At 73.0% G+C, this 56005-nt stretch carries 52 protein-coding genes (2 of these 52 running past the window's edge); 17 read left to right on the top strand and 35 right to left on the bottom strand.

Annotated elements, in window-relative coordinates; genetic code table 11:
• The 4 genes from ACGGAQ_RS27555 to ACGGAQ_RS27540 all read right to left on the bottom strand — a co-directional run.
• Nucleotides 1-2104, bottom strand: partial view of an ATP-binding cassette domain-containing protein gene (locus ACGGAQ_RS27555; RefSeq protein ID WP_393054052.1) — the 5' portion only. Its footprint begins 278 nt before the window's first position; 2104 of the gene's 2382 nt are visible here — the first part of the coding sequence; the start codon lies at nt 2102-2104; the stop codon falls past the left edge of the window.
• 81 nt (nt 2105-2185) lie between these two features.
• Nucleotides 2186-2635 (bottom strand): helix-turn-helix transcriptional regulator, encoded by a 450-nt coding sequence (locus ACGGAQ_RS27550; protein ID WP_234585913.1) that lies wholly within the window; start codon nt 2633-2635, stop codon nt 2186-2188.
• A 94-nt stretch (nt 2636-2729) separates the two neighbouring features.
• Nucleotides 2730-3689 (bottom strand): DNA polymerase domain-containing protein, encoded by a 960-nt coding sequence (locus tag ACGGAQ_RS27545; RefSeq protein WP_393054050.1) that lies wholly within the window; start codon nt 3687-3689, stop codon nt 2730-2732.
• The gene (locus ACGGAQ_RS27540; RefSeq protein ID WP_393054047.1) at nt 3686-5203 is read right to left on the bottom strand and encodes an MFS transporter; all 1518 of its coding nucleotides are present in this window, start codon (nt 5201-5203) and stop codon (nt 3686-3688) included. The genes ACGGAQ_RS27545 and ACGGAQ_RS27540 overlap by 4 nt, the downstream gene beginning before the upstream one ends.
• A 76-nt stretch (nt 5204-5279) precedes the next feature.
• On the opposite strand from ACGGAQ_RS27540, the gene ACGGAQ_RS27535 reads away from it, so the two are divergent.
• From ACGGAQ_RS27535 to ACGGAQ_RS27525, 3 genes are all read left to right on the top strand, one after another.
• Complete coding sequence (locus tag ACGGAQ_RS27535; protein WP_393054044.1) at nt 5280-5714, top strand: winged helix-turn-helix transcriptional regulator; 435 nt, start codon at nt 5280-5282, stop codon at nt 5712-5714.
• 100 nt (nt 5715-5814) lie between these two features.
• Complete coding sequence (locus ACGGAQ_RS27530) at nt 5815-6402, top strand: helix-turn-helix domain-containing protein (RefSeq protein WP_354859238.1); 588 nt, start codon at nt 5815-5817, stop codon at nt 6400-6402.
• On the top strand, nt 6402-8603 hold the full coding sequence (locus ACGGAQ_RS27525) for an MMPL family transporter (RefSeq protein WP_393054040.1): 2202 nt from the start codon (nt 6402-6404) through the stop codon (nt 8601-8603). Before ACGGAQ_RS27530 ends, ACGGAQ_RS27525 begins: the two co-directional genes overlap by 1 nt.
• Nucleotides 8604-8655: 52 nt before the next feature.
• On the opposite strand, the gene ACGGAQ_RS27520 is transcribed toward ACGGAQ_RS27525, so the two are convergent.
• Entirely contained in the window at nt 8656-9912 is a 1257-nt protein-coding gene (locus ACGGAQ_RS27520) for an erythromycin esterase family protein (protein ID WP_393054196.1), read from the bottom strand.
• A gap of 100 nt (nt 9913-10012) precedes the next feature.
• Here ACGGAQ_RS27520 and ACGGAQ_RS27515 point away from each other — a divergent pair, with 100 nt between their 5' ends.
• Nucleotides 10013-10204 (top strand): DUF2795 domain-containing protein, encoded by a 192-nt coding sequence (locus tag ACGGAQ_RS27515; RefSeq protein WP_203178077.1) that lies wholly within the window; start codon nt 10013-10015, stop codon nt 10202-10204.
• A gap of 8 nt (nt 10205-10212) precedes the next feature.
• On the opposite strand, the gene erm is transcribed toward ACGGAQ_RS27515, so the two are convergent.
• Nucleotides 10213-11010, bottom strand: coding sequence for an ErmE/ErmH/ErmO/ErmR family 23S rRNA (adenine(2058)-N(6))-methyltransferase (gene erm, locus ACGGAQ_RS27510; protein WP_393054036.1), 798 nt, complete (start codon nt 11008-11010; stop codon nt 10213-10215).
• A 541-nt stretch (nt 11011-11551) separates the two neighbouring features.
• Nucleotides 11552-12454 carry a Gfo/Idh/MocA family protein gene (locus tag ACGGAQ_RS27505; RefSeq protein ID WP_393054033.1) on the bottom strand — a complete coding sequence of 301 codons (903 nt, stop codon included), beginning with the start codon at nt 12452-12454 and terminating at the stop codon, nt 11552-11554.
• Nucleotides 12455-12771: 317 nt separating this feature from the next.
• On the opposite strand from ACGGAQ_RS27505, the gene ACGGAQ_RS27500 reads away from it, so the two are divergent.
• Together ACGGAQ_RS27500 and ACGGAQ_RS27495 are read left to right on the top strand one after the other, a co-directional pair.
• Nucleotides 12772-13164 (top strand): hypothetical protein, encoded by a 393-nt coding sequence (locus ACGGAQ_RS27500; protein ID WP_234585948.1) that lies wholly within the window; start codon nt 12772-12774, stop codon nt 13162-13164.
• Nucleotides 13157-13573: a hypothetical protein gene (locus ACGGAQ_RS27495; protein ID WP_393054030.1), complete on the top strand. Its 417-nt coding sequence runs from the start codon at nt 13157-13159 to the stop codon at nt 13571-13573. Before ACGGAQ_RS27500 ends, ACGGAQ_RS27495 begins: the two co-directional genes overlap by 8 nt.
• Before the next feature lie 31 nt (nt 13574-13604).
• On the opposite strand, the gene fabG is transcribed toward ACGGAQ_RS27495, so the two are convergent.
• On the bottom strand, nt 13605-14363 hold the full coding sequence (gene fabG / locus ACGGAQ_RS27490) for a 3-oxoacyl-ACP reductase FabG (RefSeq protein WP_393054027.1): 759 nt from the start codon (nt 14361-14363) through the stop codon (nt 13605-13607).
• Between the two features lie 43 nt (nt 14364-14406).
• On the bottom strand, nt 14407-16059 hold the full coding sequence (locus tag ACGGAQ_RS27485; RefSeq protein ID WP_393054024.1) for an alpha-amylase family protein: 1653 nt from the start codon (nt 16057-16059) through the stop codon (nt 14407-14409).
• 91 nt (nt 16060-16150) lie between these two features.
• Here ACGGAQ_RS27485 and ACGGAQ_RS27480 point away from each other — a divergent pair, with 91 nt between their 5' ends.
• Entirely contained in the window at nt 16151-16765 is a 615-nt protein-coding gene (locus ACGGAQ_RS27480; RefSeq protein WP_354860448.1) for a DUF1349 domain-containing protein, read from the top strand.
• 96 nt (nt 16766-16861) lie between these two features.
• Nucleotides 16862-17533 (top strand): DedA family protein, encoded by a 672-nt coding sequence (locus ACGGAQ_RS27475; RefSeq protein ID WP_393054021.1) that lies wholly within the window; start codon nt 16862-16864, stop codon nt 17531-17533.
• A gap of 12 nt (nt 17534-17545) precedes the next feature.
• Here ACGGAQ_RS27475 and ACGGAQ_RS27470 read toward each other — a convergent pair whose 3' ends face one another.
• From ACGGAQ_RS27470 to ACGGAQ_RS27450, 5 genes are all read right to left on the bottom strand, one after another.
• Nucleotides 17546-19111: a cellulose binding domain-containing protein gene (locus ACGGAQ_RS27470; protein WP_393054019.1), complete on the bottom strand. Its 1566-nt coding sequence runs from the start codon at nt 19109-19111 to the stop codon at nt 17546-17548.
• A gap of 152 nt (nt 19112-19263) precedes the next feature.
• Entirely contained in the window at nt 19264-19452 is a 189-nt protein-coding gene (locus tag ACGGAQ_RS27465) for a hypothetical protein (protein ID WP_393054016.1), read from the bottom strand.
• A gap of 146 nt (nt 19453-19598) precedes the next feature.
• The gene (locus ACGGAQ_RS27460; RefSeq protein WP_393054013.1) at nt 19599-21008 is read right to left on the bottom strand and encodes a carbohydrate-binding protein; all 1410 of its coding nucleotides are present in this window, start codon (nt 21006-21008) and stop codon (nt 19599-19601) included.
• 82 nt (nt 21009-21090) lie between these two features.
• Nucleotides 21091-21834, bottom strand: coding sequence for a YidC/Oxa1 family membrane protein insertase (locus tag ACGGAQ_RS27455; RefSeq protein ID WP_393054010.1), 744 nt, complete (start codon nt 21832-21834; stop codon nt 21091-21093).
• A 98-nt stretch (nt 21835-21932) separates the two neighbouring features.
• Nucleotides 21933-22226 carry a DUF6412 domain-containing protein gene (locus ACGGAQ_RS27450; RefSeq protein WP_354860455.1) on the bottom strand — a complete coding sequence of 98 codons (294 nt, stop codon included), beginning with the start codon at nt 22224-22226 and terminating at the stop codon, nt 21933-21935.
• A gap of 207 nt (nt 22227-22433) precedes the next feature.
• On the opposite strand from ACGGAQ_RS27450, the gene ACGGAQ_RS27445 reads away from it, so the two are divergent.
• Genes ACGGAQ_RS27445 through ACGGAQ_RS27435 form a run of 3 tightly spaced genes read left to right on the top strand, consistent with a single transcriptional unit; the run spans nt 22434 to nt 26015 of the window.
• Complete coding sequence (locus tag ACGGAQ_RS27445) at nt 22434-23570, top strand: glutamate--cysteine ligase (protein ID WP_393054007.1); 1137 nt, start codon at nt 22434-22436, stop codon at nt 23568-23570.
• 24 nt (nt 23571-23594) lie between these two features.
• Nucleotides 23595-24974: an FAD-dependent oxidoreductase gene (locus ACGGAQ_RS27440; protein WP_393054004.1), complete on the top strand. Its 1380-nt coding sequence runs from the start codon at nt 23595-23597 to the stop codon at nt 24972-24974.
• A gap of 27 nt (nt 24975-25001) precedes the next feature.
• The gene (locus tag ACGGAQ_RS27435) at nt 25002-26015 is read left to right on the top strand and encodes a LacI family DNA-binding transcriptional regulator (RefSeq protein ID WP_393054002.1); all 1014 of its coding nucleotides are present in this window, start codon (nt 25002-25004) and stop codon (nt 26013-26015) included.
• A 111-nt stretch (nt 26016-26126) separates the two neighbouring features.
• Here ACGGAQ_RS27435 and ACGGAQ_RS27430 read toward each other — a convergent pair whose 3' ends face one another.
• The 4 genes from ACGGAQ_RS27430 to ACGGAQ_RS27415 all read right to left on the bottom strand — a co-directional run bounded on the left by ACGGAQ_RS27430 (nt 26127) and on the right by ACGGAQ_RS27415 (nt 29845).
• Complete coding sequence (locus ACGGAQ_RS27430) at nt 26127-27080, bottom strand: carbohydrate kinase (RefSeq protein ID WP_393053999.1); 954 nt, start codon at nt 27078-27080, stop codon at nt 26127-26129.
• Nucleotides 27077-28342, bottom strand: coding sequence for an AGE family epimerase/isomerase (locus ACGGAQ_RS27425; RefSeq protein ID WP_393053997.1), 1266 nt, complete (start codon nt 28340-28342; stop codon nt 27077-27079). The genes ACGGAQ_RS27430 and ACGGAQ_RS27425 overlap by 4 nt, the downstream gene beginning before the upstream one ends.
• Before the next feature lie 229 nt (nt 28343-28571).
• Nucleotides 28572-28997, bottom strand: coding sequence for a nucleoside deaminase (locus ACGGAQ_RS27420; protein WP_393053995.1), 426 nt, complete (start codon nt 28995-28997; stop codon nt 28572-28574).
• A complete protein-coding gene (locus tag ACGGAQ_RS27415; RefSeq protein WP_393053993.1) occupies nt 28994-29845 on the bottom strand; it encodes an LLM class flavin-dependent oxidoreductase in 852 nt (283 codons plus the stop codon). The genes ACGGAQ_RS27420 and ACGGAQ_RS27415 overlap by 4 nt, the downstream gene beginning before the upstream one ends.
• Nucleotides 29846-29920: 75 nt before the next feature.
• On the opposite strand from ACGGAQ_RS27415, the gene ACGGAQ_RS27410 reads away from it, so the two are divergent.
• Nucleotides 29921-30787, top strand: coding sequence for an aminoglycoside phosphotransferase family protein (locus tag ACGGAQ_RS27410; protein WP_393053990.1), 867 nt, complete (start codon nt 29921-29923; stop codon nt 30785-30787).
• Nucleotides 30788-30847: 60 nt separating this feature from the next.
• On the opposite strand, the gene ACGGAQ_RS27405 is transcribed toward ACGGAQ_RS27410, so the two are convergent.
• Nucleotides 30848-31657 (bottom strand): Fpg/Nei family DNA glycosylase, encoded by an 810-nt coding sequence (locus ACGGAQ_RS27405; protein ID WP_393053987.1) that lies wholly within the window; start codon nt 31655-31657, stop codon nt 30848-30850.
• 270 nt (nt 31658-31927) lie between these two features.
• Here ACGGAQ_RS27405 and ACGGAQ_RS27400 point away from each other — a divergent pair, with 270 nt between their 5' ends.
• The 3 genes from ACGGAQ_RS27400 to rocD all read left to right on the top strand — a co-directional run bounded on the left by ACGGAQ_RS27400 (nt 31928) and on the right by rocD (nt 35472).
• Nucleotides 31928-32791: a thrombospondin gene (locus tag ACGGAQ_RS27400; protein WP_393053985.1), complete on the top strand. Its 864-nt coding sequence runs from the start codon at nt 31928-31930 to the stop codon at nt 32789-32791.
• Between the two features lie 654 nt (nt 32792-33445).
• Nucleotides 33446-34261 (top strand): dimethylargininase, encoded by an 816-nt coding sequence (gene ddaH / locus ACGGAQ_RS27395; protein ID WP_354860482.1) that lies wholly within the window; start codon nt 33446-33448, stop codon nt 34259-34261.
• Nucleotides 34258-35472 carry an ornithine--oxo-acid transaminase gene (rocD, locus tag ACGGAQ_RS27390; RefSeq protein ID WP_393053982.1) on the top strand — a complete coding sequence of 405 codons (1215 nt, stop codon included), beginning with the start codon at nt 34258-34260 and terminating at the stop codon, nt 35470-35472. The genes ddaH and rocD overlap by 4 nt, the downstream gene beginning before the upstream one ends.
• Nucleotides 35473-35607: 135 nt before the next feature.
• On the opposite strand, the gene ACGGAQ_RS27385 is transcribed toward rocD, so the two are convergent.
• From ACGGAQ_RS27385 to ACGGAQ_RS27355, 7 genes are all read right to left on the bottom strand, one after another.
• On the bottom strand, nt 35608-36762 hold the full coding sequence (locus ACGGAQ_RS27385) for an FHA domain-containing protein (RefSeq protein WP_354860473.1): 1155 nt from the start codon (nt 36760-36762) through the stop codon (nt 35608-35610).
• Nucleotides 36759-37052: a 4a-hydroxytetrahydrobiopterin dehydratase gene (locus ACGGAQ_RS27380; protein ID WP_393053979.1), complete on the bottom strand. Its 294-nt coding sequence runs from the start codon at nt 37050-37052 to the stop codon at nt 36759-36761. Before ACGGAQ_RS27380 ends, ACGGAQ_RS27385 begins: the two co-directional genes overlap by 4 nt.
• 124 nt (nt 37053-37176) lie before the next feature.
• Nucleotides 37177-38229, bottom strand: coding sequence for a fatty acid desaturase family protein (locus ACGGAQ_RS27375; protein WP_393053977.1), 1053 nt, complete (start codon nt 38227-38229; stop codon nt 37177-37179).
• 134 nt (nt 38230-38363) lie between these two features.
• Complete coding sequence (locus ACGGAQ_RS27370; protein ID WP_393053974.1) at nt 38364-41798, bottom strand: SCO7613 C-terminal domain-containing membrane protein; 3435 nt, start codon at nt 41796-41798, stop codon at nt 38364-38366.
• A 47-nt stretch (nt 41799-41845) separates the two neighbouring features.
• Nucleotides 41846-42166, bottom strand: coding sequence for a divalent-cation tolerance protein CutA (gene cutA, locus ACGGAQ_RS27365; RefSeq protein WP_234590601.1), 321 nt, complete (start codon nt 42164-42166; stop codon nt 41846-41848).
• A gap of 143 nt (nt 42167-42309) precedes the next feature.
• Entirely contained in the window at nt 42310-43314 is a 1005-nt protein-coding gene (locus tag ACGGAQ_RS27360; RefSeq protein WP_393053970.1) for a 1-acyl-sn-glycerol-3-phosphate acyltransferase, read from the bottom strand.
• The gene (locus ACGGAQ_RS27355; RefSeq protein WP_354862678.1) at nt 43314-44147 is read right to left on the bottom strand and encodes a patatin-like phospholipase family protein; all 834 of its coding nucleotides are present in this window, start codon (nt 44145-44147) and stop codon (nt 43314-43316) included. The genes ACGGAQ_RS27360 and ACGGAQ_RS27355 overlap by 1 nt, the downstream gene beginning before the upstream one ends.
• Nucleotides 44148-44313: 166 nt before the next feature.
• On the opposite strand from ACGGAQ_RS27355, the gene ACGGAQ_RS27350 reads away from it, so the two are divergent.
• Nucleotides 44314-45813: a protein kinase gene (locus ACGGAQ_RS27350; protein ID WP_393053967.1), complete on the top strand. Its 1500-nt coding sequence runs from the start codon at nt 44314-44316 to the stop codon at nt 45811-45813.
• A 15-nt stretch (nt 45814-45828) separates the two neighbouring features.
• Here ACGGAQ_RS27350 and ACGGAQ_RS27345 read toward each other — a convergent pair whose 3' ends face one another.
• The 9 genes from ACGGAQ_RS27345 to ACGGAQ_RS27305 form a co-directional block, all read right to left on the bottom strand.
• Nucleotides 45829-46944 (bottom strand): glycosyltransferase family 4 protein, encoded by a 1116-nt coding sequence (locus ACGGAQ_RS27345; RefSeq protein ID WP_393053964.1) that lies wholly within the window; start codon nt 46942-46944, stop codon nt 45829-45831.
• A gap of 100 nt (nt 46945-47044) precedes the next feature.
• Entirely contained in the window at nt 47045-47704 is a 660-nt protein-coding gene (locus tag ACGGAQ_RS27340; RefSeq protein WP_393054193.1) for a BON domain-containing protein, read from the bottom strand.
• Between the two features lie 186 nt (nt 47705-47890).
• Nucleotides 47891-49522 (bottom strand): trypsin-like peptidase domain-containing protein, encoded by a 1632-nt coding sequence (locus tag ACGGAQ_RS27335; protein ID WP_393053961.1) that lies wholly within the window; start codon nt 49520-49522, stop codon nt 47891-47893.
• A 62-nt stretch (nt 49523-49584) separates the two neighbouring features.
• Nucleotides 49585-51147, bottom strand: coding sequence for a sensor histidine kinase (locus ACGGAQ_RS27330; RefSeq protein WP_393053958.1), 1563 nt, complete (start codon nt 51145-51147; stop codon nt 49585-49587).
• Nucleotides 51144-51845 carry a response regulator transcription factor gene (locus tag ACGGAQ_RS27325; protein WP_030336721.1) on the bottom strand — a complete coding sequence of 234 codons (702 nt, stop codon included), beginning with the start codon at nt 51843-51845 and terminating at the stop codon, nt 51144-51146. Before ACGGAQ_RS27325 ends, ACGGAQ_RS27330 begins: the two co-directional genes overlap by 4 nt.
• A gap of 85 nt (nt 51846-51930) precedes the next feature.
• Complete coding sequence (locus tag ACGGAQ_RS27320) at nt 51931-52539, bottom strand: PadR family transcriptional regulator (RefSeq protein WP_393053953.1); 609 nt, start codon at nt 52537-52539, stop codon at nt 51931-51933.
• Nucleotides 52536-53360, bottom strand: a complete 825-nt coding sequence (locus ACGGAQ_RS27315) for a DUF4097 domain-containing protein (RefSeq protein ID WP_393053950.1) — start codon at nt 53358-53360, stop codon at nt 52536-52538. The genes ACGGAQ_RS27320 and ACGGAQ_RS27315 overlap by 4 nt, the downstream gene beginning before the upstream one ends.
• A gap of 294 nt (nt 53361-53654) precedes the next feature.
• Nucleotides 53655-54587, bottom strand: coding sequence for a lysophospholipid acyltransferase family protein (locus tag ACGGAQ_RS27310; protein WP_393053947.1), 933 nt, complete (start codon nt 54585-54587; stop codon nt 53655-53657).
• Nucleotides 54584-55366: a GNAT family N-acetyltransferase gene (locus ACGGAQ_RS27305; RefSeq protein WP_393053944.1), complete on the bottom strand. Its 783-nt coding sequence runs from the start codon at nt 55364-55366 to the stop codon at nt 54584-54586. Before ACGGAQ_RS27305 ends, ACGGAQ_RS27310 begins: the two co-directional genes overlap by 4 nt.
• A gap of 151 nt (nt 55367-55517) precedes the next feature.
• Here ACGGAQ_RS27305 and ACGGAQ_RS27300 point away from each other — a divergent pair, with 151 nt between their 5' ends.
• Nucleotides 55518-56005 carry the 5' portion of a hypothetical protein gene (locus ACGGAQ_RS27300; protein ID WP_393053941.1) on the top strand. It continues 160 nt past the right edge of the window, so 488 of the gene's 648 nt are visible here — the first part of the coding sequence; its start codon is at nt 55518-55520; the stop codon falls past the right edge of the window.

The following is a 56005-nucleotide window of genomic DNA, read 5'->3' as shown; positions in this document are numbered from 1 at the left end:
CCTTCTCGGCCATCCGGGTGGCCAGCTTGAGCCGCTGCCGCTCGCCGCCGGACAGGGTGGTCAGCGGCTGGCCGAGGCTGAGGTAGCCGAGCCCGACGTCGACGAGCCGGTCGAGGATGGCGTGCGCGGCGGGCGTACGCGCCTCACCGGCGGAGAAGAACGCCTCGGCCTCGCGCACCGACATGGCGAGCACCTCGCTGATGTCACGGCCGCCGAACCGGTACTCCAGGACCGACGCCTGGAACCGCCTCCCCTCGCACTCCTCGCAGGTGGCGGCGACACCGGCCATCATCCCCAGGTCGGTGTAGATGACGCCGGCGCCGTTGCAGCCGGGGCAGGCGCCCTCGGAGTTGGCGCTGAACAGGGCCGGCTTCACACCGTTGGCCTTCGCGAACGCCTTGCGGATCGGGTCGAGCAGGCCCGTGTACGTCGCCGGGTTGCTCCGGCGGGAGCCGCGGATCGCGCTCTGGTCGACCGACACCACCCCGTCCCGGTCGGACACCGAGCCGTGGATCAGCGAACTCTTTCCCGAACCGGCCACACCGGTCACCACCACGAGCACGCCGAGCGGGATGTCGACGTCGACGTCGCGCAGGTTGTGGGTGTTCGCGCCCCGCACCTTGAGCACACCCGACGGCGTCCGTACGGATGTCTTCAGGCGGGCCCGGTCGTCCAGGTGCCGCCCGGTCAGCGTGTCGCTGGCGCGCAGCCCGTCGACGGTGCCCTCGAACACCACCTCGCCTCCGGCGGTGCCGGCGCCCGGCCCGAGATCGACGACGTGGTCGGCGATGGCGATCGCCTCCGGCTTGTGCTCCACCACCAGGACGGTGTTGCCCTTGTCCCGCAGGCGCAGCAGCAGGCCGTTCATCCGCGCGATGTCGTGCGGGTGCAGCCCGATCGTCGGCTCGTCGAAGACGTACGTGACGTCGGTGAGCGACGACCCGAGGTGGCGGATCATCTTGGTGCGCTGCGCCTCGCCACCGGAGAGCGTGCCCGAGGGCCGGTCGAGCGACAGGTAGCCCAACCCGATCTCCTCGAACGAGTCGAGGAGATGTTGCAGCCCGGTGAGCAGCGGCGCCACCGACGGCTCCCTGATGCCCCGGACCCAGGCCGCCAGGTCGCTGATCTGCATCGCGCAGACGTCGGCGATGTTCTTGCCCTCGATCTTCGACGAGCGGGCCTCCGCGCTGAGCCGGGTGCCGGCGCAGTCGGGGCAGGTCGTGAACGTCACCGCACGGTCCACGAAAGCGCGGATGTGCGGTTGCAGCGTGTCGATGTCCTTGGAGAGGAACGACTTCTGGATCTGCGGGATGAGGCCCACGTACGTCAGGTTGATGCCGTCGACCTTGATCTTGGTCGGCTCCCGGTGGAGCAGGTCCTGCAACTCCTTCTTGGTGTATTTGCGGATCGGCTTGTCCGGGTCGAAGTAGCCGCAGCCCCGGAAGATCCGGCCGTACCAGCCCTCCATGCTGTAGCCGGGGATCGTGATCGCACCCTCGTTGAGCGACCTGCTGTCGTCGTACAGCGCCGACAGGTCGAAGTCGGTGACCGCGCCCATGCCCTCGCAGCGCGGACACATGCCGCCGAGACGGTTGAAGGTCGCCTTCTCGGTCTTCGTCCGGCCCGCGCCGCGCTCCACCGTGATCGCGCCGGTCGCCCGGACCGAGGGGACGTTGAAGGAGAACGCGTTCGGCGAGCCGATGTGCGGCTGCCCAAGCCGGCTGAAGAGGATGCGCAGCATCGCGTTGGCGTCCGTGGCGGTGCCGACCGTGGAGCGGGCGTTGGCGCCCATCCGCTCCTGGTCGACAATGATCGCGGTGGTCAGCCCGTCCAGCACGTCGACCTCGGGCCGGGTCAGGGTCGGCATGAAGCCCTGCACGAAGGCGCTGTAGGTCTCGTTGATCATCCGCTGCGACTCGGCCGCGATGGTGCCGAACACCAGCGAGCTCTTGCCCGAGCCGGAGACCCCGGTGAACACCGTCAGTCGGCGCTTCGGAAGCTCGACCGTGACGTCCTTGAGGTTGTTCACGCGCGCGCCCTGCACCCGGATCAGGTCGTGCCGGTCGGCGACGTGCGCCGCGGGCGGGTCCGTGGCCTTGCTCATGGTGTCTCCATCTTCTCGGGCGGGCGGGGCCCCGGGGTCACGGCCGACGCGGCTCGCCCCCGCCGACCCGACCCGTGGCAGTCACGCTAGGGGTGGCGGCGTGACCTGCGCTTCTCGATTCCTGACCGGTCTGGTCACCTGCTTGGCCGTGCACGACGGCAGCCCGGCCGTCGCGAGCGCCGCCTCCCGGCGGTAGGTGCTCGGCGGCACCCCGACCAGCTCGGTGAAGCGGGTGCTGAAGGTGCCGAGCGACGAGCAGCCGACCGCGAAACAGACATCGGTGACGCTCAGGTCGCCGCGACGCAGCAGCGCCATGGCGCGCTCCACGCGCCGGGTCATGAGATAGCTGTACGGAGATTCGCCGTAGGCGAGCCGGAACTCCCGACTGAGGTGCCCGGCCGACATGTGGACGCCCCGGGCGAGCGCCTCGACGTCCAACGGCTGCGCGTACTCCCGGTCGATGCGGTCGCGGACGCGGCGCAGCCGGGCGAGATCGCTCAGGCGCTGGCTCTCGGCGGATCGGCTGGTCACCTGGAAAATCGTGCCACAGACCCCCGACAACAGGGACCGTCGAGGACCGCGCGCCTCCGATGATCGTGGTCGATCAAGGAAACCGCGCGTACCGTCAGCCGGCCTCGCGGCGGGCGCGGGCCCGGCGCTTGCCCTCGTGCATGGCCTGCACCCGGGCCACCGGGATGGTCCGGCCCTCTGCCACCAGGTCGGCGGGGAGCGCCTGCGGCGCCGGCATCAGCGCGACCCACGGGTCGGTCCCGTCGACCAGCGGCGGCACCGTCCGGATGGTGAAGTCCGCCGGGGTCACCTCGGTCAGGTCGGACCAGTCGACCGGGAAGGAGACCGGCATTCCGGGCCGCAGTCGCGGGCTGTACGCGGCCACCACCGTCGCCCCGCCGGCTCGGGTGGCGTCCACGAAGACCTTCCCGCCCCGGTCTTCCTTGATGTACGCCGTGGTGGCCAGCGCCGGGTCCAGCCGCTCGGCGCGGACGGCGAGCGCCCTGGTGGCGGCGGCCAACTCCTCGGCGGTGGGGTCACCCGTCACCGGGACGAAGACGTGCACGCCCTTGGCGCCGCTGGTCTTGACCGCTCCGGCGAGGCCGGCGTCGGCGAGCGCCTGGCGGACCAGCAGGGCGGCGGCGACGGCCGCGCGGAACCCGTCGCCCTCGGGCGGGTCCAGGTCGAGCACCAGGTGCGTCGGTCGGTGCAGGTCGGCTGCGGTGGCCAGCGTGGGGTGGTATTCGACGGCCCGCTGGTTGGCGAACCAGAGCAGGGTGCGCCGGTCGTCGCAGAGGGCGTACGAGATCTCCCGGTGCGACGCCTCGGCCCAGACCGGCACCCGGCGGACCCACTCCGGGGTGTAGCGGGGCAGGTTCTTCTGCATGAACGGCGGCTGGCCGGGGCGGACCCGGATCACCGACAGCGGACGGTCCCGCAGCTGCCCGATGATCGGCTCCCGGACCGCGTCGAGGTAGTCGACCAGGTCGCGTTTGGTCGCGTCGTCCCGGTCGGACAGCGGCTGGTCCAGGTTGGTCAGGGCCACGCCGTCGCGGGTCTCGTCAGCCTCACTCACCCGATCACCCTCCCGGCCCCGGCGTCGTCGGTCAACCGGACGCGGCGCTTGGACACCGAACGATTCCGCTGCTCGCCGTCGTCGACCGGCGCATCGACGTCGGGCCGCCGGCCGGTCGGGCGGCGGGGCAGCGTGCCCAGCGCCACCAGCAACGCGGCGAGCACCAGAGCGGCGGCCACGGCGTACGCGACCCGGTAGCCGCCGGCCAGCGCCACCTCCTCGGCCCGACCGGCGGCCCGGAGGCCGTCGCTGCGGGACGCGGCCAGGGTCGCCAGCGCCGCCAGGCCGACCGCCCCGCCGACCTGCTGGGTGGTGTTGGCCAACCCGGACGCCAGCCCGGCGTCGGCGTCGGTCGCGCCGACCATGGCCAGTGTGGTGACGGCCGGCAGGGTCAGGCCGCCGGCCACCCCGAAGACCACAAGCGCGGGGAGTACGTCGGCGAGGTAACGGCCGTCGGCGGGCAACCGGGCGAGCAGCAGGAAACCGACGATCGCGAGGCTCAACCCGACCAGCAGCACGCTCCGGGCGCCCCACCGGCCGATCAGCCGACCGGCCAGGCCGAGCGACACCACCGCGATCACCACCGGGGTGGGCAGGAAGGCCCAGCCGGTGGCCGCCGCGTCCAGCCCGAGCACGAGTTGCAGCTCCACGGCGAGCAGGAACTGGAAGCCGAAGTACGCGGCGACCATGAGGAACTGCACCGCGTTGGCCGCGACCAGGCCCGGCACGCGCAGCACCCGTGCCGGCAGCAGCGGGGTCGCCGCCGTCCGCTGGCGTACGGCGAAGCCGCCGAGCAGCAGCGCCGCGAGCACCGCCGCGCCGAGGGTCCGCAGGCTGGTCCAGCCGTGCTCACCGGTCCCCACGATGGCCAGCACGGCGGCCATCAGGCCGGCGGTGGCCAGCAGGGCGCCGGGCACGTCGAGGCCGGCCCGCAGGCCGATGCCCCGTTCGGCGGGGAGTTGGCGGACGGCGGCGAGCAGGATCGCCGCCCCGATCGGCAGGTTCACCAGGAAGATCGAACGCCAACCGGCCAGCTCGGTGAGCACCCCGCCGGCGACCGTGCCGATCGTGGCGCCGGCCGCCCCGGTGAAGCTGAACACGGCGATGGCACGGGCCCGCTCGACAGACTCGGGATAGAGCCGGACGATCATGCCGAGGCTGACCGCCATGGCGAGCGCGCCGCCGACGCCCTGGCCGAACCGCGCGCCGACGAGCAGGGCCGGGCCGGTGGCCGTCGCGCAGGCCAGCGAGGCCACTGTGAACAGCACGACGCCGGCCAGGAAGACCCGACGCCGGCCGAGCAGGTCGCCGAGGCGGCCGGCGAGCAGCAGCAGCCCGCCGAACGCCACCAGGTAGGCGTTGACCACCCAGGCCAGTCCGGCGGCGGTGAAACCCAGATCGCGTTGTACGGAGGGCAGGGCCACCGACACGACACTGCCGTCCAGGATGATCATCAGGCTGCCGGCGCAGAGCACGAGCAGGGCCGGCCAGCGGGCCGGGACGGTACGGTCCATCGGAAGTCCTCCTTGGTGCACGGTTTGTTACCGAGGTCATCGTCTGTGACCATGAGTCGGAGCGGAAGGAGGCACTGTGATGTCCCAGAGGAACAGCGATGTGTCCGCGCAGGTCGAGGCGGAGTTCACCCGCGCCGCCGGGAACGTGCCGTTCACCCCCGGGCAGGCTCGGGCGTGCACCGTCCGCGAGGTGCTGGACCGGGTCGGCGGCAAGTGGAGCATCGGCATCCTGGTGGCCGCGTCGAACGGTCCGGTGCGCTTCACCGAGCTGGAGCGGCACATCGAGGGCATCAGCCGCCGGATGCTCACCCTGACCCTGCGCAACCTGGAGCGCGACGGCCTGCTGCGCCGCACGGTCTATCCGACCGTCCCGCCGAAGGTGGAGTACACGGCCACGCCGATGGCGCTGGAGCTGTACGAGTCCCTGGTGGCGCTGACCAGTTGGGCCGAACGGCACCGCCGCGCCATCGCTGAGGCGCGGACCAGGTACGACGCCGAGCACGCCGGCTAAACCAGGCACCGGTGTGGGGAACGCCACCACGTTCTTCTGACCGATCGGTCAGGGTCTGACCGATCGGTCAGGCATGCTGGTTCACGGAGGTGGACCGGTGATGGCCAGAGCGGTGTCCGAGACGCACGGCGAGATCCTCGCCGCGGCGGCGCGACGGTTCGCGGTGACCGGCTACCGGGGCACCTCGTTGCAGGACATCGCCCGCGAGGTCGGCTGCTCCAAGGCCACGGTGCTCTACCACTTCGCCAACAAGGAAGCCCTGCTCGCCGAGCTGATGGCACCCGCGATCGGCGTGCTGCGCGACCTCGACGACCAGCTCACCGGCCGGACCGGAGCGGCCGCCCAGGAGGTCGCCGCAGCGGGCTTCGTCGACCTCGCGGTCCGGTTCCGGCGGGAGATCGCGGTGCTGCGCGGTGAATTCCCCGAGCTGCTGTGCCAGCCGGCGTTCGCGCACATCCAGGAGATCTCCGACCGGCTGCGTGACGCGTTGGCCGGGCACTCCGACCGTCCGGGCGCCCGGATCGCCGCGCTGGTCCTGCTGGCCGGCATCTCCGAGGCGTGCGCCGAGTTCGCCGACATCCCCGACGACGAACTGCGCGCCGCCCTGCTCGCCCTCGTCCGGCGGGCCGTCGAACCCGTCGACGCACCCCTGACCCATCCACCCACGACCGAGGACAAGGACTCCTGATGGCCACCCTGCTCTACCGGCTCGGCCGGGGCGCGTTGCGCCGGCGACGGCTCGTCGTCGCGCTCTGGCTCGTCGTACTCGTCGGCGCCGGTCTGGCCGCGGCGACCCTGCGCGGCCCGACGGCGAGCAACTTCACCATGCCCGGCACCGAGAGCCAGCGCGCGCTCGACCTGCTCGCCGAGCAGTTCCCGGCGGCCAGCGGCGCGACCGGCACCATCGCGGTCAAGGCGCCCGGAGACGGCCAACTCGGCACCCCACAGGGCCAGGCCGTGGTGCAGGAGCTGGTCCAGCAGGCCGGAACGCTGCCCGGCGTGGTCGGCGCGGTCAACCCGCTCCAGGTCGGCGCGGTCTCGCCCGACGGCCGGTACGCGCTGGTCCAGGTTCAGTTCGCCACCGGCGCGGACGAGGTGACCGACGACCAGAAGGCCGCATACGAGCAGGTCGGCGCGGCGGCGAAGGCACAGGGTTGGCAGGTCGCCCCGGGCGGCGAGGTGCTGGGCGGGGAGCCGGAGATCGGCTCGACCGAGGCGCTCGGCGTCGTGGTCGCCGCGATCGTCCTGATCATCACCTTCGGCTCGCTCGTGGCCGCCGGGATGACCATGCTCAACGCGCTGATCGGCGTGGGTGCCGGCATGGCCGGGCTGTTCGCCCTGAGTGGCGTCGTCCAGTTGACCAGCACGGCGCCGATCCTGGCGCTGATGCTCGGCCTCGCCGTCGGCATCGACTACTCGCTGTTCATCACCTCCCGGCACCGGCAGAACCTGCTCGACGGTCTGCCCCCGGACGAGGCCGTCGGCCGCGCCGTGGGCACCGCCGGCTCCGCCGTTGTCTTCGCGGGCGCCACCGTGGTCATCGCACTCGCCGGGCTCGCCGTGGTGGACATCCCGTTCCTCACCGTGATGGGTCTCGCCGCCGCCGGCACCGTCACCGTGGCCGTGCTCGTCGCCATCACCCTCGCGCCGGCGCTGCTCGGCTTCGCCGGACGCCGGGTTCTCCCCCGCCGGCTGCGCGCCGTCCCCACCGACGAGACCGCCGGCGGACCGGCCATCGAGACGAACGCGGCCACCGAGGACCGGTCCCGGTTCGGCTTCCGCTGGGCGCGGTTCGTCACCCGGTTCCGCGTACCCGTCATCCTGGTCGGCCTGCTCGGCCTGGGACTGCTCGCGCTGCCCACGCCGGACATGCGGCTGGCGTTGCCGGACGCCTCGACGGCGGCCGTCGGCTCGCCGGCCCGGGTGTCGAACGACCTGATCACCGAGGGCTTCGGCGCGGGCTTCACCGGTCGACTGGCGGTCGTCGTCGCCGGTGACTCGCCGCAGGCCACCTCGGCCGCCGTACCGCAGGTCACCGCGCTGCTCCAGCGCACCGAGAACGTCCTCGCGGTGGCGCCGGCGCAACTCAGCCCGGACGGCCGGACGGCGCTGCTCGGCGTGGTGCCGAAGACCGGCCCGACCGACGAGGCCACCGAGACGGTGGTGCACGACATCCGCAACTCGGTGAGCGGGATCCGCGACGCGGACGTGCTGCTCACCGGCGTCACCGCGATCGGCATCGACGTCTCCGAGAAGCTCTCCGACGCGCTGCCGGTCTACCTGCTGCTGGTGGTGGGGCTCTCGGTCCTGCTGCTGATGCTGGTGTTCCGCTCGCTGCTGGTGCCGGTCAAGGCCGCGCTGGGCTTCCTGCTCACCGTCGCCGCCACGTTCGGCATCACGGTGGCGGTGTTCCAGCAGGGGCACCTCGCCGACCTGGTGGGCCTGGACACGCCCGGCCCGCTGATCAGCTTCCTGCCGATCCTGCTCATCGGCATCCTGTTCGGGCTCGCGATGGACTACGAGGTGTTCCTGGTGTCCCGGATGCGGGAGGACTTCGTGCACGGCGAGACCGCCCGGCAGGCCACGATCAGCGGCATGGGGCACGGCGCGCGCGTGGTCACCGCCGCCGCGTTGATCATGATCTCGGTGTTCGGGGGCTTCGTCTTCCTCGACGATCCGGTGATCAAGTCGATGGGCTTCGCGCTGGCCATCGGCGTGGCCATCGACGCCTTCGTGGTCCGCATGACCATCGTCCCGGCCGTGATGTCCCTGCTCGGTGACCGTGCCTGGTGGCTGCCCCGCTGGCTCTCCCGCGCTCTGCCGAACGTCGACATCGAGGGCGAGGGTCTGCGCGACCACCTGACGACCCGGACCCCCACCCGGGTCTGACCCGTCCCGACCACGAAAGGTGCGGCGCCCGCTCGGGCGCCGCACCTTTCGCTCACACGCCGGCCGGGTACGTCTCCATCTCACCGGGTACGGCGGGGACCGCCAGCGGATGCAGGGCCGTCGTCTCGTCGCACCAGATGAAGGCGTCGTAGCGTTCGCCCAGCCGGGTCGGCACGTAGTTGCCCCAGGACTCGAAGGACGGGTCGTAGACCACCCCGATCGCCCGGTGATCCGCGGGTTCGGTGACCCAGCCCGGCTGGTCGTCGCCGCCGAAGACGAGCACCGCCCGCTCCGGCATCAGCTCGTGCAACCGCCGCTCCACCGAACCCTCGCGCGCCGGCGGCACCACCATCGCCGCGGCGGGCGAACCCCACCGGGGAGCGGCGATCACCGTGCCCCGGTAGGTGCCGAACCCGACCAACGCCACCGCGTCGTCGCCGTGCCGCTCGCGGGCCAACTGACCAATGTTGACCATGCCGTCCGCGGCCATGTCGGTGGCCCGCGCGTCGCCCACGTGCGTGTTGTGCGCCCAGACGATCCCGCGGGCGTCCGGGCCGTAGCGTTGCAGCAGCCGGTCCAGGGTGTCCTGCATGTGGGTGTCACGGATGTTCCACGAGTCCGGGCCGCCGGCCACCATCGCCCGGTAGTAACGCTCCGCGCCGGCCACCACCTCCGCGTTCTGCCAGGCCGAGAAGCGGTCCGGGCCGTCCGACATGGCCTGTTCCCGGGTACGCGCCAGCAGCCGGACGACCTCCTCCTCGCAGCGGGCGGAGACGAAGCGGCTGGCCGCGCCGTACTCCTCGACCCGCTTGCCGTACGGCTCGAAGCACCGGTACGCGTCCTGCGCCGCCTCCAACGAGGTCGGGTCCTCCTCCCCCAGGTAGTCGAAGATCGCCTGCATCGACTCCCAGAGGCTGTAGACGTCGAGCCCGTGGAAGCCGGCCCGCCCGTCCTCCGGCCGCTCCAGGTTCCACGCCCGCAGCCAGCGACAGAAGCGCGCCACCTCGGCGTTCGCCCACATCCAGGTCGGCCACCGCTCGAAGCCCTCCAGCGCCAACTGTGGATCGTGGGCCCCGCCGGGCGCGGCGGTGACCGAGCGGTGCACCCGGTCGCAGTCCGGCCAGTCGCCTTCCACGGCCACGAACGAGAAGCCGCACTCCGCGATCAGCCGACGGGTGAGCTGCTCGCGCAGCCGGTAGTAGTCGTAGCTGCCGTGGGTGGATTCGCCGATCATCACCACCCGGGCGTCCCGGACGCGCTCCAGCAACGGGTCGAAGTCGCTCGGCGCGCCGAGCCGCTGAACCAGCATGGCAGCGGCTACCCGGCGGTCGCGCCGGCAAACCGTCGGCGCGTCGCCCACCGACACGCCGTGCGCGTGTACGGAAGCGGCGAGCGGGTAGCCGACCGGCATGACCGTCACCGGCGTGCAGTTGCAGGAGTACCTGGCCGGGCTCGACTACCCGGTCTCCCGCGAGGACCTCGTCCGCTGGGGGCAGGAGAACGGGGCCAGCACGGCCCTGTTGCAGATGTTGCAGGCGTTGCCTGCCGAACAGTTTGAGTCCCCGGCCGAGCTGAGCGAGGCGCTGACCACCCTCGCCTGACCCGCCGGTCACCGCGCGTGCAGCAGCCGGAACAGCACCAGCCACTGCTCCGGCCAGACGTACCCCACGGGGGTGTCCGACGCGATCCGCGTCGCTCGCAGGGCGGCCGCGACCCGGGCCGGCGGGTGGTGCCGGCGCAGGGTCGCGGCGAGCGAGCCGCCGACGCCCTCGAAACCCCACTCCACGAGCCTTCGGTACGCGGGCAGAGCCGCCACCGTCAGCAGCGGCTCCGGCCGACGCTCGATGCGCAGGATCCCGGCGTCGACCGCCGGCACCGGCCGGAACGCCGTACGCGGCACCCGCCCCGCCAGCCGCCACCCGAACTCCGGCCAGGTCGAGACGGTGAGCCGGGTCCACCGGCCGTAGTCGCCACTGCGGCGGCGGGCGTACTCCAGTTGGGTGAGCAGCGTCGCGGACCGCAACCCGGGCGCGGCCAGGCACCACCGCACCACGGCGGAGGTCAGCGACCACGGGATGTTGCCGACCACCGCGAACGGCTCCGGTGGCGGCTCGGCGGCCAGGAAGTCGGCCTGCCGGTGCTCCACGTTGGACAACTCCGCGCAGACAGCGGCCAACGCGCCACGGACGGTCGGGTCCACCTCGTACGCCGTCAGCCGCCCACACCGGGCCGCGAGCGGTCGGGTGAGCTGCCCCCGGCCGGCGCCGACCTCCAGCAGGAGCCCGGCCGGATCGGGGTCGGCGGCGCGGATGACCCGCTGGACGGCCGCACGGTCGACGAGAAAGTTCTGGCTGAGTACGCGACGGGACCGGTCGCGTTCGGTTGATCGAAACGGGCGAGGCGCCACGGGTCGTCGTCCTGTCTGTCGCCGCTCGGCGACGGGCTGGACAGGCAGCCGGAATTGCCGGACCTGTCCGAGTGGATCGGGACTCGGACGGCCCTGGACGATGCGCGGGTACGCGATGACGAGGCGACAGCCTCGTGCCGTGGCGAAGGATCAGCGGCGGCGGGGCGAGGGCCCCAGCGCACCGCGAAGTGGACCGATCAGCGGCAGGTCACGTCCCAGCCCGTCAGGGCCGGACGCCGGACGCGCGGACGGGACACCAGCAAGGCACCCCAGGCGGCCGACGTACCGACCCCCTCGATCAGGGCATGCGTGAACATGGCCCCCACCCTACCGACCCCCACCCCAACCCCCCACCCATTTCCCCCGCCCCGCCCGGCCCCACCCCTCAACCCCCGTTGATCATGAAGTTATTGCCACGACACGCCGTTCGGGATGGCAACAACTTCATGATCAACTCGATCGGGTGGGGGTGGGGGTGGGGGTGGGGGTGGGGGTGGGGGTGGGGGTGGGGGTGGGGGTGGGTGGGGGCGCACTGGGTGGGTTACTGGAGGGGGATGGTGCGGGATTCGGCGCGGGCGGTTTCGGCGGCGGCGAGGATCGTGACGACCTCGCGGCCGAAGCGGACGTCGCAGCGGTGGTCGCGGGTGCCGGTGCGCACCTGCTCGACGAGCTGGTCGATCGCGACACCGAACGCCGTGGCGGCGTCGTTCTCGCCGACCGGGACGGTCTCGATCCCGTTCTCGCCGTAGAACACGAACTCCCGGGCCATCGCCTCGCGCGGGGCGTCCAGGGACAGCGAGGCGCTGCTGGTGGCGCCGCCGTCGTGGGTGAGCAGCAGGTGCACCATCCCGCTCGGCCCGTCCATCGCCGCCACCTGGGTCACCCGTCCCAGCACCGGCAGGAGGATGGAGAGCGCGTGCGGGGCGATGTCCCAGAGCGCGCCGTGCTCGCGACGCCACAGGGAGCCGCCGTACGGGCTGCCCTCCTGGAAGATCGACGCGAAGGCGGTGGTACGGCCGTGCTGCCAGCCTCCGGCGGCGGCGGTCGCGGCGAGGAACGCGGTGACGTTCGGCTGGAACCGCTGGGTGAAGAACACGACCGAGGCGACCCCGGACGCCTCGGCGGCGGCGACCACCCGGTCGGCGTCCTCGACGGAGAGCGCCAGTGGCTTGTCCAGCAGCAGGTGACGGCCGGCGGTGGCGGCACGGACCGCGATGTCGGCCTGGATGTCCGGCGGCAGCGCGACAGCGATCGCCTCGCACTGCTCGATCAACGCGTCGACCTCGGCGTAGGCGGGCACCCCGTACCGCTCGGCCAGCGCCGACGCCCGCTCGGGGTTACGCCCCCACACGCCGACCAGTTCCGCGTCCGGGTGTGCGTGCAGCGCCTTACCGTGCGTCTCGATCGCCCAGTGACCGGTGCCGAACAAGCCGAACCGCAGCACGTGTACCTCCGCTGTTTCCCCGCACCGTGACGACGCCACGGACGTGATCCACGCTAGTCGCCCCACCCGGCTCACCGGCGGCGGGTCGCCAACCACAGCAGCCCAACGCCCCGGTGACCAACGAACGACGCGCTCCAAGGCGATCGGTCACCGGCCGCCAACCGTGGACACCGCCCCATTCGTGGGGCAGCTCGACAGGGGCCGCGTGCACCTCGGTCGGCAAATCGCCGCGGGCGCGGCGGCCAGGCAGCGTGACCCGGGTACTACGACGGTTAGTAGGCTGTGCCGGTGACCGAGGCAACGACCAGGTGGGGCCGATGACGAGCGCGGCCGCCGACTCGCCGGTGGACGGGCTCCTCGCGACGGCGTCGATCGTGCTGTCCCTGCTCGTCGCCGTGTGGGCGCTGGTCGCGGCGGTGCGCCACCGGCCACCGGACCGGGTGCAGTTCGCCGGTCTGGCCGTACTGGAGGTGGCGCTGCTCGCGTTGGGGGTGCTGGCCCTGGTCGCGGTCGGTGGCGGGGACCGGCCGGGCGAGCCCGGCGCGTTCTACGGCTACCTGGCCACGCTGGTCTGCCTGCCACCGCTGGCCTGGGTGCTGGCCCGGATGGAGCCGACCCGCTGGGGGTCGGCGATCGTCTGCGCGGTCTGCCTGGTCGCGCCGGTCGTGGTGGTCCGGTTGCAGCAGACCTGGGAGGTCCTCGGTGGTTGAGACACGACCGACCCGACGGGCCACGAACGCCGGTCCAGGCCGGCTGCTGATCGCGGTCTACCTGCTCTTCGCCATCGCGGCGACCAGCCGGGCAGGTCTGCAGATCGCCACCAAGTTCGACGAGGCGCCGGTGGCGTACCTGCTCTCCGCCCTGGCCGCGCTCATCTACATCGTGGCCGCGGTGGGTCTGGCCCGGGCCGGGCACACCGGCCGGCGGGTGGCGCTGGCCTGCTGCTCGGTGGAGTTGGTCGGGGTCGTCGCCGTCGGCATCCTCAGCGTGGTCGACAAGGACCTGTTCCCCGACGAGACGGTGTGGTCGCAGTTCGGCAGCGGATACGGCTACATCCCGCTGGTGCTGCCGGTGCTCGGCCTGTTCTGGCTCTGGCGCACCCGCCGCGACCCGGCCTGACCGGCCGGGCCGCGTGACGAGAGCGCGCGGGTCAGGCCCGGGGGCCGCCGGCGACGTAGATGACCTGCCCGGAGACGAAGCCCGCCCCCTCGCTGGTCAGGAACGAGATGGTGTGCGCGACGTCCTCCGGGCGACCCGGGCGACGGACCGGGATCTCGGCGGCGGCGTGCTTCTGGAGGTCCTCGAAGTCGACCTTCATGCGGGCGGCGGTGGCCGCGGTCATGTCGGTGACGATGAAGCCAGGCGCGACCGCGTTGACGGTCACCCCGAACGGCCCCAGCTCGATGGCGAGCGTCTTGGTGAAGCCCTGTAGGCCCGCCTTGGCCGCGGCGTAGTTCGCCTGGCCCCGGTTGCCCAGCGCGGACGTGCTGGAGAGGTTGACGATCCGCCCCCACTTGCGGTCCACCATGTGCTTCTGGGTGGCCTGGCTGAACAGGAACGCACCGCGCAGGTGCACACCCATGACCGTGTCCCAGTCGGCGGTGGTCATCTTGAACAGCAGGTTGTCGCGGAGCACGCCGGCGTTGTTGACCAGCACGGTGGGCGCGCCCAGCTCGGCGGCGACCCGCTCGACGGCGGCCTCGACCTGGTCCCGGTCGGACACGTCGGCGCCCACGCCGAGCGCACGGCCGCCCGCGCCGACGATGGCGTCCACCGTCTCCTTGGTGGCGGCCTCGTCGATGTCGACCACGGCGACGGCCATCCCGTCAGCGGCCAACCGCCGGGCGGTGGCCGCGCCGATACCGCGCGCGGCTCCGGTGACGATGGCGACGCGGGGCTCCTCCGACATGATTACCTCCCGGTAACGTGGGGTCGATCGGAGGAGCTTAACGTCAGAACCCCCGACCCCGGCATAGGCGAATCCACCGGTATCCGTGCCCGGAGACCTTCACCGCGCCGAGCTTGCCCAACTCGCCGTAGCCACGGTCGGCGAGCACGTCGATCGGCAGGTCGGCCTCCGGTTCGAGGCTGCTCAGGTCCACCTCGACGTCATCGGTGCCCAGGTTGTGCACAAAGACCATCGTCCCGGTCGGCCCGTCCGCCCGGTGCGCCAGCACCCCGGCCGGCATCGCCACGTCGATGTGGGTAGTCGAGCCGGAGCCGATCTCGGGGGCCTCCCGCAGGGTCCGGATCATGCGTTCGAACCAGCCCAGCAGCGACTTCGGGTCGTTGCGCTGGGCGGTGACGTTGACGTTCTGGTAGCCGAACTCACCCTTGTCGATGACCGGGCGGACCAGCTTCTCCGGGTCCGCGGTGGAGAAGCCGGCATTCGGCTGGTACGACCACTGCATCGGGGTACGGATCGCCTCCCGACCGGGCAGCGACAGATCCTCGCCCATCCCGATCTCCTCGCCGTAGCGCAGCACCGGCGTGCCGCGCATCGAGAACTGCAGGGCGTACGCCAGCTCGATACGCCGCCGGTCGTTGCCGAGCATCGGGGCGAGCCGGCGACGGATGCCCCGGTCGTAGATGCGCATGTTCTCGTCCGGGCCGAACTGCTCGTACACCTGGTTGCGCTGTTCGGTCGTCAACCGGGACAGGTCGATCTCGTCGTGGTTGCGCAGGAAGGTGGCCCACTGCCCGCCGACGGGCAGCTTCGGGGTGTCGCGCAACGCCTCGATCAGCGACTCCGGGTCCTGCCGCGCCAGGGCGAGCATGAGCCGGCCGTTGAGCATGAAGTCGAAGAGCATGTGGATGCGGTTGCCGGAGCCGCTGGTGTCGCCGAAGAACGTCGGCAGTTGGTCGGGTTCGACGTTCGCCTCGGCCAGCAGGACGGCGTCGCCGCGCCGCCACTGCACGTGCTGGCGCATCTCGGTGAGGAACTCGAAGTCCTTCGGCGAGTTCGGGTTGCCCGGCTCGGTCAGCTCGATGATGAACGGCACGGCGTCCATCCGGAAACCGGAGACCCCGAGCTGGAGCCAGAACGACATGATCTTCTTGACCTCGGCCCGGACCTGCGGGTTGGCGAAGTTGAGGTCCGGCTGGAACTTGTAGAACCGGTGGTAGAACCACGCCTTGGCGGTCCGGTCGTAGCTCCAGGTCTCCTTCTGCTCACCGGGGAAGACCATGCCCTGGTGCCGGTCCTCCGGCTCGGTGTCAGACCAGACGAACCAGTCGCGGTACGGCGAATCCGGCGACGAGCGGGCGGACTGGAACCACGGGTGCTCGTCGGAGGTGTGGTTGACCACCAGGTCGATGATCACGCGGATGCCCCGGTTCTGCGCCTGGTGCAGCAGCTCGGCGAAGTCACCGAGGGTGCCGAAGCGCGGGTCCACGTTGTAGAAGTCGGTGACGTCGTAGCCGTCGTCGCGGTTGGGCGACGGGTGGATCGGGTGCAGCCACAGGCAGGTCACGCCGAGCCGGGCCAGATAGTCCAGCCTCCCGATCAGCCCACGGATGTCACCGACCCCATCGCCGTCCGAGTCGGCGTACGTGTCGATGTCGAGGCAGTAGACGACGGCTTCGGAATACCAACGGTCACCCATGCCGGAGGAACATCTCCGGTCGATCACCACGGCAAACCCGGGCGGCAAACCCGGGCGGCGGGGCCGGGCGCGGTTGGTTACCGTGCCGGTCATGGAGATCGACCTCGTACCGCCGAGCGAACCGCTGGACTGGGCCCGGGGCGCCTGGCTGCACCCGCCGGTCCGCGCCGAGGAGGGCCCGGCCGGCGAGCTGGTCGTCGAGGCCGGGGCGGAGACGGACTTCTGGCGGCGGACCAGTTACGGCTTCGTCCACGACAACGGGCCCGCCCTGCTGGCGCCGTTGCCGGTCGGCGCCGCCATGGAGGTGAGCTTCATCCTCGACTTCTCGGCCCAGTTCGACCAGGCCGGTGTGCTGGTCCGCGTCGACGAGGGGACGTGGGTCAAGGCGGGCGTCGAGGTCAGCGACGGTGAGTCCCAGCTCGGCGCGGTGGCGACCCGGGAGTTCTCCGACTGGTCGGTGTCCCCGGTCCCGGGGTGGACCGGCCAGGAGGTGACCGTGCGGGTCAGCCGGGCCGGCGACGCGCTGACCGTACGGGCCCGGGTCGCGGATGCGGCCTGGCGACTGGTCCGCCTCGCCCCGTTGGACCCGGCGGCCGAAGCGATGGCCGGCCCGTTCTGCTGCGCGCCGACGCGCGCCGGCCTCACCGTGGTGTTCACCGGTTGGCGACAGGGCCCGGCCGACACCGCGCTGCACCCGGAGGGCTGACCCGGCCGGCGTGGCAGGGCTCACGCGCAGGTGTGTGCCGCCGGCCGCTGGGTATGACCTTCCGATCCCCGGTAGCCGGCTCGGAAAGGACGACCAATGGCGTACGCCCAGACTGGTGACCCGTCCGAGTTCACCGGCCTGACCGGGTGGGTGGCCTCGGTGATCGACGCGACGGGCCCGGTCGGCGTGGCGCTGCTGGTCGCGTTGGAGAGCATCGTCCCGCCGATCCCCAGCGAGATCGTGCTGGCCATGGCCGGTTTCCTGGCCCACGAGGGTCGGTTCAACGTCGTCCTCGTGGTGCTGGCCGCGACGGTCGGCTCGCTCGTCGGCGCGCTGGTGCTCTACTGGCTCGGCGCGGCGCTCGGCGAGGAGCGGCTCAAGCGCTGGCTGGACCGGATCCCGTTGGTGGACCGCGACGACCTGGAGAAGGCCGACCGCTGGTTCGAGCGGCACGGTCGGTGGGCGGTGCTGATCGGCCGGGTGGTGCCGGTGGTCCGCAGCCTGGTCTCCGTTCCGGCCGGGGCCAACCGGATGCCGCTCGGTGAGTTCGTCCTGCTCACCACGATCGGCAGCGGCGTGTGGAACGCCCTCATCGTGGGGGCCGGCTACGCGCTGGGCAGCCGCTGGCAGGACGTCGGGCGGTACAGCGACTGGTTCAACTACGCCATCGGAGCCGTCTTCGTCGTCATGACGATCACTTGGGTGATCCGCAAGATCCGCCGTCGGCGCGAGCGCGACGACCGGCGGTCGGTGACCGCCGGTCGCTGATCCGCGTCGCGCTCAGTTGAACTGCGCGCTGATCGACGTGAACTCCCACGTGTTCTGCGCGATGCCGGAGCAGTTGGAGACGACTCCCCCGCCCGGGCACGGCCGGTCCCGGTTGACCGACCAGAACGTGAACCGGCTCAGCCCGCGCGCCTTCGCCCAGTCCCGGATCTGGGTCCAGGTGGCCGGCGAGGTCAGCTCCTGCTGGTCGGAGAGCCCGTTCATCCCGGAAATGCCCATGTGGGCGTAGGCCGTCGCGTCGGACCAGCCGAAGGCCGTCTTCAGCGTGTTCTTCAGCCCCTCGGCCGCGTTGACAGTGCTCTGGTACATGTTGGCTCCGCCGCCGAAGTCGAACGGCATGATGGTGAAGGTGTCGATGTTGGCGCCCAGCGCGGCGGCCTGGTTGATCAGGCGGGTGCCGTAGTACGACGGGCCGGTGGTCGACGTGCCGAACGTGATGATCGTCTTCAGGCCCGGGTTGTTCTGCTTGACGATCTTCAGCGCGCCGAGGATCCGGTCCTGTACGACCTCGTTCTCGAACTCGTCGCTGTTCTCGATGTCGATGTCGATCGCCTTGAGCCCGAAGGCGTTGATCACCTGCTGGTACGCGCCTGCCAGGGCGCTGGCCGAGGAGCAGTTCGGGCCGAGCTTGTTGCCGCTCCAGCCGCCGATGGACGGGATCACGTCGCCGCCGGCCGCCCGGATGGCCGCGATGGTGCTGGCGTGCACACCGCCGGTGAGTGGGCCGACGCCGTCCCAGGCGGGGGTGCAGCCGCCGCCGGAGAGCACGAACGCGATGGTGAACCACTTCACGCCGGTCGCCGACATGACGGTCGCCGGGGCGGGCGGGTCACCCCAGCCCGGGTAGAGGTAGGGCGCGACGGCCATCGAACCGCCGCCACCGGTGCAGCCGGTGGTGCTCGCGGCGACCGCCGCCGACCGCGCCGACTCCCCGGCCGAGTTGTACGCGGTGACCGTGTAGCTGTGCGCCGAGCAGGCGGCCAGACCGGAGACCGTGGTCGAGGTGCCGGTGACGGTGGCGCGGACCGTCGAGCCCTCGTACACCCGGTAGCCGGTCACCGTTCCGCCGACCGCGTTCCAGGCCAGCGAGACCGCCGAGTTGGTGCTGCCGGTTACGCGCAGGCCGCCAGGGGTGGCGGGGGCGCCCGGCGGGGTGGTCGGACCGCCGGCGCAGGGCGAGCCGTTGACCGTGCAGTTGGTGGGGTCGCCGGTGCCGGCGACGATGAAGCCGAACGAGGTGCTCGCTCCGGCCGCCAACGCGCCGTTCCAGGACTGGTTGCGGGCGGTCACGTGCTGACCCGAGCTGGTCACCAGGGCGTCCCAGGCCGACCCGACAGTGCTGCCCGGGGGCAGGTCGAACTGGACGTCCCAGGAGGTGATCGCCGTGGACGTGTTGTTGGTGACGGTGAACTTCGCCTCGTACCCGCTGCTCCAGCTGCTGGTGCGGACGAAGGCGGCGGTGGCGGCCGACGCGGCCGGCGGTGCCACGACGGTGGCCGCCACCAGTGCGGCGGCCAGCGCGACGGCGAACGTCGCCGCGCGGGGGGATCGGAGTTTCACGGTGGCCTCCAGGGACCGGTGTGGTGGGGGATGCCGCCCGTCGTCGAGCGGCGCTCGGTCGTGCGGGCGGGTGGTGCCGATGCCCTGCGCGGCCGGGTGGTGTGCGGGCCGCGCAGGTGGTGCGCCGACGCCGGTACGGGCGTCGGCACCGCTCAGGGCAGGGTGTCCAGGTGCGGGGCCACCGTGCGGGCGAAACCGTTGCCGTTGCTGACGTCCCAGTTCACCGACCAGGTCATCGCTCCCCGAATGCCGGGGGAGGTGCGCGGCGCAACCCAGGCCGCACCGAGCGTCGCGGCGAGCGCGGTGACCAGGGACAGGACAAGGGGTCTGGCAGGTTTCATGTGACCCTCCACGCCGGGCCGGCATCCATGGACATCAACGTTGCCGCTTATTATTAAGATAGTTAACTATTTCTGTCCAGGGGTCGACGCAGATGGATGGGCCGCCCGCCGTGGGACCACGCGGCGGACGGCCCGGACGGTCCGCCTCAGCGGCGGAAGGTGAACCAGTTGACGTTGACGAAGTCGTTCGGCTGCCCGCTGGTGAAGGTGAGGTAGACGGTGTGCCGGCCGGTCACCCCGCCGACGTTGCCGGGCACCGAGCGCCAGCTCTGCCAGCCACCGGTGTTGCCGATCGCGAAGCTGCCGATCGGCGCCGCGGTCGGGCTGTCCAGCCGCACCTCGACCAGGCCACTCGCCCCGCCGCCGGCCCCGGAGGCCACCCGGGCCACGAAGTCCCGTGGCCCGGCCGAGCCGAACTCGACGTTGTCGTAGCGCGCCCAGTCCCCGTTCCGCAGCGCGGCGATGTTCTGCCCGCCCTCGGAGCACGCCTCGACGAGCACCCCGTTCTGCCCGTTGAACGACTCGGCCTGGATCTGCGCGTACGCGTCCCTCGTTCCGCCCGGCGGTGGCGTGGTGGGCGGCGGGGTGGTCCCGCCACCACGGCGGTACACCGCCACGTAGTCGACCAGCATCGGTCGACCCGGCACCGTCGCCGCGGTCGGCGTGCCGCTGCCGGCCACCCCGTTCGGGAAGGCCCCACCCATCGCCACGTTGAGCAGCAGGAAGTAACCCGCGTGCGAGGTCATCTGCGACCAGGCCGGCTCACCGACCCGACTCTGCGTGACGGTGTGGTAGAGCTGCCCGTCGACGTACCAGCGCAGTTGCTGGGGGCTGATCGAGGCGTCCCACTCGAACCGGTAGGTGTGGAACGCCGACTGGCAACTGGCCCCTGGGCAGGCCCGGGAAGCGCCGATGCCGTTGAACTCGTCGCACGGCCCGCCCGGGGCGACGCCGCAGTGCAGCACCCCCCAGACGGAGTTGATGCCGTTGACGTTCTCCATCACATCGAACTCGCCGATGCCCGGCCAGTTCTGGTAGTTGCCCCGGTAGGGCGCACCGAGCGCCCAGAACGCCGGCCAGTAGCCTGCTGCCTCGGTGCCGGTGACGTTCGGCATCTGGATCCGGCCCTCGATGGCCAGCACCCCGCCGGCCGGGGCCTTGAAGTCGCTGCGCACGGTCTCGATCCGGGCGGAGGTCCAGCCACCCCCACCGTCGCGCAGCGGCGTGATCCGCAGGTTGCCGCCGCCGTCGTGGCTGACGTTGGCGGTGCTGGCGGTGTAGTTCTGGATCTCGCCGGTGCCCCAGTTGGCCGGGCCACCCGGGTAGTTGTGCCCGGTGTCGATGATCCAGTTGGCGGCCGACGGCAGGGTGCCGGCCGCGCCGGTGAAGTCGTCGCTCCAGACCGTGCTCCAGCCGGCCGGGGGTGGCGGCACGGCCGCCTGTGCGGTGACGGTGACGCCGGCCAGGACGGTGGTGGTCGCGACGAGCAGGACGGACGCCAGCCGCAGCCGGCGTCGGACGGGCGGGGCGGCAGTGGCCGCCGAGGGAGGTGACATGGACGTGCCTCTCTGCGGGGACGGGTCGAGAGAGCGCTCTCTCAGAGTTGTACGTCCCGCCGAAACAGTTGTCAACGTCGATCTATGTGGCGCTCGCCGGAGCCGCCTGCGGCCGGCGGAGAACCGCCTGCTCCAGCGCCGACCAGGCGGTAGTCGTCACCAGGTAGATCACTGCCGCGAGCGGCAGCACCAGCGCCACCAGCACGGTCGTGAACGGCAGCAGGGGCAGCAGCCGGCCGAGCGTGGCGGCGCCCGGCCCCTCGGTGGGCGTACCGGCCACCGTGCCGACCGCCGCCGACGCCCGGCGTGCCCGCCGCGACGACCACCAGGCCAGCACCAGCAGCGCGACCAGCAGGACGACGAAGAGCGGCCCGGCCGCCCCGGCCAACCCGTCGCTCACGTGATGGCCCAGCGGCACCCCGGCCAGCCGCTCGTCCAGCAGCCCCGTGCCGCCCTCGTCGGTGGCGAACAGCCGGTACAGCACGAGCAGGAACGGCGCCTGGAGCAGCAACGGCAGGCAGCCGGCGACCGGGTTCGCGCCGGCCGAGCGGTACAGCGCGAACACCTGGCGCTGGAGGGTCGCCGGGTCGTCGGCGTACCGCTGCTGGAGATCGCGCACCTGGGGGGCGAGCGCCGCGCGGCGCCGTTCCCCGCGGACCTGCGCGACGGTCAGCGGTGTGATGAGCAACCGGACGGCGATGGTGAGCAGCACGATGGCGGCGACTGTCGCCGTGCCACCGGCCAACGGTTCGAGCAGATCGGTGAGCCAGGACAACGCGGTGCCGGCGGCGCCGACGACGTCGTGCAGTGGTGCGAAGGCGAGCATGGGAAACCCCTCGGTCCGATTCCGGTGGGTCCTCCCCGGCGGTGGCCGCCGGCATGAAGGACCGGTGACTGTGGGATCGGCCGCGCGGCGGTGTGGCGCTACGCGGCGAAGGGGCGTCCGGGTGCGCGGGGGCGAGGTCGTCCGGCGGCGTCCGGGTCGATCTGGCGGGGCACTCGGCGACCTCGGGCACGGGCGCGTAGCCCGGCCCAGCGTCGTGCGACGCCCGTTGCCCCCGCGTGGGCGGGCACGTGCGCGGCGAGCAGCGCGGCGAACAGGACCAGGGCGGTCAGGGCGGCCCCCGCCAGCAGGTCGGCCGGGCGGTCCGCCAGCATGGTGAGCTGGGCGAACGCGGACATCCACGCGACCCAGAGGAAACCCAGCGGCACCGGCACGGGCTCAGCATAGGACGGGCTGTCACGCCGCCCGGCCGAATCACGATCGCCCCGATCGGCCGATCCGCGCGGCACCACGCGCCAGTTGTGGCCGACACGCGCGGGCAGCGCGCCGTCGCACGTTTCCGAGCGTTGCCACTGTGGGTAACCAAGCGGCCGACCGACGCGGACGGACCGCAGACGGCAGAAACGGACGGTGGTGTCGCGATGACGGGCCAGGTGGCGGAGGCACCCAGCGGGACGACCGCGGGGACCGATGTGCTCACCGTGGGTGTCGAGGAGGAGTTTCTGCTCGTCGACCCGCACACCGGAGCCGCGGTGCCCGCCGTCGACCTGGTGCTGGAGCAGGTGCCGGCGGAACTGCGCGGTCAGGTGGAGCGCGAGTTCCAGACCAGCCAGATCGAGATCGGCAGTCCGCCCGGCCTTGAGCTGTCCTCGATCCGGCACTCCCTCGGCGTACTGCGTAAGGCCCTCGCCGACGCGGCCGAGCGGGCCGGCGTACGACTGCTGGCCATCGGCACCGGTCCGGTGGACGGCCCGGTGCCGCCGGTGGTCGACAAGCCCCGCTTCGACCGGATGATCGAACGTTTCCGGCTGCTCGTTCCCGGCCCTGGCAACAACGGCATGCACGTGCACGTGGGCGTCCCCGATCCGGAGACCGGCGTGCAGGTGCTCAACCACGTCCGGCCGTGGCTGCCGATGCTGCACGCCATCACCACCAACTCGCCGTTCGCTGGCGGTGAGGACACCGGCTACGCGAGCTGGCGCTCGGTGGAGTGGGAGCGCTGGCCGTCGGTGGCGCCGACGCCCTTCTTGGAGTCGCACGAGCACTACCAGCGGCTGATCCGTCAGTTGATCTCCAGCGGGGTGATGCTCGACGAGGGGATGCTCTACTGGTACGCCCGGCTGTCGGCGAAGTACCCGACCGTGGAGCTGCGGATCGGCGACGTCTGCCCGACGGTGGACGATGCGGTGCTGGTCGCCGCGCTGGTCCGGGCACTCGTGGCCACCGCCATGGCCGACGTCGAGGCCGGCCGGCCGGCCCTGCGTACGGACCACCACCTGCTGGTCGGCGCGCACTGGAGGGCCGCCCACGACGGCCTCGAGGGCGACGGCGTCGACGTCACCACCGGCGAGCTGCGCCCGGCCTGGGAACTGCTGGACCGGTTCGTGGAGCGGATGCGGCCGGCGTTGGAGCAGCACGGCGACTGGGCGGAGGTGTCCGACCTGTTGGGCGGGCTGCGCCGCCACGGCACCGGCGCGGCCCGGCAGCGTGCCGTGTACGCCCGTACCGGACGGCTCGTCGACGTGGTGCAGGACGTGGCGCGACAGACCCGCGGCTGAACACGCCCGTGACAGGATGATCCCGTGGCGCAACGACTGATCGTCATCGGCGGGAACGCCGCCGGCATGTCGGCGGCGTCCCAGGCGCGACGCCGCCGGGGCCATGAGGACCTGGAGATCGTGGTCTTTGAGCGCGGTCACTTCACCTCCTACTCGTCGTGCGGCATCCCGTACTGGATCAGCGGGGTGGTGTCCGGCCCGGAGGAGCTGATCGCGCGGACACCGGAGACGTTCCGCACGAAGTTCGCCGTGGACGTCCGGATGCGGCACGAGGTGACGGCCATCGACCTCGAACGGCGCGAGGTGGTCGCCCGGGACTCCGAGGGCGGCCGCGAGGTCCGCGAGCGCTTCGACGACCTGGTGTACGCCGCGGGCGCGGTGCCGGTGCAGCCACCGTGGGCGGACACGGACGCCGGCGGCGTGTTCGGGATGCAGACCCTCGACGACGGTGCGGCCCTGCGCGCCTGGCTGGACGCCGAGCCGCAACCGCGCCGGGCCGTGGTGATCGGTGGCGGGTACATCGGCGTCGAGATGGCCGAGGCGCTGATCGAGCGCGGCCTCGCGGTGACCCTGGTCGAGGCGGGCGAACAGCCCATGGCGACGGTCGACGGCGACATGGCCGAACTGGTCGCCGAGGCCATGCGCGGCCTCGGCGTCACGATCCGCACCAGCCTGCCGGTGACCGGCCTGGAGCAGCGGGACGGCCGGGTGTCCGCGGTGGTCACGGCCGAGGGGCCGATGCCGACCGACGTGGTCGTGCTGGGTCTGGGCGTACGCCCGAACACCGCGCTCGCCACGGCTGCCGGCTTTCCGATCGGGCCCACCGGCGGCGTCCGGGTGGACCGCCGGATGCGGGTGCCGGGGCTGCCCGGAGTCTGGGCCGTCGGCGACTGCGTGGAGACGCTGCACCGGGTCAGCGGAATGCCTGTGCACGTGCCGCTGGGCACGCACGCCAACAAGCAGGGCCGGGCTGCCGGCATCAACATCGGCGGCGGGTACGCGACCTTCCCGGGCGTGATCGGCACGGCGGTGACCAAGGTCTGCGACCTGGAGGTGGGTCGGACGGGCCTGCGCGAGCGGGAGGCCGAGGCGGCCGGTTTCGAGTTCGTCTCGGTGGTCGCCGAGTCGACCAACCGGGCTGGCTACTACCCCGGCGCGCGGAGGATGACCGTCAAGCTGATCGCCGAGCGACCCAGCGGCCGGCTGCTCGGCGCGCAGATCGTCGGCTGGTCCGAGGCGGCCAAACGGATCGACACGTTGGCCGTCGCACTGTGGAACGGCATGACGGTGGATGACATGACCGCGCTCGACCTCGGCTACGCTCCGCCGTACGCGCCGGTCTGGGATCCGGTGCTGATCGCCGCCCGAAAGGCGGTCGACGCGCTCGCCGCTCTCGACCGCTGACCCGCGCCCGCCGTGGAGGACCACCCCGTGACCCAGACTCCGACCAGGTCGGCCGCCCGCCGACGCCCGACCATGGTCGATGTCGCCCGGCACGCCGGGGTCAGCCTGAAGACGGTCTCCCGGGTGGTCAACGACGAGCCGGTGGGACAGGAGCTGCTCGGCCGTGTGCTGGCCGCCATCGCCGAGCTGGGTTTCCGCCGCAACGACATCGCGCGCAACCTGCGCTCGCGCCAGCTCAACGCCACCGTCGGGCTGCTGATCGAGGAGATCGCCAACCCGTTCTACGCCACCATCGCGAGCGTCGCCGCCGAGATCGCCGCCGCGCACGGCACCATGTTGATCACCGCGTCCTCGGAGGAGGACCCGGAACGGGAACGCGCCGTCCTCCAGGACTTCACCCAGCGCCGGGTCGACGGGCTGCTGGTGGTGCCGGCCGGTCCCGACCACTCCTTCCTGCGCCGCGAGGTCGAGCTGGGCATGCCGGCGGTCTTCCTGGACCGGCCGCCGCAGGGACTGGTCGCGGACGCCGTGCTGCTGGACAACCGAGGTGGCGGCCGGGCCGGGGTCGGCGCACTGCTCGACGAGGGGCACCGGCGGGTGGGTCTCCTGCTCGGCGCGCCGAGCGTTCCCACCATGCGTGAGCGGCTGGTCGGCGCGCGGGCCGCGCTGGCGGCGGCCGGAGTCGAGCCGGACGACTCGCTGGTCCGCGACCGCCTGATCGCTCCCGAGGACGCCGGCCGGGCGGTCGCCGCGCTGCTCGACCTCCCCGACCCGCCCACCGCGTTCTTCTGCGGCAACAACCGGCTCACCGTCGGCGCCCTCGCGGAGCTGCACCGCCGGGGCAGCGACGCGGCGTTGGTCGGCTTCGACGACTTCGAGCTGGCCCACCTGATGCCCCGGCCGTTGACCGTCGTCGGATACGACACGCGGGAGCTGGCCCGCGTGGCGACGGAGCGCCTGTTCCAACGCATAGCCGGCGACGACTCCCCGCCGACGACGACGGTCCTCCCCACCCGCCTCCTACGCCGCGGCCTCTCCTAACCCCCACCCCACCCCCACGGCGATCATGGACTTGTGGTGCCTCGCGTATGCCGCGAAGTGGTGGTGAACGCCCACCACAAGTCCATGATCGACCCCGGGCAGGGCGGCGGGTCAGGTTGCCGTGGTCAGGAGAGCTTCGACCTCTGCTCGGGTCGGAGGGCTGGCGCCTCGGCGGGCGCAGGTCAGCGCGGCCACCGTCGCGGCCTGGCGCAGCACCGCGCTCCACTGCTGCTCGGTCACCGCGGCGAGCCGGTCGGCCGGCCGGTCACCGAGCGCGTCGATGTCGGCCAGCGCGGCCAGCAGGCCACCGGTGAACGAGTCGCCCGCGCCGACGGTGTCGACCACTGTGGTGCGTACCGCCGGTTGTTCGTGCAGTGAACCGTTCGGGGCGAGCAACCACGCGCCCTCGCCGCCCCGGGTGACCACCGCACAGGACACCCCGGCCTCGCGCCATTCGGCCAGCACGTCGCCGATCGAGCGGCCCGGGTAGAGCCAGGCCAGATCCTCGTCGCTGGCCTTGACCAGGTGCGCGAGGCGGATCTGGCGGCGTACCCGCTCCTGCTCCGCGGCCCGGTCGGTGACGATGCTCGGGCGGAGGTTGAGGTCGATCGAGATGGTCAGCCCGTCGCGGTCGCGTTCGCGGGTGAGTAGGCCCTCCAGCACCTGCGCGCCGGGCGCGAGCGCGAGGGCGAGCGACCCGGTGTGCAGAGCCGTCGCCGACGAGCCGGCCAGGTCGGGCAGCTCCTGCGGGGTCCACTGCCAGTCCGCCGCGCCGTCGAGCCGGAACTCGTAGCTGGCCTGCCCGGCGGTGCTCAGGGTGGCCACCGCCACCGAGGTGGGCTCCTCGGCGCGGACCGCCCACCGCAGGTCCACCCGGTTGGCCGCCAGGTGCTCGGCAATCTGCCGGCCGTACTCGTCGGGGCCGAGCCGGGCCAGCAGCCGCACCGGCTCGTCGAGCCGCGCCAGGGTGACCGCCACGTTCGCCGGGGACCCACCCGGCACCGCCCGCTGCCCCTCGGCGGTGACCACCAGGTCGATGAGGGCCTCGCCCGCCACCACGATCATGCGGTCACCGTGCCGGGGGCGAGCGGGCCGGGACCACCGAGCGCGCCGGCCGAGCGGGACAGCAGCACCGCCTGGTACGCGTGGTAGACGTCCGGCCGGCCGTGCCAGACCGTGTCGACGGGCAGGTTCCGCTCGTCCAGCTCGTGCCGCCAGCCGGTGCCGTCGATCAGGTAGCGGCGCGCGTACGCCCAGAAGACCCGGTACCAGTCGGCGTAGACGGCGTCCCCGGTGCGGCGGTGCAGGGTGACCGCCGCGCCGATGGCCTCGGCCAGCACCCAGTGCATCCGGGAGCGGACCACCGGCCGGTCGTCCCAGTCGATCGTGTAGACGAAGCCGTCGGCGCCGTCGACCGCCCAGCCGCGCCGCACGGCAGCGGCGAAGAGGGTACGGGCGTCGGCGAGCAGCCAGCCCGGCGGCTGCGGCAGGACCGCCTCCAGTTCCAGCAGCAGCCGGGCCCACTCCAGCCAGTGGCCCATCGTCGAGCCGTACGGCCGGAACGGGTCGGCGGGCTGGTCCCGGTTGTAGTCGAGCAGGGGCGTCCAGTCGGCCGTGAAGTGCTCGGGCAGCCGCCAGTCGTGCCGGGCGGCCTCGGTGTGCACGAGGTGGGTGGCGATCCGCAGGGCCCGGTCGGTCCAGCTCGCGTCGCCGGTGGCGGCGGCCGCGGCGAGGAACGCCTCGACCATGTGCATGCTGCTGTTGGCGCCGCGGTAGTCCTCGGTGACCGTCCAGTCCCGGTTCCACGATTCGCGGACCGCGCCTGCGTCGTCGTCCCAGAACCGGTCCCGCACCACGGTCAGCACGTCGGCGAGCAGGCGGTCCGCGCCGGGTCGCCCGGCCCGGGCGGCGCTGGACGCGGCGAGCAGCACGAACGCGTGGTCGTACCCGGCCTTGCGCTCGTCGGTCGGCGTGCCCTGCTGGTCCACGGCAGCGAACCAGCCGCCGTACCGGTCGTCGCGCAGCAGCGTGCTGAGCGCGGCGACGCCGTGGTCGACGAGGGCGGCGGCATCCGGGTCGCCGTTGCGGTGGGCGAGCGCGGCCACGTGGGTCATCCGGCAGGTGATCCAAGTGTAGATGGGTTCGCCACGATCCGGGGTGCGGTCGTCGGTGAGCCACCAGAACCCGCCCTCGGGGCGGACCGCGCGGCGGGCCGTGTCGAGCAGCGTGTGGGTCTGGTCGGCGAGGAACCCGTCCAGGTCGGGCAGGTCGGGTGACCCTGCCGGGGCAGGGGTCGTTTCGGCGTCGGAGCGGGGCACGTCGGTCATCTCAGCTGGTCACCGTCGAGGAGCGAAGGGGCATACGGCAAGGATCGGCGGACGAACCGGGTCCGCGCCGGCAAACCCGCTTACGGTACGCCGGGAGCCGGCCGTCCGACCGCGGTGCGACACGGAGGGAATCATGAGGGGCCATATCCCTTTTTGTCCGTTGACATCGTTGTCACTCATCAACCCTGCTCCGGCAGCTGGGCCACTGTCAACTTCCGGTGCGCTGCGACTAGTAGTAGTTGTCAATCGGCTGGCGTGCCTCGTCGAACAGCGCCGGCCCCTCGTAGCGGACCGGAGGCAGCGCCGGGGTGGCCGGCTTGACCTCCTCGAACTGCTCGCCGGACAGGGCGTACACCACCCGACCGAGGCCGGACCGGTCGATCGCTGTCGCGCACATCGCGCAGGGCTGGCAGCTGGTGAACATGGTGGTGCCGGCGGCCACCTCGGGCGAGAGTTCCCGAGCGGCCCAACGGGCCAGCTTCAGTTCCGGATGAGCCGTGATGTCCGCGTCCGAGACCACGGTGTTGTGATCCTCGATCAGAACGGTGCCGTCGGCGTCGACAAGCAACGAGCCGAACGGCCGTTCGCCGGAGGCCCCCGCCTGGCTGGCGAGTTCGACGGCGCGGCGGAGAAAGGTCTCGTCCTCGGGTGTCATCGGTCCTCCTGAGATGAGTGGTACGCGGCCACGGCCGCAAGGGTCCGCCAGGCACGTTCGGGCTGACGGATCTCGGTCAGGTCGTCGTTGAACGGGTCGAGCACCACCGTCTCCGCGCCGAGCAGACGGATCTGGTCGAGGTCGGCGATGATCTGGTCGATGGTGCCGACACCGGCGAGCCGGTCCGGGGAGGTGACCGGTTCACGAGCCTCCCGCAGTGCGATGCGCGGCACCAACGGGGGCACCTGACGACCCAGTTCACCGGCGATGACCGACAGCCGTGCGGCCGCCTCGGCCAACCCTGCCGGCGTGAACCGCAACGGATGCCAGGCATCGCCGAGCAGCACCGCGCGGCGCATGCCGGCGTCGCTGTTGCCACCGACCCAGATCGGGATCGCACCGGTGTCGTAGTCGTCGGTGTCCTGCCAGGCGGCGCGCATGACGCGCAGGTAGTCGTCGGTCAACGCGCCGCGCCGCCCGAACGGCACGCCGAGCGCCTCGAACTCCTGCCGGGCCCAGCCGACGCCGACACCGAGCACGAGCCGGCCGCCGCTGAGCCGGTTGAGGTTCGCCGCCATCCGGGCGGTGAGCAGCGGATGCCGGTACGGGACGATGAGCACCGTGGTGCCGAGCCGGACCCGGCGGGTCACCCCGGCCAACCAGGACAGCGTGGTGAACGGTTCGTAGAACGGCGCAGGATACTGCTCGGCCACGTCCGGGGTCACCACGATGTGGTCGGAGACCATCAGCAGGTCGAAGCCGAGGCCCTCGACCGTCTGCGCCCACTGTCGCAGCATCTCGGGATCCGTGCCCGGGGCGAAGTTCGGTACGTTCACGCCAATCCGCACGGGTCCCACGCTAGCCACAGTGGACCCGGCACGCGAACACCGTTGTAGCACGGTGGATGCCACGGGAGGGGCTGGATGGATCTGCCGGAGGGACTCGGTTGGATACGGGGGTCAGCGGTCGGTCGGGCCTGGCTGGCCGCACTTCCGACGTTGCTGGCGGAGTGCGCCGAACGGTGGTCGCTGCGACTGGGCCCGCCCTTTGAGTACGCGTACGCCTCGCTGGCGCTCCCCGCCGACCTGCCCGACGGCACGGCGGCGGTGCTCAAGCTCCAGTACCCGACCGAGGACAGCCAGCACGAGGCCCAGGCGCTGGCCCACTGGGACGGCGACGGCGCGGTCCGGCTGCTCGCGCACGACCCGCAACGGCACGCCCTGCTGGTGGAACGCTGCCAACCCGGCACGCCGCTGTACGAGCTGCCGCTGGACCGCGCACTGGACGCGGCGATCCACGTGCTGCCCCGGCTCTGGCGGCCGGCCGGCACGCCGTTCACCCCGCTCGCCGAGGAGGTCGCCGGCTGGCTCGACCGGATTCCCCGGAGTTGGGAACGGACCGGCCGGCCGTACGAGCGGCGGCTGCTCGACGCGGCGTGCGCCAGGCTCGTCGACCTGGCGTCGAGCCAGGGCGAGCAGGTGCTCGTCAACCAGGACCTGCACGCCGGCAACGTGCTCGCCGCCGACCGCGAGCCCTGGCTGGTGATCGACCCGAAGCCGCTGAGCGGCGAACGGGAGTTCTCGGTCGTGCCGCTCGTGCGCGGTCAGGAGCTGGGCCACTCGCCGGCCGCCGTCCGGCACCGGCTGCACCGGCTCAGCAGCGACCTCGGGCTGGACGCCGACCGGGTCCGGGGTTGGACGATCGGCCACACGATGGCCTGGAGCATCGACGGCGAGGTCGTCTTTCCGCACGAGATCGAGGTGGTCCGCTGGCTGCTCGACGGCGACTGACGCCCGGCCCTGCGGCCACGCCGGCCCCGCGTCCCGCGATCAAGCGCGGGCGGCGGCCGGTCAGCCGGCCTGGCAGGTGCGGCACCAGTAGAGGTTGCGGCCGGCCAGTTCCCCGCGACTGACCTCGGTGCCGCAGATGTGGCAGGGCGCGCCGGGGCGGCGGTAGACGTACACCTCGCCGCCGTGGCGGTCGACCCGCGGCGGTCGCCCCATCGCCTCCGGCAGGTGGACGTCCCGGACCGTGTCGATCCGACCGTGCCGCAGGGCGAGGCGCATCAGCTCGACCAGGTCGACCCAGAGCGTGTCCCAGCCGGCGCGGGTCAGGTCGCGGCCCGGCATCGTCGGCGACAACCCGGCCCGGAACAGCGCCTCGGTCACGAAGATCAGCCCGGTGCCGGCCACCACCGACTGGTCCAGCAGCAGCGCCGCGAGGGGCGTGGGGCTGCGGGAGATCCGGGCGTACGCCCGCTCGGGATCGGCGTCGGCACGCAGCGGATCCGGCCCGAGGCGCTCGCGCAGGGCGGTGACCTCGGGCGGGGTGAACAGCTCGCAGGCGGTAGGCCCGCGCAGGTCGAGCCAGTGCCGGTCGCTGGCCAGCCGCAGCCGCACCTGGCCGACGGGATCGGGCGGCTCCCCCGGCCCGTCGGTGAACTTCCCGTACAGGCCGAGGTGCACGTGCAGGGTCAGCTCGCCGGCGTAGTGGTGCAGCAGGTGCTTGCCGTACGCCTCGGTGCTCTCCAGGACCGTGCCGGAGAGCCGGGCCGCGCCCTCGGCGAAGCGGCCCTGCGGGCTCGCGGCGTGCAGCTTGTCCCCGGCGAACAGCTCGGCGTGCCGGGCCGCCAGGCGATGAATGGTGTGTCCCTCTGGCACGGGACCCAAGGATAGTCAGCGGCAGCCGGCCGGGCCGAATGAGCAGTGCGGACACGTCAGCCCAGGCGCTGCTCCTTGACGTCGGCCACGAACGACGCCCAGGCGCGCGCAGGGAAGACCAGAGCGGCCCCGGTGCGGGGCAGGTCGGTCCGCGCGTGATGGGCGTACCCGGAATTGGTGTCAGGAAACGCCCAACGGGGTAGTTGAGGGCGGTACCGCGTGGGTGCCACCCGTTCCGTCGGCCACCACGCATTCATCAGGAGGTGTGTAGTGGTCAGGATTCCTTCGCTGTCCCGCCGGTCCGAGCCGGCGCCGACGCGGGACGAGAACCTCGACGGGCGCGTCGACGGCAACGACACCCCGGTCGCCGACCGGGACAGCAGCACGGCGGTCACCGACACCGGCCGGTCCGACGACGTCACCGGCCGACCGGTGGCAACCGACCGGGACGCCGACCAGACGACGTACCGCAGCACGACGGCGACCGGCGACCAGGTCGGCGAGGCCGAGCGGCGTGCCGCGGAGCGCGCTGCCGTGGCCCGCGCGGCCACCGCCCGCCCGGCGGAGGGCGACTCCCGGCCCGGCGCGGTCCGGTCGGACGGCCCGACCCGGGCGAGCAGCGCCGCGGCGACCGCCCCGACCATCGAGCGCGACACCGACCTCGACCGGACGACCCGACGCCCCGAGAGCGACACGGACCTCGACCGGACGACCCCGCGGCCCGCCCCGACCGACCGCGTCGTGACCGACCGCCCGGTCGACGCGACCCCCGGCCACACCGAGCCGGAGCCGCCGGTGACGCGCGGCCCGAAGCCCCGGGCCAGCCTGCTCGCCACCCTCGGCCTGATCGTCTCCGTCGCCGGTGCGCTGTTCGTGCTGACTGGCACCCTGGCCGGGTACGGCATCGGGCTCGGCGCGTTCGGCGCGGTGCTCTCGGTGCTCGGCCTGATGGCCACCCGCCGCCGGCACGTCGCCGGCAAGACCGACGCGCTGTTCGGCGTGCTCATCGGGCTCGCGGCGGTGGTGATCGGCGTGCTGGCGATGACCGGTCAGTTCGACTGGCCGACCACCGACGGCGACTGGGTGCAGCGCTTCCGCGAGTGGCTCGACTCACAGTTTGTGGACCGTTTCTAGCGGGCACTGTTCGGGCCGCCGGTGATGCACCGGCGCGGCCGGCGGTTCGCCGGCAGCCCGCAGGTGGTTCACCGATCGGGCAACACCCTTTCAGGGGCGGCGATTCGCCGCCCCTGAAGTGTGTCCGGGGTCCGCACAGGCCGTCTCCAGGAGGGGACAGCGCGCGCACCCGCGCCTCCCTCCGCTCCCTCTCTTGAGCCCCTCTCCGCCTCTCTTCCTCTTCCTCCTCTTCCTTCTCGCTCCTGCCTTCCGGCTCACCTTCCTCCTCCTTCGTCCTTTGCTCTGCTTCACCCCAGGCAACACGTTGCGTCCGATTACCGGACGGCAGGTGTTGCCTCCGCTGAAGCAGAGCAAAGGATGCGACCACTGCCCCCGCAGCCGGCCCGCACGTTGACCCGCAGACGGACGGTGTCACGCACACGAACGGTGTCGTCGCACAGGCCACGTCGGGTGACGCGGAGCACCAGCCAGCCCTGGCCGGCCCATCTACGCAACGAATCGCGGCCGCGCAGGCCTCACACGCAACGGATCTGCGGTCTGCGCAAGTTCTGATGGTGGATCCTGCCGCTGGGGCCGCATAGCGTTGAGCAACGGCGCCAGCCCGTGGGCCACGGTGGCCGGGCGCGCCCGACCCCTGGGAGCAGGACAATGACGATGGACGCCACCAGCCAGCGCCTGTTGATGTGCCGGCCGACGTACTTCGCCGTCGACTACGCGATCAACCCGTGGATGGACCCGAGCGCTCCGGTCGACGCCGCGCTGGCCGTCCGGCAGTGGGAGCAGCTGCGCCAGACGTACCTTGACCTGGGCCACACCGTCGAGGAGATCACTCCGGTGCCCGGCCTGCCCGACATGGTCTTCGCCGCCAACGGCGGCACCGTGATCGACGGCAAGGCGATGGCCGTGCAGTTCCGCGACCCGCAGCGCGCCGACGAGGCCCCGGCCTACCGGGCCTGGTTCGAGGCCGCCGGCTTCGAAATGTACGACCCGAAGCACGTCAACGAGGGCGAGGGCGACGTCCTGCTGGCCGGTGACCACCTGCTCGCCGGCACCGGCTTCCGCACGGCGCACGCCTCGCACGCCCAATTGCAGGAGGTCTTCGGCTACCCGGTGATCACCATGCAGCTCGTCGACCCGCGCTTCTACCACCTGGACACCGCGCTGACCGTGCTCGACGAGCGGACCGTGGCGTACCTGCCGGAGGCGTTCTCCCCCGGCAGCCAGGCCGTGCTGCGCCGGCTCTTCCCCGACGCGGTGCACGCCACCATGGCCGACGCCGAGGTGCTGGGCCTGAACGCGGTCAGCGACGGACGGCACGTCGTGCTGCCCGCGCAGGCCACCGACCTGGCCGCCAAGCTGCGCGACCGGGGCTACGAGACCATCGGTGTCGACCTGTCCGAGCTGCTCAAGGCCGGCGGCGGACCGAAGTGCTGCACGCTGCGACTCCGTCAGGGAAAGGCAAGCAAGTGATCGAGGACATGCTGCGGACCCCGTCCGCCGTCCGGGACGCGGAGAAGTACACCGCGCACAACTACCACCCGCTGCCGGTGGTGATCTCGTCCGCCGAGGGCGCCTGGCTCACCGACGTGGACGGCCGCCGCTACCTGGACTGCCTGGCCGGCTACTCGGCGCTGAACTTCGGCCACCGGCACCCGCAACTCATCGCCGCCGCGCACGCCCAACTGGATCGGCTGACGCTGACCAGCCGCGCGTTCATCCACGACCAGTTCGCCGACTTCTGCCGGGAGTTGGCCGAGCTGTGCGGCAAGGACCTCGTGCTGCCGATGAACACCGGCGCGGAGGCGGTGGAGACCGGGATCAAGGTGGCCCGCAAGTGGGGCTACCAGGTCAAGGGCGTCACCCCGGGCCAGGCCAACATCGTGGTCGCCGAGGGCAACTTCCACGGCCGGACGACCACCATCGTGAGCTTCTCCACCGACGAGGACGCCCGCGCCGACTTCGGGCCGTACACCCCGGGCTTCACTGTCGTGCCGTACGGCGACCTGGACGCGCTGACCGCCGCGATCGACGAGAACACGGTGGCGGTGCTGCTGGAGCCGATCCAGGGCGAGCAGGGCGTGGTGGTGCCGCCGGAGGGCTACCTGCCGGGCGTACGACAGGTCTGCACCGAGCGGAACGTGCTCTTCATCGCCGACGAGATCCAGTCGGGTCTGGGGCGTACCGGTCGGACGTTCGCCTGTGACCACGAGGGCGTCGTGCCGGACATGTACCTGCTGGGCAAGGCGCTCGGCGGCGGCATCGTGCCGGTCTCCGCGGTGGCCGCGAACGCCGACGTGCTCGGCGTGCTCAAGCCCGGCCAGCACGGCTCCACCTTCGGCGGCAACCCCCTCGCGTGCGCGGTGGCGATCGAGGTCGTCCGGCTGCTGGCCACCGGCGAGTTCCAGCGCCGCTCGGCCGAGCTGGGCGAGCGGCTGCGGGCCGGCCTGGAAGGGCTGGTCGGCAAGGGCCTCGTCGGGGTACGCGTGCGCGGCCTGTGGGCCGGGCTGGACATCGACCCGGCCCTGATGAGCGGCCGGGAGGCGTGCGAGCGCCTGATGGAGCGCGGCGTGCTCGCCAAGGACACCCACGGCTCCACCATCCGGCTCGCCCCACCCCTGGTCATCACCGAAGAGGAGATCGACCTTGCGGTGGCGAAGCTGGCCGAGGTACTGACCGCCTGACCTCGCGTTGATCATGAAGTTATTGCCCGCTGCCGCGGCGTGTCGTGGCAATAACTTCATGATCAACCGGGGTCGGCGCGGTGCGGCGGCACTGGGCGGGAGGCGGGCGCCGGGTTCGGCGCCCGCCTCTTCGCGTTAGGGGCGGGGTAGGCGCATTGCCATCGTGGGGGCCTCGGCCATCACCGAGGTGGGGGTGAACGGGGCGCCGGTTGGCAACTCCTCGGCGCGGCCGATCTGCACGCCGGGGTATAGCTCGATCATGTCGTTCTCGCCCAGCACCCGGGACTGCTGCGGGGCCAGGGGGATCCGGTCCGCCTCGTTCATCGACCCGGCCGGCCGGATGCCGGAGCCGTTGGTGCTGACGTCGGTCACGATGACCTCGCCGACCCGCAGCTCGAAACGGACGTGACCCCGGCTGATCCACCGCCGGGCCTCGTCGTTGAGCCACTGGCCGAGCATGATCCCGCCCTCCTGCTCGGGCGCCCGACCGGCCACCACCGGCTGCTCCTCGCTCAGCACGAACCGCCGCCGGACCAGGCCACCCACCCGCACGGCCAACACCTCCGTACGCGGACGCGGGCCGCCGTCGCCGAGGCGTGCGCCGTGCCGCGGGCAGGTCGGCACGCCGTTGCGCAGCGAGGGCGGCGGCTGGGCGGCCGGGCTGCGGTCCGCTCCGCCGGCCAGGTCGGCGAACGCGCCACCCCCGCCACCGCCGCCGAACAACGCGCAGCCCGACTCGGGGCAGCGCCACTGTCGGGCCAGCAGCTTCGCACCGGTCGGCGAACGCTTGCCGGCGACCGGCGCATGCCCGCCGCCCACGTGCGCGATGAACACCGGCCCACCGGCGCCCGGCACCGGAGCGACCACCCGGCCGGGCTGCTCGACCAGCCACGGGAACCGCCCACGCAGCCCGTCGAAGCGCACCCGGGTGAGCACCGGAAGGCCGAGCAGGTCGGCGACCTCCAGCATCCGGTCCCCCGGGTTGTCGAGCACCTCGACGAGCCCATCGTCGGCCCAGCGGCGAACCACCATCCGCTCGTTCGAGGTCAGGTCGGCGTCGGAGAGCAGCGCCCGGTGCACCACGGCGTACACCTGGACGCTGTCCTCCTCCAGCTCGCGGGAGAGCGCGTCGATGACCATGCCGAGGCGCAGCAGGCTCGCCGGCCGGCCACCGTCGATGTCCTGGTAGCGGATGATCTCGGCCAGGTCGAGTACCGCGCGGGCCAGCGACGGGTCGGTGCAGACCCGCCCCTCGATGGCGTCCAGAACCTTGCTGATCTCGAATCTCATGCCGCACTCCGGACGATGTCGTCAATCCGCCGGGCCAGCTCGATGTCCCGGTGGGTGACCCCGCCGGTCGAATGCGTGACACAGCGGAAGGTCAGGGTCCGCCATCGGATGTCGATGTCGGGATGGTGGTTGAGCTCCTCGGCCACCGCCGCCACCCGGTCCACCACCGCGATGGCGTCCGGGAAACTGCCGAGCTGGACGGTGCGGCCGATGCCGGTCGGGTCACCCGACCAGTCGGCCAACCCGCCCAGCTCTTTCCGCACCGCGTCCGCGGTGAGCAGGTCTGCCATGACCAGACCCTACCGGTGGCGCGTCCAGCGGGCCGTACGCGCCACCGCCAGTTGACGCACGCAGACGCCGGCGGGGCGGCATCACCCGATGCCGCCCCGCCGGTAGGTCTCACGTCAGCCGTGTTCAGCCGCGCAGCGGCCGGCCCACCTCGTGCAGGTGGCCGAGCGCCTGCCGGTACGACTCGATCAGCCCGGTCTCCGCGTACGGGATGCCCTGCTCGACGCAGTAGGCGCGGACGATCGGCTGCGCCCGGCGCAGGTTCGCCCGGGGCATGTTCGGGAACAGGTGGTGCTCGATCTGGTAGTTGAGCCCGCCCAGCGCGGTGTCGACCAGCCGGCTGCCCCGCACGTTGCGTGAGGTCAGCACCTGCTTGCGCAGGAAGTCCAGCTCGTCCTCGGCGGTCGGCATCGGCATGCCCTTGTGGTTCGGCGCGAACGCGCAGCCCATGTAGAGGCCCCACAGCCCCTGGTGCACGGCGGCGAAGAGCAGCGCCTTGCCCGGCGACATGACCGCCAGCAGCAGCGCCACATAGCCGGCGGTGTGCGCGACGAGGAGCCCCGCCTCGACCGCGCGGTGCCGCATCGGGGTCGCGTACCGGCCACTCTGCTCCCGGCCGATGATGGCCCGGATGCTCGCCACGTGCAGGCTCAGACCCTCAAGGAAGAGCAGCGGAAAGAAGAGGTACGCCTGCCGGCTGGCCATCCAGCGGTGTGCGCCTCGGGTCTCCAGCGCCTGTTCGGGAGTCCACACCAGGGCGCCCGCGCCGACGTCCGGGTCCTCGTCCTCGTGGTTCGGGTTGGCGTGGTGCCGGTTGTGCTTGTCGACCCACCAGCCGTAGCTGATCCCCACTGCCGCGTTGCCGGCGACCAGCCCGACGACCTGGCTGGGACCGCGTCGCCGGAACATCTGGCGGTGCCCGGCGTCGTGACCGAGGAACGCGACCTGGGTGGTGGCCACCGCCATCACGGCCGCGAGCGCCACCTGCCACCAGGAGTCGCCGACCAGGAACACGGCGACCCAGCCGGCCACGAAGGCGCCGAGGGTGAGCACGAGGCGGGCAACGTACGAGGCAGGTCGCCGCTCCAGCAGGCCGGCCTGACTGATCCGTCGGGACAACTGTGCGTAATCACTACCCCGCCGTCGTACCGGCGGTTCCGCCACCGCTCCGAGCGCCATTACTGCTCCTGTCCCGCTTGCGCCCGAACCAGGATGGTTCGGGGTCAATGTCAGTCTCCCCGCATCGGTTGCGGTGAGTAACCCTGACAACCCCCGGATGGGGGGTAGGGCGGGCCCTACCCCCCGGCCCCGGTTCAGCCCAGCCGGGCCACCGCGGCGCGCAGTCGGGCCAGGTCACGACGCCGCCGCTCGTAGCTGGCGGCCAGCCCGATCAGCGCCAGCCCGCCGACGCCCAAGTAGATCCACCGGGGCAGCAGGTCCCAGCCACGGGCGATCTCGTGCAGCGCCAGGACGGCCAGCACCGCACCGCCGAGCAGCACCGGGGCCTGCCAGCGGCGGGTGGCGCCGGCCAGCACCGCGCCCAGCGCCGCCGCGCCGAGCAGCAACCGTCGCCACGGCTGCGGATCCGGCCCGGCCAGCACCGACACCAGGCTCGGCAGCAGCGCCGCGACCAGCCCTGGGCCGAGCGCCGGCCAACTGGTCAGCCCTGGCCGGGTACGCAACGCCAGCAGGCCCGCGCCGAGGGCGAGCCCCGCAGCCGGCAGCGTGTACGCCTCCAACACGCTCACCCCACCGGCGGCGAGCAGCACCCACGCCCCGATCAGCTCGCTGCCCGCAGCGATCGCGGCGAACCGCCACCGTCGACCGGCCGGCTCCCCCCGGCGCAGCAGCCGCAGCGCGACGGCCGTCCCCCACAGCACGCAGACGGTCGCGAGCTCCTGCGCCACCTCGACGGTGAGCGCGGCAGCCACCCCCGCCACCGCCTGCGCGGCGGTATCCAGCACCCGCCCGACCGGTGCCGGCCGCCGGCTGGCCAGGGCCGCGGCGGCGAGGACCAGCACGGCCACCCCCAGCAGCGGGTACGCCGCCGCCCGCAACTCCAGCCCGTTGGCGAACGGAGCGGTCACCGCCAGCGCGCACGCCGCTCCCACGGCCGCGAGGCTTCCGACGACACGCGCCTCGACCATCCGCGCCCCGACGGCGACGATCACCGCCGTCACCAGCAGCGTGCCCTCGGCCGCGAGCGTGCCGGCCCGGGTGGCCAGGAGCACCGCCACGCCGGCCACGGCCAGCGCCACCCCCACGGGCACGGCGATCGACGCGAGCGCCGGGCGAGGCGCCGCCAGGGCGGCGAGCAGCAGCGCGGACACCCCGGCGAGCAGGGTGGCGGCCGGCAGCACCGGCCAGGGCACACCGATCGCGACGAGCAGCACCGGCAGCGCGGCGGCGGCGAACGGCAGGCCGGCCAGCAGCGGTGGGCGCACCCGCCCACCGGCCAGCGCTGCGGCCACCGCCAACGCGACCAGCGCCAGCCCGGTGGGGAACAGCCCCCGATCGGCGGTCGCGGTCGGCGCCCCGGACCAGACCGACCCCGGGACGCCGTACGGGATGACCAGCGCGATGAGGATCGTCGGCAGCGCGGCCAGCACCGCGACCCCCGCCAGCACGACACCCGACGCTCGCAGCAGACCCCCGATCGCCGACGGCCCCCCGACAGCCGTCTGCTTTGCGGGACCGTCCGGCGCGTCGCCGAGCGCCGGCAGGCCCCAGCGGGCGACGAGCGCGACGCCCAGCGCCGCCAGCGCGGCGTACGGCGTCACGGGCTCGTTCCCCGCCGCCACCAACGGCGCGACCCCGGCCGCGAGCACCGCGACCACGGCGCCCGTCACCGCGTACCCGATCAGGCCGACCCGGTGGCGACGCACCGCGAGCGCCGCGACCAGCGACAGCCCGGCGGCGAGCAGCGCGGCCCGGGCCTGCCACCAGGGCTGCACGCCGGCCGCGAAGAGCGACACCGCGGCGATGGCGGGCAGCGCCAGGTGCGCGGCCAGCAGACCGACACCCGCCACCCGTCGGTACGGCCCGTCGGCCGTCCGCACCGCCAGCGCCACCCCGAGCACGGTGCTGATGCCCAGCACCACCACGACGCCGAGCGGATCGGCCAGGGCCACCAGCAGCGCGTGCCCGATCAGGACGGCGCCGCCGGCCGCCCAGCCGAGCAGGGTGGCCGGTCGGGTCGTCGGGCGGGCCAGTACGGCGAGCACCAGAGCTACCCCGCCGGCCAGGTCCACGGCCACCACCGTCGCCCACGACGCCGTCCAGCCGATGGGCACGGCGAGCAGCACCACCACCGCGCCGGCCGTGGCCAGCCCCGCCCACGCGCGGCGGGGCAGCAACGACGCGGCCGCGCCCAGCGCCAGCGCCACGGCGGGCGCCACCTGCCAACCCCAGCTCAGATCCGGCCCCCACCCGGCCCCGTGCCAGGGCGGCAGCGACCGGGCGGCGGCGGCCACCGCCAACACACCGGCGATCGCCACCGCGACCTGCGCCGCACCGGCCGCGACCAGCAGCGCGCCAGAGCGCGGCCCGGGACGCCAGCTGGTCGGCAACAGCCGTACCGCCCCGGCCAGGACGAGCGCGACCGTCGCCGCCGCGAGCAGCAGCAACGACGGCCGCAGCTCACCCACCGGGCGCAGCACCGCGGCGGCGAGCACCGGCATCAGCAGGCCGGCCGCCACCGCCCGCGGCGCCGTGCCGCCGACCAGCAACGCCGCGACGAGCCCGGTCACCGCGACCAGCAGCATCGGCACGCCGGCCAGCAACGGCGACCCCGCCGACCGCCCCAGCACCAACGGCACCACCGCACACGCGGCGGCGCCGACCAACGCGCCGACGTGACCCAGCCCGGCGAGCACCCGACCGGCGAGCCGGCGCGCGTCGTTCCCATCGCGCAGCGCGACCAGCACCGCCAGATTCAGCACGGCCACCCCGAGCAGCACCAGCACCCAGCCGTCCGCGCCGGGGTTGGCCTGCGCCGCGAGCAACGGCAGCACCGGTTGCGCGACCACGAGGCCGGCGAACCACGGCCCGGTCAACCCGCTCAACCGGCCATACGCCACGAAGACCGCCGCGCTGACTCCCCCGACCAGCGCGGCGTACCTGGTGCCCGGCCACCCGGTCACGTGACCCAGGTCCACCGACCAGGCGGCGTACCCGTCCAGCAGCACCAGCAGCAGTCCCACCGCGGCGAACGTCTCCGCTGTGCCCCGCAAACCCCGGCGGACCGCCAGCAGCGGGCCGGCCAGGACGAGCGCCGTGACCGCCGCCAGGATCAGCGCCCGGCCACCGACCCCCACCGACGCCCAGGCCACCGCGGTGAAGACCACGGCCGCAGTGCCGAGCAGAAGTCCACCGAGGACGAACAGCAACCCCTGGACCGTCCGGGTCGACGTCTCCGCCGCGCCGGGCGGCGCGTGCTCCACCACACGAAGGGGCGGCGGCGACGTGACGACCGGCGCCGGCCCGACGACCGGCGCCCCCGCCGCCAACCCCGCGCGGACGACCGCCGCCAGCTCGGCCCGCCGCTGCGAGGTGGCCGCCAGCCGACCAGCCAACTCGGTGTACGTCCGGTGTGCCCGCTCGACCTCCGGACCGAGCCGATCCACCTCCCGCCCCAGTCGGACCACCTCGGCCGCGATTCGGTCCGGCGGGCGGCGGCAGCCGGCGCAACCGGCGTTCAGGTCGGCCGGGGCGCCGCAGGCGGGGCAGGGATAGCGGGTGTCGTCCACCCGGTCATCATCGAAAACCGGCGGCGGACGGCCCAGAGTGCGCGTACCTAGGGTCGGGTGTGGTCGTGCACCCAGGCGGCGTACCCGGGATCACCACTGTCCACCCGCGACACCAGGATCTCCGGAACCTCGTACGGGTGGCTGGCCCGGATCTGGTCCACCAGCGCGGCCAACCGGTCCGGCGCGGTCTTGAACTGCACGGACCACTCGGTGCTCGTCTCCACCCCAGAGCGCCACCAGTAGGTGCTGTCCACCTGACCGCCGACCTGGGCACAGGCGGCGAGCCGCCCGGCGACGGCCGCGGCCGCCAGCACGTCCGCAACCGAACGCGCATCCACCACCGTCGTCACCACGCAGATCTGGTCCACGAGCGCACCCTACGCGGCGATGAGGTGCTGAGCCCGCTTTTCGTTCGCGACTGCGGGGCTCCGCTTCGCTGCACTCCTCGCGCTCACCGGAGCCCGCTTTTCGTTCGCGACTGCGGGGCTCCGCTTCGCTGCACTCCTCGCGCTCACCGGTTGGCCGCGATCCACGTGTCAATCTGCGCCCACCAGTCGAAGAGCCAGTCGATGCGCTGCTGCCGGCCGGTCGGCACCTCCTCTGGGGGCACCGACCAGAACCGCATCACGATCCGCTTGTCCATGGGCAGCTCCCGCCACACGTCGGCGACGGTGCTCATCCGGTCCAGTCCGGTGTGGGCGACAAAGATGACCCCGGCGTCCGGGGCGGCGTCCAACGCGGCGAGCACCCCACCGGGCTGCGGGGCGAGCACGTGGCGCATCCGTTCGGCGCGCTGCGCCATCCGTTCCAGGCCGAGGGACCGCAGCCGGGCGATGGCCCGCAGTCGGCGCTTGGGGGTGAAGTTGCCGCCCTCCGGGAAGATCACGAAGGCGTCGTTGTCGTCCAGGCCGGCGGCCAGGTGCCCGACCTGGCGTACGGTCTCCTCGCCGCGCTCCGGTGTGGGCGCGATGAACCGGTTGGGCAGGCGGTTGAGCAGCACGTCGATCGCCGGATCCCACTGGAGGCTGTCCTTGAGCACGATCCGCGGCTCCCGGTTGAACCAGTTGACCAGACCGTGGATCAGGATGAACGAGTCACCCGGCCCGGCGTGCCGGCAGAGCACCAGCTCGGGCCGACCGGGCAGCGCGGTGTCCGGGTCCGTGCCGACCACGTCGATGTGCAGCCGCAGCGACCAGCGGGCCTGCCAGAACAGCACCCGCAGGAACCAGCCGGCCAGCACGTAGTGCGCACGCTGGAAGGCCGGGGACCGGCTGCGCCAGCCGAACCCGGACGCCAGCCACAGGACGAACAGCGCGAGCAGCGCGGCAGCGTCCCACACCAGGTAGACGCAGCCGATCCACAGCAGACGCAGGGGGCGTAGCCGGCCCGGGACCAGCGGCGAGACGGCCGCCGCGAGCAGCGCCCAGACCGGCAGCGTGGTCACCACGGCGATCGCGAGCAGCACCACGCCGGGGGCGATCAGCAGCCGCCGCAGCCACCTGGGGGGCAGCGGCATCAGCGCTCCACGTGGGTGGCGAGGTAGCGGCGCGAAGCGGTGTACGCCCGGCTGATCCGCCGTCCCACCGCCGCGATGTCCCGATAGGCCCACGGCGTGTCGTCGCGTGGGTTCAGCCCACCGGTGGGCAGGACGTGCACCTCCACCCCCTCGGGCAGCGCGGCCATCTCGCGGAAGAAGCGGTGCCGACGGGATATCTCGAACGCGACCTGGGCGATCTCCCACGGCCGCCGGGGTGGCGTCAGCTCCCGTTCGATCCGGCCCACCTGGAGGACGAAGATCTGGCCGGCGCCCGCGGCCACCGCCTCGCCGATCGGGATGGAGTTGACGATGCCGCCGTCGACGTAGTGGGCGCCGTCGATCTCGGTGGGCGGGAGCAGGCCCGGCACCGAGGCCGACGCCAGCACGGCCGGCACCACCGGGCCGCTGGAGAACCAGTGTTCGGCGGCCCGCTCGATGTGCGCGGCGCAGCAGCGGAACGGCACCCGCAGGTCGGCGAAGGTGGTGTCGGCGCCCAGTTCGGATTCCAGCAGCCGGCGCAGCGGCCGGGGCGAGTGCAGGTGGGTGCGGGCGGCGAAGCGGCGCAGTTGGCGGGCGACCGAGTCGCCGTACACCTCGCTGGCCTCGGGTGAGGCCCAGAGCCGAACCAGCCGGTCGGTCACCGCCTCGGACGGGTCGGCGGCGACCAGCGCGCCGTTGACCGCGCCGATCGAGGTGCCGAGCACCATGTCGGGTTGGATGCCGGCGCGGAACAGGGCCCGCAACATGCCCACCTCGACGGCGCCGAGCACCCCGCCGCCACCGAGAACGAACGCCACCGGTCCCCCCGCCATGTCCTCATCCTGGCACGGGCCCGCCGCGCACCAGTCGGCCGCCGCCCACCGGGCGGTGGGCGTACCGCGGCCGCCGTCCGCCACCATCTGGCACATCGGCCGTTGACAGGCAGGACACATTCGCGCAACCTGATACCGCTCCCACCCCCGAGGGCAGGTGCGATCCGTGAGGGCAGCGCTGCATCCGGGCCGATTGCTGGCCCGCAGGTACCGACTCATCGACCAGATCGGTTCCGGCGGCATGTCGGTGATCTGGCGGGCGCGGGACGAGGTGCTCGACCGCGTCGTGGCGCTCAAGGTGCTCGCGCCGTCGCTCGCCGCCGACGCGCGGTTCCGCGACATGGTGCGGGAGGAGGCGCGAGCCGCCGCCCAGTTGGTGCACCCGCACGTGACAGCGGTGCACGACTACGGCGAGACGGTCGACCCGGACGGGTCGATCACCTCGTTCGTGGTGATGGAGCTGCTCAGCGGCGAGGAGCTGGAGCTGCGACTCACCGAGGGCCCGCTGCCGTGGCCGGAGGCGGTCGAGCTGGGCGCCCAGGTCGCGGACGCGCTGGCCGCCGCGCACCGGCTGGGCATCGTGCACCGCGACATCACCCCGGCCAACGTCATGATGACCGCGATGGGGGTGAAGGTCCTCGACTTCGGCATCGCCACCCGGATCGGCGCCCCGGACGAGGACGAGGACGGCGGCACCTTCGGCACCCCGGCGTACGTGGCCCCGGAACGGCTCCACGGCGCACCCGCCCAGCCGGCCACCGACGTCTACTCGCTCGGCGTGCTGCTGCACGAGGCGTTGACCGGCCGGCCGCCCTACCCGGCGGACACCTGGGAGCAGCTCAGCGCCGCGCTGGCCAGCGGCCCGGCGCCGACCCTGGCCAGCGTGCCGGAGCTGCCCGCGGCGGTGGCCCGGCTCTGCCTGCGGAGCCTCTCCCAGGACCCGGCGGACCGGCCGACGGCCCGGCAGCTCGCCACCGGGCTGCGCGGCCACCTTCCGCCGCCGGACCCACCGACCGCCACGATCCGGGTGCCCACCCTGGCCCTGCCGCCGTCGACGACCACCCCGCCGCTGAGCGCCGCGGAGACGGCGCACGCGGGCGGCGCGACGGCACCGCTGGCGGACGAGGTGACGGCGCTGTCCGGCGCGGGGCCCGGCCGGTCCCGCCGGCAGCTGGCCCTGCTGCTCCTGATCCCGGTGGCGCTGGCCGTCGGTGTGGCGCTGGCCGGTGCGGCACGGCTGTCCGACCGGCAGCCGGATCGCCAGGCCCAGCCGTCGGCCGGCCCGGTGACGCCCGTGCCGAGCGACCCGCCGACCGACCCGCCGGCCACCGAGCCGTCCCGGCCGACCCCGGCACCGTCCTCGCCACCGGCCACCCGCGCGCCCGCCGGGGAGCCGGGCACCCTCGTGGAGGCCGCCAACCGTGTCGACGGGCTTATCGACGCCGGCCTGCGCGACGGGGAGATCCGCGACGATGTGGGCCTCGACCTGCGCAACGAGCTACGCAACCTGCTGGCCGCCGCCGGCTCCGGCCGGAACGAGCTGGCCCGACCGGTGGCCCGGCTGCGCGAGAAGGTCACGGTCCGGCTGGGCGAGGGGGCGATCAGCCCGGCGTACGCGCAGCGGCTGGACGCCGCCATCGCCGAGCTGGGCGCGGCACGGGTCTGACCCGGGGCGACACCGTCAACGGACCGCGACGGGGGCTGTCTCGCGGGCAGTGGGCCGCCCGAGGGCGAAGCGCCGGTAGACCTCCTCGTAGCCGTGCGCCATCCGCTCGACCGAGAAGTTCTCGGCAACGTGCGCCACGCAGTCCTGCGGGTCCAGCTCCCGAGCGGCCAGCAGCGCGGCGGGCAGCTCGGCGGGCTGCCGACAGACCAGCCCGGTGAGCCCGGGTCGAACCAGTTCGGGCACCGCGCCCCGGTCGAGCGCGACCACCGGCGTACCGGTCGCCATCGCCTCCACCATCACCATGCCGAACGGCTCCTCCCACTGGATCGGCATGATCAGGCAACGGGCGTCGACGAGCATCCGCAGGGTCTCGGCGCGGTCGGCGTTGAACACGACGGACACGTCCTCGTCGACCAGCGGCGCGACGACCTGCTCGAAGTAGCGCCGCTCAGCCGGCTCGTTGCACTTGCCGGCCAGCAGCAGCGGCAGGCCGGCCTCCCGGCAGGCGCGGATGGCGATGTCCGGGCCCTTGTCCGGGCTGAACCGGGCCAACCACAGCACCGGCCCGGGGCCGGGCGCGGTCTTGCGCGGGAAGCCACGTAGGTCCAGCGCGTTGTGCACGGTGCCGGCCCAGGGCAGGTTCGGGTTGAGTCGGCGCTGCGCGTGCGAGATGGCCACCATGGCGACGTCCTCGTCGGCCTCGCCGAGCACGTCGCCGTACTCCCCCACCGGGTTGCCGTGCACCGTCGCCACCGTCGGCACGGACCGGCGGCCGGCCACGAGCGGGCCGATCGTGGTGTGGTCGTGGATCACGTCGAAGTCGGCCGGCGTGATCATGCGGTTCACCCGGGCCAGGTGCGCAAGCTCCGGCAGTGACTCGCCGAGCCGCTCGTACTGGATCTCGGCGACGGTGGAGACGAAACCGCCGGCGGCGGTGCCGTGCTGCTCGCCGGCACCGAACAGCGTCACCGCGTGGCCGTGCGCGGACAACTCGTCCACCAGGCCGGCCACCACCTGCTCCAGGCCGCCGTAACCGGGCGGTGGCACGGACAGCCATGGCGGGACCACCATCGCTATGCGCAACGACCGCTGCGGCGGCGAGCGGTCGGCGGGCGGGTGGTTCACGGCCACGAGTCCTCCCCGTTGATCCCCGATCGGGTATCGCCCTCGGTCGGCATGGTCCGCGGCGGTTTCCCCACGCGGTCTCTGATAAACCGGACAAGACGGGCGCTTATCCGCCGACCAGGATGTGGTCGTGCACGGCTCGTACGCCCGGCGCCGACCACGCCACCCGATCCACCTGGTCCCGTTCCCACCACGAGCGGACCACCCCGGCGAGGACCAGCGTGCCGCCGTCCACCTCCACCGTCACCCGCTCGGCGCCGAGCGTGCGCGCCAGGGCACGCCGGACGTCCTGTCTCAGCCGCTCGCCGGCCGGTGGCGCGGACGGCCGCACCTCGACCAGGTTGGTGATTCCCCGTACCCCGTCCAGCCGGCGCAGCTCCCCCTCGGCGGCCCGGCGCTGCCACCCGAACTCGACCTCGCCGCGCAGCATCAACCAGCCGTTGGCCACGGTGACGTCCAGCCGTTCGGCAGGCACGAAACTGTCCCACTCCAGGGCCCGGGCCGCGGCGAGGGCGATATCGCCGTCGGTACGCCCCGGCGTCCCCGGCAGGCGTACCTCGATCTCGTCGGCCACCACGCGTACCCCCCGCACCCGTTGGGCGCAGCGGACCGCCGCCCACGCACGGGCCGCGCCGTCCACGAACCCGGTCAGGGTGACTACGCCCTGGTCGACGGCCACCCCGATCTCGTTCGGTCGCAGCCGCGGATCCCAGGCCAGCTCGGCCAGGACCGCGCGCTGGATCCACTCGTCGTCGTCGACGTCCACCCTGTTCACGGCCCACCCCCGTACGCTCGCCGGCTCGCCTGCCGACCGTGCCGCTCGGATGGGTGACGGCGGTTCACTCGATGAGGGTGAACCGCCGTCGGGGCGGAAAAAAGCGGCGGGTGACGGAGCCGACCCCCTCGGCCCCGCCACCCGCCGCCGGAGGGAGGAGGCAGGTTCAGTTGTCGGTCAGGACGTCTCGGCGAGCGTCACGGTCGTCGTCTTCTCGGCACCGTTGCGCTTGAAGTGCACCTCGACCCGGTCGCCGACCTTGCCGGCCTGCACCGCGCCGACCAGGTCGTCGGAGTCGTTGATCACCTTGTCGCCGAAGCGGGTGACCACGTCGCCGCGCTGCAGGCCGGCCTTCTCGGCGGCGCTACCCGCGGTGACCGAGGCGACCAGCGCGCCGCCGCCCTCGGCCTGGTTGACGCCGACCCCGAGCGACGGGTGGCTGACCTTCTCGCCGCGCTGGAGCTTGCCGGCGACGTCCTTGGCCTTGTTGCTGGGGATGGCGAAGCCGACGCCGATGTTGCCGGTGCTCTGCCCGGAGGTGGCGATGGCGGTGTTGACGCCGATCACCTCACCGCGGGTGTTGACCAGCGCGCCACCGGAGTTGCCGGGGTTGATCGGCGCGTCGGTCTGCAGCAGCCCGGAGATCGAGCTGACCGCCTGGCTCTGCTGGTTCGGGTCCTGCTGCTGGCCCTCGCCGGCCCGGATGGTGCGGTCCCGGGCGCTGAGGATGCCCGCCGTCACCGAGCCCTGGAGGCCGAGCGGGCTGCCCAGGGCGAGCACCTGGTCGCCGACCTGCATGGCGTCGCTGTCGCCGAACTTCGCCGGCTTGAGGTCGCTCACCCCGTTGGCCTTGACCACGGCCAGGTCGGTCTTCGGGTCGGTGCCGACGATCTTCGCCTGGACGTTCCTGCCGTCGGCGAAGACGACCTGCACGGTGTCCCCACTGGCGGAGGCGACCACGTGGTTGTTGGTGAGCACATAGCCGTCGGCGCTGAGCACCACGCCGGACCCCTCGCCGCTGTCGGTGGCGATCGAGACGACGCTGTCCTGCACGGACGCGGCGATCTTCGGCAGGTCGGCGCTGTTGAGCACGGGGGCCGCGGAGTAGGTCCGGGTGACGCCGCCGTTGTCGCCGTCGAGGGCGAGCGCGAGCGCCCCACCGGCGACGCCGGAGCCGAGCATCAGGGCGAACACCGCGACGCCGGCGCCGGCGAACTTGGCGATCCGGCCCGGCCGGGGCCCAGCGCCGGGCGGCGTGGCCTGCGGGCCCCAGGGCGGCACGGGCTGCCCCGGGTGGTGCTGCGGGTGCTGCTGGTGCTGGGCGTGCTGGGGGTAGGCCGCGCCCGGCTGGCCCCCGCCGGCCCAGCCGGACTGCTGGCCCGCGTGCCAGCCGGCGCCCGGGTACTGGCCGGCGGCCGGCTGCGGGTAACCGGAGTAGCCGGGCTGGCCCGGGTAGCCAGGCTGGCCGGAGTGGCCGGGCCCCGGGTGGCCGGAGACCGGGTACGGCGGCGCGGATCCACCGGCGGCGGCCGGCGGCTCGTACCCCGTGGGCTGGCCCACGGTCGGTGGCTCGTACCCGGTCGGCTGCCCGGCGTGGGCCGCGGACTCGGTCGGTCCGTCGGGGGCGGCGGACACGGCCGGAGTGGCGACGGTGGGCGCGGTGTCCCCGTCGGTCGAGACGACCGGAACGGGGGTGGTCGGAGAGTCGGACTGCGCGCGCTCGTCGCGCGGCAGCTCGGCGGTGGGGTGCGACGGCTCGGCGTCGGTGGGGGCCGGCCGGCGCTGCGGGTCGGACTCGAACTCGGTCATGGAACTACCTTCTCCCCCGGCACTGCAACCAACCTGGAACCGTCCTGGAAGTTGGCTGAAAGTCACTCGCCCGGGTCGTCGCCCCTGGGCACCTGCGGCAGCCGGACCCGGAAGGTGGCTCCGCCACCGGGTGTCTCGAGCACCTCGACCGAGCCGTGGTGGGCGGCCACCAGCGCCGCCACGATGGCCAGGCCGAGGCCGGTGCCGGTGTTGCCGTCGGCCCGTCGGGTCCGGGCCGCGTCGGCCCGGTAGAACCGCTCGAAGACCCGCTCGGACTGTTCCCGGGAGAGACCGGGGCCGGTGTCGACCACCTCCACGACGGCGAGGTTGCCCGGCTCGGCGCGCAGGCGCACGCAGACGTCGGCTTCCGGCGGGGTGTGGGTCAGCGCGTTGGTCACCAGGTTGCCGATGATCTGCCGCAGCCGCGCGTCGTCGGCGTAGACGACGAGCGGGCCGGAACCGGGCTCGATCTCCAGCTCGATCCGCCGGTCCGGGGCGATCGCGCGAGCCGCCTGCACGGCGTCGGAGGCCAGCACCGGCAGCTCCACCGGGGCCAGCGAGAGCGGGCGTTCCCGGTCCAGCCGGGCGAGCAGCAGCAGGTCCTCCACCAGCAGACCCATCCGGGCGGCCTCGTCCTCGATGCGGCGCAGCAGCCCGGCGGTCTGCTCCGGCGCGCGGGCCGCGCCCTGGCGGTACAGCTCGGCGAAGCCACGGATGGTGGTCAGCGGGGTCCGCAGCTCGTGCGAGGCGTCCGCCACGAACTGCCGCATCCGCTCCTCGGAGCGGCGGGCCCGCGCCTCGGACGCCTGGGCGGCGGCAGCCGCGTCCCGGGCGGTGCTCTCCGCCGAGCGGGCCGCCGTCTCCGAGGCCGCCCGGGCGGTGAACGCCGCCTCGATCTGGGTGAGCATCGCGTTCAACGCGCGGGAGAGTCGGCCCAGCTCGGAGGTGGGATGCTCGTGGCCCTCTTCGGGGTCGGGCACCCGGCGGGTCAGGTCGCCACCGGCGATGGCGGCGGCGGTCCGTTCGATCTCCACGAGGGGCTTGAGGCTCGTCCGCACGATCGCCGCGCCGACCGACGCCAACATGATCAGCACCGCGCCGCCGACCAGCAGGTCGATCCAGGCCAGCCGCTTGACCGCGAGGTCGACGTCGGTCAGGTGCTCGCCGATGGCCGCCATCTGGCCGTCGGGGCGCTGTATGTAGAACATCCGCCAGCGCACCGAACTGTCCCGGGCGCGAATGGTGCGGGGCTTGCCATCCTGGGCCTTCTCCTGCGCTTCGAACCCAGCCGCGTCGCTCGGCCACGGCGGCAGGTCGGCCGTCCGGAAGCGGGACGTGTCGTACGCGAAGGCCCTCACCTTGCCGGTGGTCGGGCTGGTCAGTACGACTACGTAGTCGCTGGGCAGCGAGACGCCGTTCGACGACGGCATGATGGATTGGATCCGGTCGGCCGACTCGCGCAGCTCAAGGTCGATCTGGCCGACCAAATAGCTGTGCAGGAAGTACGCGGTCGAGACACTGATCACCACCAGGGCGCCGGAGACCAGCGCGAGCACCGAGGCGACCAGCTTCACCCGCAGCGGTACGCCCCGCAGCCGCCCCTTCGCCTGCTCGACCGCGTTCACGCCGCCGGCTTGCGCAGCACGTACCCCACGCCGCGAAGGGTGTGGATCAGCCGGGGCTGGGTGGTGTCGACCTTGCGCCGCAGGTAGGAGATGTAGGACTCGACGATGTTGTCGTCACCACGGAAGTCGTAGTTCCAGACGTGGTCGAGGATCTGGGCCTTGGACAGCACCCGGTTGGCGTTGAGCATCAGGTAGCGCAGCAGCTTGAACTCGGTCGGCGAGAGCTGCACCCGCTGCCCGGCCCGGTGCACCTCGTGGGTCTCCTCGTCCAACTCCAGGTCGGCGAAGGTGAGCCGGGACGGGGCCTGCTCGCCGGTGGTGGTGCGGCGCAGCACGGCGCGGATCCGGGCGGTCAGCTCCTCCAGGCTGAACGGCTTGGTGACGTAGTCGTCGCCGCCCAGGGTGAGCCCGCGGATCTTGTCGTCGGTGGCGTCCCGGGCGGTCAGGAACACCACCGGGGTACGCGTGCCGCCCTCGCGCAGCATCCGGATGACCTCGAAGCCGTCCAGGTCCGGCAGCATGACGTCGAGCACGACCAGGTCGGGCCGGTGGTCCTTGGCGGCGTTGAGGGCCGCGCTGCCGCTGGTCGCGGTGGCCACGTCGAAGCCCGCGAAGCGCAGGCTCGCGGAGAGGAGTTCGAGGATGTTGGGGTCGTCCTCGACGACGAGAAGTCGCGCCTCGGTCTGGGTAGCGGGCATGGGCCCAATCATCGGTGACCTCACTGCACCGGCGCTGGACGCTCGCTGGAAAAACCCTGTGAGTCGCCGGGCAGCCGGGCGGAGGTCAGCGCAGCAGCCGGCGCAGCCCGTCCAGGGCGCCGTCGAGCAGCCGGATCGCCGTGCGCAGTTGAGTGTCGCTGAACTGCCGCGCCCGCGCCAGACGGCTCACCTCGGCGGTGAACGAGGCCAGCCGCTGGTCGAACTCGTCGAGCAGGGCGGCGCGCGGCACGTCGGCCGTCGGCCGGGGCGGTGGCGGGGGCGCGTCCCACCGCGTACGCCGGGTCTGCCGGGTGGCCTCGCTCAGTTCCCGCTTGAGGTCGCGTACCGAGCCGCGTACCTCACTGCGGATCTCGCCGGCCAGGGTGGAGAGGTCCGCCACCGAGGCGGCGATGTCGGCCTCCAACGCGGTCAGCTCGTCGGCCCGCTGGCGCAGCTCCGCACGGCCGGCGTCGGTGATGTCGTACGTCTTGCGGCCGCCGGCCGCGGTGTGGCTGACGAGCCCTTCGGCCTCCAGCCGTTGCAGGCGGGGGTAGATGGTGCCGGCGCTGGGCGCGTAGAGCCCGAGGAACCGGTCCTCCAGGAGGCGGATCAGCTCGTAGCCGTGCTTGGGGCCGTCGTCGAGGAGCTTGAGCAGGTAGAGCCGGAGCCGCCCGTGGCTGAACACGGCGGTCACGGCAACTCCTCCTCGTCGGCGGTCACCGGTCGGGCGAGGAGCGAAATGCTCCCCGACGTCGCGGAGGCCCAGAGCTTACCTTCGCCCGCGCCGAGCACCCCCTCGCTGCTCGGAAGCGGGAATCGCGAGTTGCGCAACTGCGGGAAGCCGCTGGTGATCCGGCCGGAGGCGGTGTTCAGCCGGACGGCGAGGTCGCTGTCCTCGCGGACCCGGACGGTGATGCTGCCCGAGATGGTGGTGAGCTGGATCTCGCTGCGTCGGGGGTTGTCCAGGTCGCAGGTGATGGCGCCGGAGACGGTCTGGGCCCGTACCCGGTCGGCGGCGCTGTCGGCGAGGATCACCTCCCCGGAGACGGTCTCCAGGGTGAGGTCACCGCGCACGCCGAGCGCCTCCACCGGCCCGGAGGTGATCTTCGCGGAGGTGTTGCCGCGCAGGCCCATCAGGGTGATCTGGCCGGCGACGACGTGGGCCGTGGTCTGCCGGCGCAGGCCGGAGGCGACCAGCGACCCGGAGACCAGGTCCAGGTCGGCGAGGACATCGGCGGGCACGGCGACGGAGACGTCCACCCGCGGATAGCGGTGGATCATCTGGAACCACCGCAGGACCTCCGACCAGCCGTGGCCGCGTTCCTGACGGATGGTGAGCCGGCCGTCGGAGTGGCCGATCAGGACGGGCCGACGGCCGACGTGGGTGACGTCGATCCGGGTCGGGCCGTCGGTGGCGACCACGTTGAGTCGTCCACTGATCAGGCGGACGTCCAGCCGGGTGACCGGGCCGTCCACGGTGAGCCGCTGCGGGCTGTCGACCGTCCATCCGGCCATGACGTCCTCCCCTCGACGACGCGCCCACGCGCGCCGACGAGGAGACCATAACGCGATACATCGCGACACACAAGACTGTCGCGAGTCGTCACCGCGACCCTGAGCCCGGCGCCAGCCACCAGCCCCGGCCTTCCAACGACGAGGGGAGGGATGCTCCGGTCGCCTCCTTTGCTCTGCTTCAACCCAGGCAACACAAGCGGGCCGCAAGTGTTGCCTGGGTTGAAGCAGAGCAAAGGGCGATCCGACCTACTCCGGCGCCGGAATCGGCGCGTGTTCAAGCGATGAATCCTCCTCTCAGGCCGCCAGGTCCAGGTCCCGGCCGGCAGGCACCTGCGGCACGGAACCCGCCGGGGTCATGGTGGGGACCGGCCGCAGCTGTGCACGCGTCGGGACAACCGGCACCAGGTGTACGGCAGACTCCGCGGCCCTTGCCAGTAACCGCCGGTCGGCGTCCCGGGCCGGATGCAGCGCACTTGCGATCGTCACCGTGACCACCAGTTGCCGCGCGGCGACCACCCGAGCGACCGAGCGCAGCAGGGTGTCCGCGCCGAGGAAGGCGGCGACCGTCGTGACCGCGCCGGTGGCGGCGCACCGGTACCCGAGCCGCAGCGGGACCACCGGGCTGCCCGCGTCGATGGCGGCCTGGAACGTCGCGGGCCGGAAGCCGCCCCCGGGGCGGCACTCGGCCGCGCCGTCCCCGGCACACCAGGTCGTACCCTCGGGAAACACCGCGACCGACCGGCCGGCGCGCAACGTGTCGGCGAGCCGGCGCACGGTGGCCGGCAGCGCCCGCGGCCGCGACCGGTCCACGAAGACCGTGCCCGCCGCCGCGGCGAGCAGCCCGACCACCGGCCAGGACCGGATCTCCCGCTTCGCCACCATGCGGGTGGGCGCGACCGCCAGGACGGCGAGGATGTCCAGCCAGGAGACGTGGTTGGCGACCAGCAGGGCGCGCCGCCGGGGCAGCCGACCCCTGATCACCAGCCGGACGCCGAACGCGCGAACGGTGCCGCGGGCCCAGCCGCGCAGCACCGCCTGCCGCTCGCGCGCCGGCAGCACGGGCAGCAGCACCGCCACTGCAACCCCGGACAGCAGCATCCCGCTCGCCGCGACCAACCGGAGGACCCGGCGGACCACCGGCACCGTGGGTACCTCGCCGGCCGCCGGCAGGCAGTCGTCGTCGCAGCCCGAGAAGGGCCGCCACAGGTCCCGCGCTCCGACGGTCACCGCTGGTCCCCGCCCAGGAAGTGCCGCAGGTAGCGCGGGTTCATCCGGTCCAGGGAGAAGAGCACGTAGAAGTCCGCGCACCCGAAGTCGGGGTCGTACGCGGGCTCACCACAGATCCACGCACCGAGCCGCAGGTAACCGCGCAGCAGCGGCGGCACCGCCACGCGGGCGGCCGGGTCGGTGGCCGAGGACAGGGCCGCCGGGGCGGCGGCCGGCTCGGCGAACCACGGGCGCAGCGGGCGCACTCGCAGCGGCGGCGGCGACAGGTGCCGGGCCTGGGCCTGGGCCCACACCCCGGCGACCGTACGACCACCGTCGTCGACCGGCACCGAGGCACAGCCGCCGAGCCAGCGGGAGCCGCGCAGGTGCAGGTACCGGGTGAGCCCCGCCCACATCAAGTTGATCACCGCGCCGGAGCGGTGGTCCGGGTGCACGCAGGACCGACCCGTCTCGACGAGGTCGTCGCGCAGTGGGTCCAGCGCGCCGAGGTCGAACTCGTCCTCGGCGTACCGCCGGTCGGTACGCCCCGGCGGCAACAACCGGTACGTGCCGACCACCTGCCCGGTGCTGTCCTCGCGGACGATGAGGTGGTCGCAGTGGACGTCGAAGGGGTCCACGTCCAACCCGGCGCCGCCGGGTGCGAGGGTGGCGCCCAACTCGGTGGCGAACACCTCGTGACGCAGGCGTTGCGCGGCCGCGACCTGGGTGGGGTCGTCGGCGATCAGCAGGGTGTATCCGCTGGTCGTCAGGGGTGCGCCAGCGACATGCAGAACGGCCATGGGATCTGTGTAGGTGCCCCGGGTTGCCATCGGATCGCACCACTGGTGTCGACCGGATGAACGCCGGCCGGCAGATGCCTCCGACCCGGTCCGTGCGAGGCTGCCCAACGGGCCGGCGACGGCGCCGCCCCACGCCACACGGAGGTCGCCCATGCGCATCGAGTCCCGCTACAACGGGCCCACCGGCTCGGGCAACGGCGGCTGGAGCGCCGGCCTCTTCGCCGCCGCCGCCGGTGGATCCGGACCGGTGGAGGTGACGCTGCGTCGGCCACCGCCGCTGGAGACGGCGCTGAGCCTGATCGACGGCGAGGTCCGGGACCCGGCCGGCGAACTGGTGGCCGAGGTTCGCCCCGCCGCAGTCGTGGACGCCGTCGTGCCGCCTGTCGACCCGGAGACGGCGGTGCAGGCGTCGACCCGCTACCCCGGGTTCGTCGAGCATCCGTACCCCGAGTGTTTCGTCTGTGGTCCGCGCCGGACCGACGGGTTGCGGATCTTCCCCGGCCGGTTGCCGGACGGCCGGACCGCCGCGCCGTTCCGCGCACCCGAGCAGGTCAGCGATGCCACGGTCTGGGCCGCGCTGGACTGCCCCGGCGGCTGGACGGTGCTCGCGCCGGGCCGCCCGTACCTGCTGGGCCGGAT

Origin of the sequence: Micromonospora sp. NPDC047557, assembly GCF_043205095.1 — a bacterium.
Taxonomy (GTDB): Bacteria; Actinomycetota; Actinomycetes; order Mycobacteriales; family Micromonosporaceae; genus Micromonospora.
The sequence above is the reverse complement of the archived record's forward strand: the minus strand, read 5'-3'. Positions and strand labels throughout refer to the sequence as shown.

What these genes read in the sequence shown, in the direction of transcription:
- ACGGAQ_RS27480 (WP_354860448.1), top strand. Translation starts at nt 16,151, where the DNA reads ATGGAGATCGACCTCGTACCGCCGAGCGAACCGCTGGACTGGGCCCGG.
- ACGGAQ_RS27305 (WP_393053944.1), bottom strand. Translation starts at nt 55,366, where the DNA reads ATGGCCGTTCTGCATGTCGCTGGCGCACCCCTGACGACCAGCGGATAC.
- ACGGAQ_RS27420 (WP_393053995.1), bottom strand. Translation starts at nt 28,997, where the DNA reads ATGACACCCGAGGACGAGACCTTTCTCCGCCGCGCCGTCGAACTCGCC.
- ACGGAQ_RS27525 (WP_393054040.1), top strand. Translation starts at nt 6,402, where the DNA reads ATGGCCACCCTGCTCTACCGGCTCGGCCGGGGCGCGTTGCGCCGGCGA.
- ACGGAQ_RS27455 (WP_393054010.1), bottom strand. Translation starts at nt 21,834, where the DNA reads ATGCTCGCCTTCGCACCACTGCACGACGTCGTCGGCGCCGCCGGCACC.
- ACGGAQ_RS27375 (WP_393053977.1), bottom strand. Translation starts at nt 38,229, where the DNA reads ATGGCGCTCGGAGCGGTGGCGGAACCGCCGGTACGACGGCGGGGTAGT.
- ACGGAQ_RS27475 (WP_393054021.1), top strand. Translation starts at nt 16,862, where the DNA reads ATGGCGTACGCCCAGACTGGTGACCCGTCCGAGTTCACCGGCCTGACC.
- ddaH (WP_354860482.1), top strand. Translation starts at nt 33,446, where the DNA reads ATGGACGCCACCAGCCAGCGCCTGTTGATGTGCCGGCCGACGTACTTC.
- ACGGAQ_RS27485 (WP_393054024.1), bottom strand. Translation starts at nt 16,059, where the DNA reads ATGGGTGACCGTTGGTATTCCGAAGCCGTCGTCTACTGCCTCGACATC.
- ACGGAQ_RS27315 (WP_393053950.1), bottom strand. Translation starts at nt 53,360, where the DNA reads ATGGCCGGATGGACGGTCGACAGCCCGCAGCGGCTCACCGTGGACGGC.
- ACGGAQ_RS27385 (WP_354860473.1), bottom strand. Translation starts at nt 36,762, where the DNA reads ATGAGATTCGAGATCAGCAAGGTTCTGGACGCCATCGAGGGGCGGGTC.
- ACGGAQ_RS27465 (WP_393054016.1), bottom strand. Translation starts at nt 19,452, where the DNA reads ATGAAACCTGCCAGACCCCTTGTCCTGTCCCTGGTCACCGCGCTCGCC.
- ACGGAQ_RS27360 (WP_393053970.1), bottom strand. Translation starts at nt 43,314, where the DNA reads ATGCCGCTGCCCCCCAGGTGGCTGCGGCGGCTGCTGATCGCCCCCGGC.
- ACGGAQ_RS27425 (WP_393053997.1), bottom strand. Translation starts at nt 28,342, where the DNA reads ATGACCGACGTGCCCCGCTCCGACGCCGAAACGACCCCTGCCCCGGCA.
- ACGGAQ_RS27540 (WP_393054047.1), bottom strand. Translation starts at nt 5,203, where the DNA reads ATGGACCGTACCGTCCCGGCCCGCTGGCCGGCCCTGCTCGTGCTCTGC.
- ACGGAQ_RS27515 (WP_203178077.1), top strand. Translation starts at nt 10,013, where the DNA reads ATGACCGTCACCGGCGTGCAGTTGCAGGAGTACCTGGCCGGGCTCGAC.
- ACGGAQ_RS27445 (WP_393054007.1), top strand. Translation starts at nt 22,434, where the DNA reads ATGACGGGCCAGGTGGCGGAGGCACCCAGCGGGACGACCGCGGGGACC.
- fabG (WP_393054027.1), bottom strand. Translation starts at nt 14,363, where the DNA reads ATGTCGGAGGAGCCCCGCGTCGCCATCGTCACCGGAGCCGCGCGCGGT.
- ACGGAQ_RS27380 (WP_393053979.1), bottom strand. Translation starts at nt 37,052, where the DNA reads ATGGCAGACCTGCTCACCGCGGACGCGGTGCGGAAAGAGCTGGGCGGG.
- ACGGAQ_RS27335 (WP_393053961.1), bottom strand. Translation starts at nt 49,522, where the DNA reads ATGACCGAGTTCGAGTCCGACCCGCAGCGCCGGCCGGCCCCCACCGAC.
- ACGGAQ_RS27500 (WP_234585948.1), top strand. Translation starts at nt 12,772, where the DNA reads ATGACGAGCGCGGCCGCCGACTCGCCGGTGGACGGGCTCCTCGCGACG.
- ACGGAQ_RS27520 (WP_393054196.1), bottom strand. Translation starts at nt 9,912, where the DNA reads ATGCTGGTTCAGCGGCTCGGCGCGCCGAGCGACTTCGACCCGTTGCTG.
- ACGGAQ_RS27430 (WP_393053999.1), bottom strand. Translation starts at nt 27,080, where the DNA reads ATGATCGTGGTGGCGGGCGAGGCCCTCATCGACCTGGTGGTCACCGCC.
- ACGGAQ_RS27325 (WP_030336721.1), bottom strand. Translation starts at nt 51,845, where the DNA reads ATGCCCGCTACCCAGACCGAGGCGCGACTTCTCGTCGTCGAGGACGAC.
- ACGGAQ_RS27355 (WP_354862678.1), bottom strand. Translation starts at nt 44,147, where the DNA reads ATGGCGGGGGGACCGGTGGCGTTCGTTCTCGGTGGCGGCGGGGTGCTC.
- ACGGAQ_RS27530 (WP_354859238.1), top strand. Translation starts at nt 5,815, where the DNA reads ATGGCCAGAGCGGTGTCCGAGACGCACGGCGAGATCCTCGCCGCGGCG.
- ACGGAQ_RS27460 (WP_393054013.1), bottom strand. Translation starts at nt 21,008, where the DNA reads ATGTCACCTCCCTCGGCGGCCACTGCCGCCCCGCCCGTCCGACGCCGG.
- ACGGAQ_RS27410 (WP_393053990.1), top strand. Translation starts at nt 29,921, where the DNA reads ATGGATCTGCCGGAGGGACTCGGTTGGATACGGGGGTCAGCGGTCGGT.